This window comes from Shewanella sp. GutDb-MelDb (genome assembly GCF_002836075.1).
Taxonomy (GTDB): domain Bacteria; phylum Pseudomonadota; class Gammaproteobacteria; order Enterobacterales; family Shewanellaceae; genus Shewanella.
Genome location: NZ_PJBM01000226.1, coordinates 1 through 57,671, shown reverse-complemented (window position 1 = coordinate 57,671; position 57,671 = coordinate 1). Strand labels below are relative to the sequence as shown.

The window sequence follows — 57,671 nt, the reverse complement described above, 5'->3', positions numbered from 1 at the left end:
CTATTTAAAAAAATTCTCGCTGCTAGAGCAAAGCGTGGTACTAAAATTGTGGTAATCGATCCACGGCTAACAGCCACAGCGTCGCAAGCAGATCTACATTTGCAACTCACTCCAGGCTCAGATCTGCACTTATTTAATGGTTTACTCTGTTCCCTAGCCGATAAAGGCCAACTGAATGATGACTATATACATCGTCATACGGAAGGCTTCAAACAAGCACTTCATAGTGCCCGACAAAGCGGTGCCACGCAGGCCGACATTGTCGATGTCACAGGGCTTGAAGCAGATAAGATTGAATTGTTTTACGCACTTTACCAACAAGATCATAAAGTGGTTACAGCCAGTAGCCAAGGCGTTAATCAGTCAACCTCTGGCACTAACACTGCTAATGCGATTATTAACTGTCACTTGGCGCGAGGTGATATCGGTCAAGTTGGTTGTGGCCCCTTATCGTTAACGGGACAACCCAATGCAATGGGAGGTCGTGAAGTAGGCGGCCTGGCAACCCAGCTAGCCTGTCACCTTGGCTTTTCGGAGCCAGAACGGCAGTTAGTGGGAGACTTTTGGCAGACATCAGCGCTGCCAAAATCCAAAGGATTAACCGCCACTGAGATGTTTGCCGATATGGCAAAGGGTAAAATAAAGGCGGTGTGGATTTTGGGCACCAACCCGGCGGTTTCAATGCCTGATACCCAGTTAGTAAAACAGGCATTACAGCAGTGTGATTATGTGGTGGTTTCTGATATTACAGCCGACACCGATACCGCTCAATATGCCGATATGTTACTACCGGCGCAGGGGTGGTCAGAAAAGTCAGGCACGGTCACCAACAGTGAACGAACTATTAGCCGTCAACGCGGCTTTATTCAGCCTCAAGGAGAGTCAAAAGCGGATTGGTGGGCGCTGTGTGAAGTCGCAAAACAGCTTGGGTTTAATGATGAGTTTGCATTCAAAGACAGTGCCGATATCTTTAATGAGTACGCTAATCTCACTGTAAAAGTGCAGCAAAACTTTCCTGAAAAACAATTATCCCTCGCGGGTTTATCAGATCTATCCACTGAGCAATATAAGCAACTAATACCCACCCAATGGCCGGTTGAACATGTCGATGCGATCGGCCAAAAAAACATTCGCTTATTTACCCAAGGTCAGTTTGCCACTCACAGTGGTAAAGCTCACTTTGTAGAGACTCGATTGTCTCAAGCGAGCGATATCCAAGCCGTGATTGACCATCATTCCTTAAGTCAGAATCGAGTGCGGTTAAACAGTGGTCGTAGTCGCGATCAATGGCACACCATGACGAGAACGGGGCATATTGAGCAACTGGCAGCCTCAAATTATCAACCTGAATTGATGCTCGATGCACATACTCTGAATAAGCATGGGTTAGAGGCTGGTGGGCTGGTGGCAATTAAAACCGATAACCTAGTGGAGCCACTTATCGCTCGAGCGGTGATTGATGAATCACTATTGCAAGATACAGCGTTTCTTTCAATGCATTGGTCATCGCAATTTAGCAAAAGTGGTGGTGTAAATAAGGTAACAGCCGCTCATGTTGATCCTTTTTCAAAACAACCCGGTTTTAAAAATCAATGGGTTGAATTGCAACATCAGCAGGTGTTGCAGCAGGGGATCGAGTGGGGGCAGACGCTAATCGATCCTCAGCAACTTTGTTGGGACGTAAAGCAGCAACTCCGCGGTGGGGTCTGCCGTCATATTGCGGCAACATCGAGCTTTACCTCTGAGATGATGGAGCTTGAACAGCACCGTGGGGCGAACCTCAGTCCATTGTCTTACCACCGTATTATGCACTGGCGCGATCAAGACAAACAGATTTACTGCATCCTCAGCCAAGGTAGCCTCAAAAGCTTACTTATCACATGTGAGCAGGTGTTAGACATTGATGTTAACGCGATTCAATCCTTTATCAACAATCCTTTTGATACTAAATTTATTAAATACTTACACCAGGTTTTACGAGCAGGTAGTCGCAAAGTGGTCTGCGCCTGTACTGGCGTGACCGAAAATGAAATTGAGCAACAGATGCTGGTGAGTTTTGACTGTGGCGCGACAACAACGGCGTTGATTGTCGACGCGGTGCAGCAAAAACTCAAATGCAGTGCTGTGTGTGGCAGCTGCTTAAACCAAGTGAATGATATTGCCGATTCAGTTATTGCAGAACAACAGAAATCAAAGCAGGAGGTTGCTTAATGAAACTCAATCATATTGGCAAGTTAACGCGATCAATAAAGCCAACAAATAGTGACTTATTGTTGGTAGAGCTACTGCAGCTTAAGGACCCCACGGGTAACGATGACCCCAATACAGTGACGATTGTAGGGGCGGGTTGTGGTGATATCGATATGTTAACGATTAAGGCGGCCAGAACGATTACAGCAGCACAAGCGATCGTCTATGACAATTTGGTGAGTAAAGATATTTTGCAATTAGCCGCTGATGATTGCGACATGTATGACATGGGTAAGGGTTTTGGAAAACCCAGTGCAACGCAAGAACAAATAAACCTAAAACTGCTGCAGTTAAGCCAACAAGGTAAAGTGGTTATTAGACTTAAGGGCGGTGATCCTAATGTGTTTGGTAGAGGCGCTGAAGAGGCCCTATTTTTGGCTGAAAACGGCGTTAAAAGCCATTTCGTCGCTGGAGTGACTGCCGCGTTAGGCTGCGCTGCTGGTGCGGGGATCCCGTTGACGCATAGAAAGGTTGCGCGCTCGGTTACTTTTGTGACCGGACATCTTTGTGATGACACCGCGATAGAGTGGGCGGGATTGTTAGCGGCAAAAAGTACCATGGTTTTCTATATGGGAAAAGAGAGAGCGGCTGATATCGCCCATGGTTTACTACAAGCGGGAGCAAAACTCTCTTTACCTGTGGCCTTTATTAGCAATGGTGCCCGCGATAATCAATCGATAATGACCACCTCTGTGCAAAATATGGTGGATGTTGCCACGACCATTAACGTCGACGGTCCAACGCTTTTAATCGTGGGAGAGGTGGTTGGTATAGGGCAAGAGCTAGCGCAATGGTTGGTTGCTTGTGATATCAACAGCGATGTTAAAAGTAATGCATTTGAGCGTGCATATGGATAGTCACAATAATAAGCTCACAGGAGTGACTGACCCGGCAGAATATCGACAGCTTATTAAAACGCTTGGCCGAGGTAAAAAAGGGTCTCGATCATTGACGTTAGTTGAAAGCTTTCAGTTGGTTCGTGGTTTTTACGACAACATTGGCACTGTTACCCAGCTTAGTGTGGCGTTAATGCTTATGCGCGTAAAAGGTGAGACCGCAGAAGAGGTTGCTGGGGCGGCACTCGCTCTGCGCTCTACGGTCGATAATCAATGGCAGCAACTTCAGGTCGATATTGACTGGCCCTGTTATGGCGCAAAGAGAGATCAGCTGCCTTATTTACTGCTGAGCGCCAAACTGTTGGCTGGTAATGGGTTTAAGATATTATTGCACGGCGATAATAGGGTATTGCCTCATCGGCAACACATTGCGGGTTTCGTTGAGGCGGTAGGGATCACCAGCGCCACTTCAATGGCCGAAGCGGAAGTTGCATTAACATCAACGGGGATCTGTTATGTCAACGCCGATGTATTGTCCCCCCTAGTGAATTCGTTTACGGATATTCATCAGGAAATTGGCCTTAGAAGTCTTTATCAAAGTGCCATCCGTTGTATCAACCCTACGGGGGCAAGGCTCAGTCTTAGAAGTTATTTTCATCCGGGCCTAGATGATATTCATTTGAACGTGGCCAAGTTAATGGCTGACAATGCGCAAGCATTACATAGAACGAATGTGGCGATATTTAAAGGCTATCAAGGAGAGTGTGAATTAAATCCAAGATCGAGCAGCAGCATCAATGTTTTCAGGCATGAAGGATTTGCTCAGGTTGAGATTACAACTCAGCTTAATGCGTTAATAGGCCGTAAGGCGCAAGCGGCACAACTTCAGGCGCAGTGGTTAACGGCAATTTGGAATGGTGAGCCGTTGGACAGCGATAGTCATGATATTTGTACTAGCACTGGAAATGCAACCGAAGCTCTTCGGGCTCACAGCGCTATTATGACCAATGTCATGGCGGTACTGATGTTAACGGATCAGTCCCTCAATATTGATAACGCTAAGAGGTTGGCGAGTGAATATTGGATGAGTAGGCATTCCCACTTAATGACTCAATCTGCTATAGCTATTTTCAAGCCTTATCTATCGCTTACGACTAATTGTGAGGTGGCTAATGCGCATACTGAATCTATATGATATGACGGATCATGAGCCGCTATTAAGCAGTGCAGTCAACCGCAACCATGAGCTAATAAAATTCAACACGTTATCTGAATTAGAACGTTTTTCGCTAAAAACGGATAGCGATATTGTGCTTTTATGCGTTGACTCAATGACGGCGATGCACGTCCAGTTCATTGAACGAGTCATGATGTTTGCAGCTGTGCCGCTGATTATAACCTCAAGGCGTGCAGAGCCCTCGCAAATCGCGGCACTATTACAATGTGGACGAGTGACTTATATCCCGCAGCAATTTAATTTTGCACGTCTAGATAAAATCATAGAGTTAGCGTTGATACGCTTTAAAACAGCAAATCAATTGCTTAATAAGCTGGCGGAACTGAAGCAAAGCCTTGAAGACCAAAAACAAGTGCGTGTCGCCAAACAACAGCTGCAACACATTGGCTTATCTGAGCAAGACGCACATATGGCACTACAGCAACAATCGATGAGCAGTGGATTGAGCTTGACTGAAGTTGCTACTCACCTTGGTAATCATGCTCCGAGCCGCTAAATTGCACCTAAATCAGCACAAGGTAACCACAATGGTGCAATGGCAGCGTGGAACATATTGAAATGCGTTGGCCTCGTTTTTATTTTCAATATTAAAGTTAACAGTAACAGTGCTTTAGCTTGGGTAGTAGGTAATTTGTAAACTGGCATACTCTCTGCAACATATAAATAGAACAGATAATAGCAGTATAGAAAACTAACAATTTTAATTTTTGGCAAAGGCGCCATCTCCTGCAAGGGAGATTGGCGCCTTTTTGTTGGCAAAAAGCCAGTGTGGATAGCGATAGGGGCGAAACATGAAAACAAATAAACCCAAGTTGGTCGTGGTGGGAAATGGCATGGTTGGCCACCATTTTGTCGAGCAGTTATGTGAACGACAGATAAGCCAACACTATGATGTTGAGGTGTATGGCGCCGAAAAGATACCTGCATACGATAGAGTGCAACTGTCTAAATATTTTGCCAATGGCAGCGCTGATGAACTGATGCTGACGTCACAAGCTGATTATGAGTCTAAAGGTATCGCGCTACACCTGGGTCAGCAGGTTTCTCATATCGATACCGCGAATAAATGGCTGACCGTTAATGGCGAGCAAACCCCATATGACAAACTGGTGCTCGCGACAGGATCTTATCCATTTGTGCCGCCAATAAAAGGCAATGATCGCCGCGATTGTATGGTTTACCGCACGATTGACGATCTAGAAGCAATAGAGCAAGCAGCGCTCAATGCCAGCTCTGGGGTCGTGATCGGTGGGGGTCTACTCGGGCTTGAGGCGGCTAATGCGTTGAGCGCATTAGGCTTAAAGACACATATCGTTGAATTTGCACCGCAACTGATGTCAGTTCAGTTAAACGATAAAGGCGGTGAGCTACTGAAGCAGAAAATCGAAGCGTTAGGGCTTGGCGTCCATTTAAGTAAAGCCACTGAAGAAATTGTCGATGGGGAGACTGCACAACATCGGCTTAAATTCAGTGATGGAAGCTTTTTAGAAACGGACATGATTGTATTTTCTGCGGGTATTCGACCTCAAGATACATTGGCAAGAAACAGTCATATCAGCGTAGGTGAGCGAGGTGGCATCGTTATTGATGATAACTGCCAGACCTCTGTTAATGATGTGTATGCGATAGGCGAATGCGCTTTATGGCAACAAAAGATATTTGGCTTAGTGGCCCCTGGATATCAAATGGCAAAAGTGGCCTTGTCACAAATTACGCCGCTAATGCCGGGCTTATCGGTGGCCCCTTTGACATTTTCGGGGGCAGACATGAGCACCAAGTTAAAGCTACTGGGTGTTGATGTGGCGTCAATTGGCGAAAGTCGAGGCTTTGATAAAGCACAATATGTTGAGTTGAGTGACGTACAAGCGGGCGTCTACAAAAAGCTGTGGCTTGACGAAACGGGTCTTTATCTTCGCGGCGCAGTGCTTGTCGGTAACGTCGATGAATATAGCCTTTTGCTCAGTCAATACTTGAGCGGTGAAGCACTTGAAGAGCCAGCAGTAACCTTATTGCTAGCGGATGAGTCTGCGCCACTAACGCTAAAAGACAACGCCATAGTGTGTTCGTGCCATCAGGTGACCAAGGCCGATATTGTTGAACAGGTGATAGCGGGTAATCATCAATTGGCTGAGGTAAAGAGCTGTACCAAAGCGGCTTCTGGTTGTGGTGGTTGTTCTGCTTTGGTACAGCAGATCATTGATCAAACGATGCAGGCGCAAGGGTTAGAAACGGACTCCGGGATCTGTTGTCATTTTGATCATGACCGTCAGGCGCTATTTCACCTATGCCAGGTTGAAGATATTAAAGACTTCGAACACTTGTACCAACAGCACGCTGTCGAGAATGCCTCACCATTAGCACTGGGTTGTGATATTTGCAAACCTGTTGCCGCCTCTATTTTTGCTTCGCTTGAAAATCAGTATGTGCTTAATGAAAAGCATGTGGCACTGCAAGACAGTAATGACGCCTATTTGGGTAATCTACAAAAAAATGGCAGCTACTCGGTGGTGCCAAGAGTTCCTGGAGGGGAGATCACCCCAGACAAGTTAATTGCTATGGGGCAAATTGCCAAACGATATGATCTCTATACCAAGATCACCGGTGGGCAGCGGATAGACATGTTTGGCGCACAACTTTCAGACCTACCCGCGATTTGGTCAGAACTGATAGCACAAGGGTTCGAGACCGGACATGCCTATGGCAAGTCATTGCGGACGGTTAAATCATGTGTTGGCAGTACTTGGTGTCGATATGGTGTGCAAGATGCTGTCGGGTTAGCGATTGCGTTGGAGCATCGATATAAGGGTCTGCGTTCTCCCCATAAGATTAAGTTTGCCGTGTCGGGCTGCACAAGAGAGTGCGCCGAAGCACAAAGTAAAGATATCGGTGTGATAGCCACTGAAAAAGGATGGAACCTGTTTGTGTGTGGTAATGGCGGCATGCGACCAAGACACGGTGATCTATTTGCCACTGATCTTTCTACTGAACAATTAGTTCAGTACATCGACCGTGTACTGATGTTCTACACCAAAACAGCCGCTCGACTACAACGCACTTCAGTGTGGATGGAGTCACTTGCTGGTGGGCTTGAGTATTTGCAGTCGGTGATCATTGATGACGCACTAGGTGTAAATCATGAATTAGAGCAGCAGATGGATAAAGTGGTGGCTAATTATCAGTGTGAATGGAAAACCAGCTTACAAGATGACGTTTTTTTGCAGCGCTTTAGTGAGTTTGTTAATCCAGAAGAGGCGCCGATGAACGCTGAAAAACACTATCAATATCAACGTGAACAAAAATTCCCAATAACATCAGATGTGCAGACTTTTGCTGCGATAAATAACCGTGAGTCAGGGGCTGGCAATATTGCTATCACCCTATTGGATAACGAGGAGGCGTTGGTATGAGTTGGGTCACTATTTGCGAAGAGTCGGTACTGCCGGCAAAAAGAGGGGTTGCCGCTTGGGTTGCTGGTCGAGCTGTTGCGGTATTTCATTTGGGAGAAGCGGGAATATTCGCGATAGATAATATTGATCCCGCTACCGGGGTTAGCGTGCTGTCGCGTGGACTATTGTGTGAACTCAATAATGAGCTGTTTGTCGCCTCCCCAATTCATAAGCAACATTACAGTTTAACGACTGGCCAGTGTTTGGAAAATGAAGCGCTAAGTGTCGATATTTTTGAAATCAAACGTCAGTCGGGCAACGTCCTGGCGCGTGCATTAGCTTAAGGATGAGGTCGCTATTATGTTCAAGGACAGTATGAGTAATAACAATGTAAGTCAGTCAACATTTAAGCTGTTTTCGTTTTCAGGAAAAATGAAAATGATGCACCTAAGCTGGATGGCATTTTTCATTACCTTTATGGTTTGGTTTAATGCGGCGCCTCTGCTAGGGGTGATTGCTGAAAGTATTGGGCTGACGACATCGCAAATAAAGACCCTGCTTATTCTCAATGTCGCCTTAACTATCCCGGCTCGAGTATTGATCGGTATGGTGACCGATAAGTATGGACCCAGATTGGTTTACTCCTTACTACTTGGCTTTTGCTCTATCCCTTGCTTTATGTTTGCTTTGGGGACGACTTTCGAGCAACTGGCATTAGCACGTTTCCTCCTTGGTTTTATTGGCGCAGGTTTTGTTGTCGGTATTCGCATGGTCAGTGAATGGTTCCCTGCGAAGGAGTTAGGTACTGCAGAAGGGATCTATGGTGGTTGGGGGAACTTTGGTTCAGCGGCAGCCGCCTTTACGTTGCCTACGATAGCATTAGCATTTGGAGGGCCAGATGGATGGCGCTATGCCATTGGTCTTACCGGTTTGATGAGCTTAGGTTTTGCATTTATCTACTATTTTAATGTGACAGATACTCCTAAAGGCTCAACCTACTTTAAACCGAAAAAGGCGGGGGCACTGGAAGTCACTAGTAAGGGCGATTTTGTGTTGTTACTGATCATGAAAGTGCCTATGTATGCCACGTTAGCATTGCTGGCTTGGAAATTGTCACCCACCGGCGTAGTGATGTTTAGCCAACAAGTCACCAATGGCATTTATGCGCTACTTATCGCCATATTTATCATTGACGTATATCAGACTTATCAAGTTAACAAACAAGTGTTTACTGGCACGATCCCAGAGTTTGAACGCTACGAGTTTAAGCAGGTGGCAGTGCTCAATGTATTGTACTTTTCAACATTTGGCTCTGAACTGGCAGTTGTTTCTATGTTGCCGCTTTTCTTTGCCGAGACATTTGAGCTTGGTTTTGCTCAAGCGGGAATGGTGGCGTCTTCATATGCCTTTATGAATTTAATGTCTCGTCCTGGAGGAGGTTGGTTAAGTGACCGTTTTGGCCGCAAATCAACGTTATTGATTTTAACGGCAGGACTCGCCATCGGCTATTTAGGAGTTGCGCAAATTGATGGTAGCTGGGCATTGCCTTTAGCGATCTTGATGGTGATGGCTTGCTCGTTTTTCGTTCAAGCTGGAGAGGGCGCTGTATTCGCGGCTGTGCCACTGATTAAGCGCCGTTTGACTGGCCAGATAGCTGGTATGACTGGAGCATATGGCAATGTGGGCGCAGTGTTCTTTTTAACCGCTTATTCAATGGTATCAACGCAAACATTCTTCTACATTATTGCGGCTAGTGCGCTATTTGGCTTTTTTACATTGTTCCTGATGACCGAGCCCAAAGGCCATATCGCGGAAGTAAATGAGAAAGGTGAAGTTACCTTGATTAGCGTCAACTAATCATGAGTTTATTGAACATGGCTAGGCAGACCTTGGATAAAACGGATGAACTCTTCAAAGATAGCAATACTATAGCCTCATTAAAACCTGCTAACGGCTTAATGATAGCGGCTGGTCAGTATTCTGATAAGGGCATTAAAGCCACAAATGAGGATGCTATTGGGATCCGTATTCCAAGTGGGCTCATGCTCACAACTAAGGGGGCTGTTGCTGCAATAAGTGATGGCGTGAGTACGGCCGAAAGTGGCGCTGCCGCCTCCGCTATTAGTGTGAGTAATTTCCTCGCGGATTACTACTCGACTCCTGATCTTTGGTCGGTAGAAAAGTCTAGTACTCAAGTATTAACGGCACTGAATCGATGGCTTTACGGATTAGGGCAAGATTACCGCGATGCCAGGCGGGGCTACGTATGTACCTTTAGCGCATTAGTCTTTAAATCCTGCCATCTACATATGTTTCATGTTGGGGACTCAAGAGTTTACCGTTACCGCGATGGCACGCTTGATAAACTTAGCCATGATCACACCAGCCTTGTGGGGAAAAACCAGCAGTACCTGGCCCGAGCCATGGGGTTAGATGTCAACGTTGACGTAGATTACCGAATGTTAGCAATAGCCAAGGACGATCTGTATTTGCTCACCACAGATGGTGTGCATGATGTCATTACCGACGTCGAAATTGAGGCAAGACTGCAGCAGTTTTCCCAAAGTCGTTATGATGCAGGGAAAAGTGCTGGATTTACCGATGAAGATTGTGATCAGTTTTGTATGGCGATGGTTGATAACGCGTTCAATTACCGTTCTCAGGATAACGCTAGTTGCCAACTGCTGCATATCGAGGCCTTACCGGATAAAAACATTGATGAGGTTTATCAAAGCCTATCTAAACTGCCATTTCCACCACCGCTCAGCATTGGTATGACGTTAGACGGTTACAAGGTGGTTGATGTGTTGCACGAAAGCCAGAGGAGCCAAGTCTATTTAGTTAAAAATGAGCTAGGGAGTTTGATGTGTATGAAAACACCGTCTATCAACTATTTAGATGATGCGGCCTACATAGAGCGATTTCTGCTTGAAAGCTGGATTGGCAAACGTATTAATAGCCCTTATGTGGTGTCGATAATCGATCGAGATAGAGAGAAGTCGGCACTCTACTATTTAACCGAATACCTTGCAGGTCATTCGTTGAGTCAATGGATTAAACACAATCCAGCACCTGAAGTTCAAGAGGTATTAGAGCTGTTAAAACAGCTAGAGGCGGGGGTACGAGCATTTCATCGTAAAGAAACACTGCACCAAGACCTTAAGCCAGACAATTTAATGTTGACCAATGAGAGGCGGCTGAAGATCATCGATTTTGGCGCCTGTTTTATTAAAGGTATTGCTGAGATCACCAGCCCCTTACCACGAGACCTAATTTTGGGTACTGCAGATTATTCAGCCCCAGAGAGCATATTGGGTTATCAAGTTAATCAAAAAGCGGATCTTTATTCTATTGCGGTCATAGCGTTTGAGATGTTAACGGGTCGATTACCCTTCGATGGAAAGCAGTCGCACTGTAAAACAAAACAGGATTTTTTACGGCTTAAGTATACCCCCAGTTATGACATTAATCCGCTGGTGCCAATCTGGATGGATAAAGCCCTTAAAAAGGGGCTTAGTGTTGCGCCAGAGCAGCGTCAAGCTGACAGCCGTGAATGGTTGTTTGAGATGACTCAGCCGGTAACACATTGGCAGCAATCAGCCGTGAAATCGCCGTTGATTGATCGTCAACCATTGCTTTTTTGGCAATGTTTGACTGTATTTTTTGGGTTGTTGGCCGTACTACTTGCCCTGTTTTAAGATGGGTTATATCTTGAGTTGTACTCAAGATTGGCTTGCTATATTTTTGAATGAATTGACGTCTCAAAGGAAGAGGGCTTATAACAGCGACGAGCGTATTTTATTAACAGACTATGGAGGTATACAATCTGGATTTTCGATAGCAAAAATAGTATGAAAATTATAAATATTCAATGCTGAATTTCTTTCGTTAGTTCATTATTTGAATTTTGTATTACACTAATAGATACAAGGATGGTTACCATATAAACATGGAGAGTTAAATGTTTAAAGTTATGCACTGGGTTATTGTAACCCGATCACAAATATTAGTCGATCTGCTCAATACTCGATGGCCTCAACAATTTTTAGTTAAAATTCATAATGTTATTCCAGATAATGTTATCGATTATTTTACTGAAAACAGAGTAAGTCTGGTCATTATTGATCTCTCTAGTGTAGATATCCCAAAAGCCTATCAAATTCAACGAAGGTTAGATAAAGAGAGGAGTGGGGCTCGGGTTGTGTTCCTGCATTATCCTCAACAAGTAGATGCCAAATTCTTAGTTCAAAGCAATATTACAGCGGGTCTATTCTATTCGGGCGCCTCATTAGACACTATTGGTTTAGGCATGGCCAAAATAGTTCAGGGGTTAACTTGTATTCCAGACGATTTTAATCAACAAGATGTTCATAACGTCAGTACTGATGAAGAGTCAGACGCTCTGACTATCCGAGAACGTGAAGTACTGCAGGTCCTGCGTTCAGGGAGTACCAACATTGATATTGCCAATCAACTATTTGTGAGTGAAAGTACGATTAAAACCCATTTATATCGTGCTTTTAGAAAAATTGGAGTTTCTAGCCGCGGCCAAGCAATCGCTTGGGCACAAATGAATACCCATGAAGTCATTCAATAAATCTCTTCAATGGGATTAAGCTCTCATTGACTTTACTGATATTGTTAGGCGCTCAACTTAAGTGCCTTTTTTATCACTACCATCACAACTAAACTCATTGCTATACAGTTGTGTATTCATTTGGTATTATCGCTTTCGTGGTTAAACTATGAGATCGAAAGAGATGAATATGATTAAAGTTATTATGTTGGTTATTACTATTTTATCGGTAATGTTTTTTGCTGAGGCGGCCACTGTCGGTTGTGATAGGGCGGGTGGAGTGAAATGCCAGAAAGTTAATAAGCCCTACAAGTCCTATAAACGTGCAAAAGTGATTGTCATTCCTAGAAGTCATCTTCATTACCATGCTTATCATACGCCACTGCTTTCAGCATTAGGCTTAGCTATTGTGCTAGATGCTGCCGGTAATGCGGTAACCAATAAAGGCGATAAAGTGGTGGTGCTTGGGGAAGGTAATGAAGTTAAAAATGTTTATGAAAAAGATGGCGTTGTTTACCTGATTAAGGAACAGAGTTAACTTGGATAATCTATGGGCCAAATCAACGGAAAGCGGTGTTGTTTTGGCCATGTACATATAACGAGCACCAAATCTAATATTACTTGTCTTGCTCACGTTCACTGTTTAAAAATTCAAAGCCTCTTTTCCAAAATATAAATTGCTCTTCATCAGGTAACTTTCTCACTTCTTTAAGCATATTGTTAAAAGCTGAGTCAATCATAAGTCGATCTGATAATTTGAGGTAACGATACACAACAGGTCTTAAAACAACTGAAAAATCCCCGCTAAGATCTGAGTAACGCTGTTCTTCTAACGCATACGTATTCAACACCAGTTCACGCATGCTAAGTGCGGCAAGTAGTGAGTTTTTGTCACTGAATGACTGATATTGAGCAGCGCGTGAGTAACCAGCTCTTTTGTGAACGTCGGACATATTGAGCGCGATCATGCCATTTTCTTTTATCAGCTCGGCGGCAGCATTAAGCAGTGCGGTTTCTTTAGCGGTGAGCATGATGAGTCCTGTAATTTTTTATTTATTTAAAATGGATATGGTCCTAAAGTCAATCATATTGTGTATACAGCTGTTCAATTGGCACTCAAATCATTGCAAATAGACTTTTTAACGCATAAAAACGCGAATCGCCAGATGCCGTTTTTCGAGTATACTAGGTTTAACTTATTCTTATGAGAGCAATAAAATGGCCGAAGAAACCATATTCAGCAAAATTATTCGACGTGAAATTCCAGCAGATATCCTATTTCAAGATGAGCTAGTGACTGCATTTAGAGATATCAGTGCACAAGCACCGACGCATATATTGATTATTCCTAACCATCTGATCCCGACAATAAATGATATTAAGGCTTCCGATGAGAAAGCGTTGGGAAGAATGATGTCTGTTGCGGCCAAACTGGCTCGCGAGGAAGGGATAGCAGAAGACGGTTATCGCGTGATCTTGAACTGTAATGAACACGCAGGCCAAGAGGTTTTCCATATTCACATGCATTTAGTCGGAGGCCACTCTTTAGGCCCTATGTTGAGTCAAAAACGATGAAAAAAGCTGCCGATGTTTTTCCGTTAACGGAGATGGCAAGTCGATTTGTTGGGCAACTTACTCAGTGCCAAAAATTAAAGCTTAAGGTGTTAGAGGGCAGTGATAAACATGTGCTCATTGAGCTGCCTTATGATCCTCAACTTGTTGGTTACCCAGACACTGGTGTGATCCACGGTGGAGTGATAACAACATTGATGGATACGGCCAGTGGCTGCGCTGTCGTGTGTTCTATTTTTGATCAGTTTGGTGCTTTGGAGATCTCACCAACGCTTGATCTGCGAGTTGATTACATGAAACCTGCTGAACCGTTTAAGCCAGTCTATGGTTTTGCAGAGTGTTATAAATTGTCATCTAGCGTCGCTTTTACTCGTGCTATTGCTTACCAAGATTCAATCGATGATCCCATTGCTAATGCGGTAGGCTCGTTTATGCGAATTAGTCCAGAAATGGTTGGCGAAGAGTTTAGACAAGCACTGATGGGAGAGCCGCGTCATGACTAACCCGAGTCATTCAGAATCTGATGCGACAAAGTTAGATTTCAAAAGTATCGTACGAAAAGCAACGGAACTAAATGATTTTGGTCACTTGCTTGAACATGTGCCTTACGCCCAGTTTATTGGAATGGGTGTTGAGCGTTTTGGCGATGAACTGGTTTTTAAGCTGCCAGCAAAAGATGATAATATCGGTAACCCAGTACTACCTGCACTGCATGGTGGTGTTATCGCAGGTTTTATGGAAATGTCAGCCATTGTGCAGCTAATGGTCTTTATGCAGACCACTAAAGTACCAAAAGTAGTTGATTTCTCAATTGATTATCTCAGAGCTGGCTACCATAAAGGTAGCTTTGCTGAATGTAAGATCACTCGCCAAGGTCGACGAGTCGCTAACGTGAGCATTACTTGTTGGCAGACTAATCGTAAACACTTGATTGCGACGGCAAGAGCCCATTTTTTAATAGATTAACTTAGCTATCCTTGTATTAACACTGAATGATTTTATTCTAGGGAACAAAATGAAAAAATTGATTTTAGGCTTATTTACAGCGTTGATTGTCGCGGCTTGTGCACCACACACAGCAGGCTTAATGGTGGGTTCTAAAGGTGAAGTGCGTGTTGATAACAACAGCTTTGGTAAAGAAGTCACCGTAGGAAGTGTAATGGCGCGCCCTGAAGGTGGTTTTTTACAAGGCACGGGCACGATTATTAGTCAGGTCTCTACTGACTTGCGCTTGCAGTATAAATTCACTTGGTTTGATACCAGTGGCATGACGATTGATGATGAAGGCGTAAGCTGGAAGTCAGTAAAATTGCATGGCAAGCAGCAGCTACAAGTATCAGCGGTTGCGCCTAATGTTAACGCAACTCGCTTTGAGCTATATGTAAGAAAAGCCTTTTCAAATTAATATGTAGATGATTAGAAATTATATTTGTTATGAAAACGTCAGCAAAGCTGACGTTTTTTTATGCATAAAGATTGTAAACGTTAAGAAGACTGTCATCAGTTTGTGAAATTCATGTATAATCGGCCGCGCCAAGGGGTGTTAAAGTCTATAAACCATAAGTTGGATATTGTGGATTTTAACTGAGATGTTGAAAAACGAACCCTTAGAACCTGATCCGGCTAATACCGGCGTAGGAATGGGCCACAATTCATTTCCCGAACGCTTCTTTATGTTGCCGGATCTCAAAATTTTAATTTGAGGTCCTATGTTAAATCTAAAAACTTATTCTCCTATAGCGGTTGCCGTCATGGCTGCGCTAGTTTCATCACCTACGTTTGCCAATACTGACTCAGAAACACCTGTTGATGAGATGGAAGTCATGGTTGTGACATCTGATTTTCGGGGCACATCGCTAGAAAAAATGCCATCAAGCGTCACCGTTATTGATCAGCAGCAAATTGAGGATGAAGGTGCACAGCACTTTGAAGATATCTTAAACTCAATTGCTAATTTCAACTGGTCCGGTGGTAGCTCAAGACCCAAATACTTCCAAATTCGTGGTGTCGGTGAGCAAGAAGAGTATCAAGGCGCACCTAACTCCTCTGTTGGCTTTATCGTTGATGATATCGATTTGTCCGGTTTAGGCATGGCTTCAAGCATGTACGACTTACAACAAGTTGAAGTATTACGCGGTCCTCAAGGTACACGTTATGGCGCTAATGCGTTAGCAGGTCTTATCTACCTTAAAAGTAATGATCCTACCGACGTATTTGAAAATGGTGCAGAGATCTCGCTAGGCGATGATAATTTACAGACCTTTAGTGGTTTTAGCTCGGGTCCATTAACCGATTCTGGAAACTTGCTTTACCGTGTGTCGCTGCAACAGCATCAGCAAGATGGTTATCGAGATAATCTTTATCTTGGTGAGAGCGATACTAATAACCGTGATGAATTCACTGGTCGCGCAAAATTACGTTGGTACGCGACTGAAGAACTAGAAATTGACCTGACTTACTTACATGCAAATTACGATAATGGATATGATGCTTGGACATTAGATAATAACGGTTTTGATACGTTAACGGATGCACCTGGCGTTGATAAGCAACGTACTAACGGCACCGTTTTAAAGTTTATTTACACTGGTGCTGAAAATGTTGAACTGACTTCATTAACCTCTCTGGCACAGTCAAAAACTCACCATAACTATGACGGTGACTGGGCTAACCCTGATTATTGGGACAGTCGAGATTGCGATGGTAGCCCTTGTGAATATGAGTATAACTGGGATAAGAAAGGCGACAGGCAGACCATCACGCAAGAGTTTAGGTTAGCTTCAACTGAATCAGGCCGTATATTTGCGGGCAGTACTGACTGGCTCGTCGGTGTATACGCAATGGATCTACAAGAAGACAATGAGACTATGGATACTTATAGTCAGTTAAGTGCGGAATACGAGGCGCAAAACTATGCGTTATTTGGTCAATTAGATTCAGACCTAGGTTCGGGCTATGCTTTGTCGGTAGGACTGCGGACAGAGCGTCGAGATAGTGAATACAGTGATTCAGATGGCGACGAATTTAAGCCAAGCGAAACCATGTGGGGCGGGCATATTGCGTTAAGCAAAGCACTCGGTGAAAACCACGAGTCATATATCCGCGTGGCGAGAGGCTATAAAGCGGGTGGCTTTAATATGTCACTGCCGAGTGAACTCGCCGATAAAAAAGAGTACGACACTGAAATTCTTTATAACTACGAAGTGGGTTTGAAGTCGGTTTGGTTTGATGGTCAAGCAAGCACTAATCTGTCGGTATTCTTTATGGATAGACAAGATCAACAAGTCGCGGCATCGCAACAATCGACAGTACCTGGCGAAGAGGGGAATTTTATTCTCTTTACCGAAAATGCAGGCAGTTCTCATAACTATGGTGCTGAGCTTGACGGCAACTGGTATGCAACCGATAACCTAAAGCTTTACACCAGTTTAGGTTGGTTAGAAACCGCTTATGGTGATTACGAGTACGAAGATAAATATGGCACCGTAGTCGATCTTTCTGGCCGTGAGCTAGCGCATTCCCCTAACTTTACCTTTAGTGTTGGCGCGACTTATCGCAACGATGCTGGTTGGTTTGCTAACGTGAATGCCAGTGGTAAGAGTGATTTTTATTACTCGGATAGTAACGAGTCTACATCAGATGCATACCAAATTTTTAACGCCAAAATAGGTTACGAAGCTGACATGTGGTCTGCATATCTCTGGGGACGTAACCTATTTGATGAAAAATACGGCGTTCGAGGCTTCTATTTTGGCAACGAGCCAGATTTAGGCTGGGCAGATAAGCAATATGTACGCTATGGTGATCCACGCCAACTAGGGGTTACTTTAAACGTTAAGTTTATGTAAATCCTAATTAATAAATAGTTATTACTCTTTAATATTGTTACCAACAATAAATGCTTGAGGTCAAAAATGAAGTTAACGGCAGAAATTAGTTGCTACCCACTACAAGACAATTATTTAGATCCAATAAGATGGTTTATAGGCCGGGTCGATACCTATGACAATATCCAACGTGTGACTAACGCTATGGCAACACAGGTGTGCGGTGAGTACGCCGAGGTGATGGCAATGTTGGCAACAGAGATGGAAGCGGCCCACGAAAAGTGGGGCAAAGCGGTATTTGTATGTAAATTTATTGGTGGTGAGCTCGACTTAAGCCACAGTGAATAACTAAGCTAAAGTAATATAAGCCACAGCCGTAATGACAATTAGCCACAGGGTGTTATCGATACTTTGTGGCTTTTTATTTGGGCTTTTTATTTTGGGCTTTTAATCGTATATATTTTTAATAGAGAGACTTAAGTCAATGGCAGATTTCTGGCTATCGTTAGTCGACAGTTTTACTTCAGCATTTGGTGAGGCGCAAGCCCTAACAGCGTGGGAAGCGGTTGCTGTATTGCTGGCGCTGGCCTATTTGATACTCGCAATGAAAGGGAGTGTATGGTGTTGGCCTGCGGCATTAACCAGTACAGCAATTTATACGGTGTTGTTTTGGAAAGTGTCGTTACTGATGGAATCGGTTCTTAACATATACTACATGGCGATGGCGGTTTATGGCTATTGGTTGTGGACCAAAGGAGGCAATGGCCATGATGGGGTTAAAATTGTTTCATGGCGACTGTCGACTCACCTTAAATTGATTGCGAGTACCACATTGTTGGCGTTGATTATTGGCTACTTTATGGCAACACAAACTCAAGCCTCATTTCCCTATTTGGACGCCGCAACGACCTGTTTTGCAGTGATGACAACTTTTTTAGTGGCTAAAAAAGTGTTGGAAAACTGGATCTATTGGTTTGTTATTGATGCTGTGTCTATCTACTTGTATGTAAGCAAGGGACTGATGTTAACGTCAGTGCTCTTTGTGTTCTATGTCGTTATGGTGGTGTTTGGTTACTTTATGTGGCGCAATCAAATGAAAACGCAACGGCCAAGTGACAGTATGGTTGTACTGGCAGGAGCGGCTTAAGTTGAGTGACTCGCTTAAGCAAGACTTAGCTCGCTATTTGACTCTGTCAGGTTTGACTCGGGTAAGTGTTATAGCCCCTTTAACGCAAGGTTTGAGCAATCAAAACTATTATGTTCGCGGATTACACCCGAGTAAGGCCGTAGAGTCTGAGTGGGTGCTTAGGCTTAACAGCTGGGCTAGCTCTCAAATCTGTGACCGAGACAGTGAAGTGTATGCTTGGCGCTCTGCAAGCGATGCTAACCTGGCGCCTAAGATGGTCTATATCAGCCCTGATAAGCAATTTTATTTGAGTGAGTTCTTATCCCAACAGCACCACCGTAGCTGGAGTGAGCTTATAAGTGCGAATGGGGCTCACCCTGTTACCCATACCCAAGAGAATTGGCCGGGTGCAGAACAATTGTTACTGCAATTACTCAATGGTTTAAAACAGTTGCCTCCCCCTAAAAATGTCATCACAGTGGATAAACAATGGCAGATATATCACGCCCGCTTGTGCCAAATGCAGCAACAATTACTGAATAAAGACAGTGATATTCATCCAAATATTGAGCCTTGGTTACAACAGTTTGATTGTTTAATCACACAGACTGATGCAATTAATTCAATGTTAGACACTCTTGAACAGTGCTTGGTTAATTTGCAGTTTAGCCACCGTGATTTAAATCCATTTAACATATTAATCGGGCAAAACAAGCTCCATTGCATCGACTTTGAATATGCCTGTAGCTCGCATCCATTATGCGATCTAGCCTCAGTGATCGCGAGTCATTCCTTGTCGTCGAAACAGCGGCATTGGTTGATAGCAAATTATCTGCGACAGCAAGGTAATTTGAATCAACACGCAGCGGATGCTGTACCCGCAGCCGTTGATCTCTATTGGGTTTTTGCTGTCTGTTGGGCGCTGCAAATGGCGTTTGATAATATTCTAGCATTTGATGAAAACAGCCAACCAATATCCTCTAATGAACAATCGAGTAATTATCTTATTTGCGCCGAGCAATACCAGCATCTTATTGCCAGTTGTTCATAATTCAAGACCCTTTACGCCGTAAACCTGCCAATATATCCAACGCGACCTTGTAAACTCCCTTTATTGACACTTTGTAACCGTTCATACGATTGCGCATATTCTGTGCTAGGTTGATATTAACGGTTGGGGAGAGATATGAAAAAAGTGATTTTATGGGGATTGTTGTCTATTAGCTTAATTGGCTGCTCCACCAAAGTCGGTTATTACTTTTTGGATTGGGCTATTGAGTGGAAACTCGAGGAGTTCGTGACATTAGATGACCAGCAGGGCAAGCAATTTGAATTGGCGTTAGATACATTTTTAGTGTGGCATCGGACACAAGAAATGCCCCGCTATAGAGATCAGTTAGCCCTGCTCGGGGCTGAAATCAATCATCAACGTTTTAGTACACAATCTTGGAGTGATCATGTGCGTTCGGCCAAAGCACATTGGATTCGAGTGTTTGATTTTGTTGAGCCATCGTTAATCCCAATCATAAGTTCTTTCTCAGATGAGCAAGTTAAACAGGTGATTGCTCATCTAAGAGTCGAAGAAAAAGAGTTAAATGAGAAGTACCTTGGCAAGAGTCAATCGCAATTGATTGAAATGGCTGATGAGCGAATAGAGAAACGGGTTGGAAAATGGGTTGGAAAACTCTTGCCGTCGCAAAAAACAGCAATACATACTTACAATGTTGAGCGCGGGGATACGTTAGATATGTGGCTTGAATACCGTCATGATTGGATCCGTTTATTCTCACAAGCATTAAAAAATAGGCAAAACCAAAAAGCGTTGTCACATAGCTTAAGGTTGCTAATGACTCAGCCTGATACGCTGAAATCAAAAGCCTATCAGACAAAATTGGATGACAACACGGCAAGGTTCGGTGAGCTACTGATCAAACTAAACCGTTTAACAAGTGAAAAACAAAAACAGCGTTTTGAAAAAAAATTGAATACACTCATTAGAGAGCTTACTGAAATCAGTGAAGATATTTAACCTTAACATCTTGATATTATTGTAGCAGGACAATTTTTATCAACTACAGTTGAAAGATTGTTATGTTTGTTAAGGTCTAATGGATTAATGGAATTTAAAGAGGGATCGACATGCTACTTGGACAACTATATCAAAAATTTCTAAACACCATTCGCTATGCTGAAGGTATTGCACCGTTGGCACTACGACTTTATCTCGCGCCGGTATTAATGCAGGCGGGTTATAACAAACTCTCTCATTTTGGTGACACAGCGGCTTGGTTTGGTAATCCTGATTGGGGACTTGGTCTGCCATTCCCTGAAGTGATGGTCGTATTAGCAGCGGGTACTGAATTTGTCGGCGGTGGCTTACTCATTCTTGGTTTAGCGACTCGTTTAATCGCAATCCCATTATCAATTACTATGTTAGTTGCCGCTTTTGCGGTTCATTGGGATAACGGCTGGTTAGCAATAGCGGATGCGAGTTCATGGTTAGCAAACGACAAGGTGCTGGCATCGACAGAAAAGCTTGAACGCGCTAAAGAACTGCTACAACAGAACGGGAATTATGAGTGGCTAACCAGTTCAGGTAATATTGTGGTACTGAATAATGGCATTGAGTTTGCGATAACTTACCTCTTTATGTTGGTGGCTCTGGTATTTATGGGGGGCGGCCGATATACCAGTCTTGATTATTACATTGCGAAGAAAAACGGCATTGCTTAACGCTGCCAACGAGCTCACTTTATTAAATCCCACCAAATAGGTGGGATTTTTTTTGGGAGCTTGATACTCTCAACGCAAGCAATTATTAATCGCAATTTATTAAGGATGATCCGTTGGACGCATTAACCCTTTTATTGACCAGACAATCCGCGCCACGCCTTATCGCGCCAGGCCCATCAGACGACCAGCTTAAGACTATTTTAGATGCTGCGGCACGAGTACCCGACCATGGTGGTTTGACGCCATGGGAGTTTATCATTGCGACGGGTGGTGGGCTTGAGAAACTAGGGAACGTTTTTGCTGAAGCGTCAGCATTAAATGGTGCAGAAGAAGATGTTATCAATAAAACAAAGAACATGCCTTTAAGAGCCCCTATGGTTATCACTGTGGTGGCTAAAGTAAAGCAGCACCCTAAAGTTCCGGCATTTGAACAACAGCTTGCAGCAGGTTGCGCGGCGATGGCAATGCAGCAAGCTGTATTTGCCCAGGGCCTGGGCGGAATATGGCGAACTGGCGCCTTAGCCTTTGATAAAAATGTGCATCAATTACTTGATCTTGAACAGACGGATCAGATTGTTGGCTTCCTTTATATCGGGACTCCAGCACTGAAAGCAACAACTAAGCCGGTGAAAGAGGGGATGGGGTTCGCTCGATATTTATAGTGGATGAGCAACCATGCTAAGTTAGTGACAACAATTTAAAAGGAGGTTGAGTTGAACGCACAACAAGTGAATGACAACGCGCTGGTGGGCGAACACGTTGTTTTAGAACCTTTAACGTTAGCGCATGCTCCAGCATTGAGTATTGCTGTTTGTGATGGTGAGCTTTGGCAACTGTGGTTTACCAAAGTCCCTCATCCCGACGATGTGAACGATTATATTAGCCAAGCTCTTTTAGCCGAAGAAAAAGGGGAAACACTGGCATTTGCGGTTCGAGATCGTCACTCGGGAGCCATTGTCGGTTGCACACGGATCTGTCATTGGCAGCAAAATCATCGACGTCTTGAAATCGGCCATACTTGGTATGCTAAAAGTGTGCAACGCACTGCAGTGAATACCGAGTGTAAGTTGCTGCTGTTAGCCTATGCCTTTGAAACATTGGATGTTATCGCGGTAGAGTTTAGAACTCATATTCAGAATGAAGTGTCACGGCAGGCGATTTGTCGTTTAGGGGCGAATCAAGATGGTATTTTGCGCAACCATCAAATTTTAGAGAATGGTACTATAAGAGATACAGTCGTTTACTCAATTATTGACTCTGAATGGGGTGAGGTAAAAACCGCTTTGCGTAACAAACTCAATGTGACTACCCCATAAATGCATACACATTAAGCAATGGTTTTTAATCTGTTCATTAGGGGCTGTTGATCTTTCGAGCTTAGTTTTTGTTCGACTTTTTACCGTAAAGAATAATGATTTTAGGTCAAGGCTTGAGCGATGATACTTAGCTGGCTAAGCGAAAAGCTCGTAACGCATTCTAGTTATAAAAGACTAAAATTATTGAAACGAACCCTAAGGGCCGCGCTTCTTGGCTATTTTTACGGTGTTGTAGGCTATTTGTGGAGAATAACTAAACGACATAGCCTCCGCCTTGTCAAAATAGCCAATAAACGGCGGCAAAAACAACCGTGAAAGATCAACAGCCCCTAGCGTCTTTGCATCTTTTTTGATGTTACGCTTGATATTAAATGAAAGCTAAAGTAGAAGTAGTTAAATCGAACGAATATAAAAAGGGATTATTTTCATGTCTGGTACCACTTACGCAAGTACGCTAGCAATAGCCGTCGGTTTATTGTCTTTTAATGCTGTTGCGGGCGATGCTGAAGACGCATTGACTAAAGAGTTAACTGAATGTGCTGCATATTATCAGATAGCGTCGAATGCGATTGCAGCTATGAATGCACCACAAATGCAAGCTGTAGGTGATAGATTAAAACTCTCTGGCGAACAAGCGGTTGAAATCGCGAATAAATATCAAAGCACAGAGTATGTTAATCAGGCTGTTATTGCAGCTACAGAGCAACATAAAGCATCAATGCCTAACTCAAAGAGCCTAGGTCCTTTGATGGGGAAATATAAAGAGTCGTGTAAAGTGGTGATTAGTCAGCCAGATAAGCGGCTTGATTACTGGACCATGGCAACGATGTAATAAAAAGAGAGCGAAAGCTCTCTTTTTTTGTAAGATAACCACGATATTCCCTGTCTAATCCGGTATGAGTAACCCTTAAAATATGAGCTATCTTAAAAGCAGCGTTTTAGCGCTGTTTTTGAAAGAAAAAATCGTGTCGGAGCAAGAGATGAATATTTATTTTTTACTGGCGGGGATCATTGCTGCATTAACTTGTGTCATGCACTTTACCTATGACAGACAACAATTCTTAGTGCCCATGCAGCAAGCTGTTTTCGACCCTATCGCTAAATCTGTGATGCAATGTGTCTTTCACTATATTTCAGTCTTTCTGCTACTTTCAACGTTTATTTTATTGGCTTGCGCTTTTGAAGCCATTTCTCAAATGCATAGCTTTGGCATGTTGGTGTTTATTGCTCTTAATTTCGGCTTATTCGCGATATGGCAAATCTATATTGGTTTTAGCAGTGATCTTGAACAGCCATTTAAACACCTATTCCAATGGGTATTTTTTGTTGTAATTTCGGTACTTACCCTATTAGGCGCTTTGTTGGGATAGTAGAGGTGCCGACCTTATATAACGACTGATGAGTGGCGCTATATTGGTGACAGTCATAGATAAACGAGTTGAATTATTTGCACGTTGTTAATCGTGTTATTTGTTGTGTTTATAAAAAATAATCAGTAAGTTGTTTACAGAGTAAGGTGTGTTCCAAATGGATTGGATCGCTGCAATCAGGATGAAAAATGCAAACAAAGCTAAGTCGAATACAATCCTCCCCCCATATTCCCACTGTTGATAAACCATACTAGCCAACTATCGATTGATAGGTGGTTCGGTAATATCACGATAATTTACAAATTTTTTCACAATGGCTGGCTATATCATTTGGGCTTTGGTTGTATGATAGGCCCATTGTTCGGCTGATTAATTGCTATATAAAGAGCATTTTTATGATAGAAGTCCATGACTTAAAAAAAGAATATCCCATGGGTGATACATGTGTAAAAGCACTCAATGGAGTGAGCTTTAGTATCGCTAAAAATGAATTCGTTGCGATTATGGGGCCTTCAGGTTCGGGTAAGTCCACCTTGATGAATATTATCGGCTGTTTAGATAAACCAAGTTCAGGAGGCTATAGCCTGAACGAGCAAGAAGTAGCTCAATTGGATGATGACGCATTGTCGGCAGTTAGAAATAAAGAGATAGGCTTTGTTTTTCAAAGCTTTCATTTATTACCGCGCTTATCAGCATTACAAAATGTGTTACTGCCTTTAAGGTTTTCGGATCATCCTGATCAAGACCCTCGTTATGCACATGAGTTACTCGCAAGAGTCGGTTTAGAGACTCGGCATGATCACCGTCCTAATCAGCTGTCAGGTGGTCAAAGGCAGCGCGTCGCCATCGCCCGTTCTTTAGTTAATCGCCCTGCCATTTTGCTTGCCGATGAACCAACAGGGGCGCTCGACAGTAAAACGTCAGTTGAAATTATGGCCCTTTTCACTGAATTGCATAAGGCTGGCCAAACCATTATTTTGGTGACCCATGAAGAGGAAGTTGCCGCATATGCACAGCGAATTATTCGTATGAGAGATGGTGATATCGTTGAAATTGAAGAGAGGGCGACTAATGCAGCCTAATACGATTATTGGGTTAAGCAGTTTGTGTATTTTATTGGCCCTTTCACCAAGCCTAGCTCAAGCAAATGAAGTGGCCGTCAAGCCAGTTACACTGCTCAAAACTGCACCACTGTCGCCATCGCCCGCAGAGTTATCACCTTTGCTTTTAACCGGGAAAATATCCTCAGTAGACTCACAAGCGATCATGGTGCCCAAAGCCGGTGATGCCTGGCGCTATCAGATCAAATGGATGCTACCTGAGGGTAGCATTGCTAAAGTTGGCGAAGTCGTGGTTATTTTTGACAAAAGTGCTATTGCAAATCGAATTGAGCAATTAGAAGCGAGCTTGTTAAGAGTCACGGCGCAAGAACAGAGTCAATCGATAGAACTGGATGCGCAAATATTGCAGGCGGAGTTTGACCTGAAACAAGCGAGGTTGGAGCTGGAAAAAGCAGAATTAGATGCTGGGATCCCTGCCGATTATATCGCGGCTAAGAATTATGCCGATAATCAATTTAATAAGCTTAAAGCAATATCTGAACTGTCTAAAAAGGCACAGTTATTGAAAGAGATCACTGACAAGAGAGTCGCGTCAATAGCACAGTTACAGATTGATAGAACACGGGCTGAAAGAGAGTTAGAGCAGTCACTTAAAGGTCTTCAACAGTTAGAGATAAACGCCAGTCTAGATGGCCCTATTTTATATTCACGCGATCCTTGGTCAGATAAAAAATTTGCCGTGGGTGATTCAGTTCAAATTGGCCGCCAAGTCGCCACCATTCCAGCCATGAATGAGCTAGAGGTGATTGCTTGGGTCAATGAGGTTGACGCTGATAGGTTAACTATTGGTGAGCCGGTACAGCTTCGATTAGACTCGCAATCAAGCATATCCCTTAAAGGCTCAGTTCAAGGCATTAGTCGCCAAGCAACCAAACAAGCCGCTTGGGGGAATAGTAATTGGTTTCGGGTTAAGATCGCTTTTTCAGGTGATGAACGGGTGAAAATTATTCCAGGAATGAGTGTGTTAGTCGAGCCTAAGAGGGATGCATCATGAAAGCATCGTTATTGAGTGTTTCTTTATTGAGTGTTTTCTTAGTGGGTTGCTCAGACATCGCCATTACTCAAGTTGAAACCGGTGTCTTGAGTCAGCAAATTGAGGTGACTGGCGAGCTAGTCTCGTCTAATACGGTCAACCTAAAACCGCCTGCGGTTAGACGTGTGTGGCAATATCAAATTAAAATGTTAGCGCCTGAAGGTGGGGTTGTGAGTGCAGGCGATCAGGTTGCTCAACTTGACACCTCTGAGCTGGGACAACGACTTTCGGTTAAAACGGCAAGTTTAGAAACAACCATACAAGATCTAGCAACATCAAAACTTCGGAATGCAAAGAAACTGGAGGAGCTAAAGCTAGAGCTAGCTGAAGCTAAAATGAACCAGGAAAAAAGCCAGCTTAAAGTTGAGATCTCTGATGAAACTATCTCTGTCATCGATAAAAAGAAGTATCAGCGTGATGCGATTATTGCAACGGATAGAGTGAGCTTGATTAACAAGAAAATTGAACTTGAGATCATGGGCGCTGAACAAAGAGTTAAAATGCTTGAAGGAGATAAACAAAAGTTCCAACTCGAAGTGGCCGCGCTAAAAAAAGGCATTCAATCTCTTACCTTGATAGCCCCCCGCAGCGGCATGGTCGTTTACGGCAATGATCAACAAGGCAATAAAGTCGCCGAAGGCCAAAATGTGTTTAATGGGGATACGCTGTTAAGCATTCCAGACCTTAAGCATATGCAAGTCAATATGACGATTCCTGAAGTTGAAGCCGGTAGAGTTAAGGTTGGGCAGAAGCTAAAAATTCGATTAGATGCTAATCCAGAAAAAAGCTTTAATGGTGAGATCAAAGAACTTGGTGTCATATTTAGGGTGAAGAATCAGGATGTGCCTCTGGTTATCTTTGATGCTGTAGCCAGTATTGCTGAGGTGGATACAGATTTGATGAGGCCTGGAATGACGGCAAAAATTAGCATCGATATAGCTAACGATATCCCAGAATTATTGCTGTCTGTTGATGCTGTGCATTACGAGCAGGGTAATGCTTACGTGTATACCCCAGGCTTATTTAGCGACAGTAAACAATCGGTATCGTTAGGGGCAATGGGAAAAGAACAGGTTGTTATCGCTTCCGGTTTAAATGAAGGCGATGAGGTACTGTTACCATGAATAATCCATCGAAAAGGCACCACTCGGCTGCAATCCGTATCGCGATTAGCATGGTAAGCACATTGCTTTTAATTGGCACCGTAGGCTGTAGTCAACAATCTAGTGATGGCGTGTTGACGCTTGAAATCGCGCCCGCCGATTTTAAGGTTGATATCCCTGCAGCAGGGGAGTTAGAGGCCAGTAATTCAACGACCGTAACCGTGCCATCCGGGCTTAGAGGGCCACAATCTCTGGCGTGGATCATGGATAACTTTAGCAATGTAAAAGCGGGTGATGTCGTTGCCACTATGGACTCAACACGTGAGAGTTATCGCTTAGAAATGGAGAAGTTGGACTTTGACCGCTTAGGCTTAGACAGTCAGATCCAAACAGAGAAAGACAACACTATCGATAAGACTTTAACAACAGATACTAAGTTAACGGGGCAGGAACGCGAGCTCGCTGACCGCTTCTTTAGCGAAGATGAGCGAGTGTATACCAAGATAGACATTATCGACCAGATGCGTAATCAAGATTATTTAGAAGCAAAAATGATGTTTTATAACTGGGGCATCGATCAGCATGGTTCTCAAGCACAAGCTGAGCAGGAGTTGATTAAGCTTAAGCAGAAGGGCCATAAGGCGAAAATGACTCGCTATTCAAATAACCTAAATCAAATGCAGATTATCGCACCTCATGATGGGGTATTTGTGGCTAAACCAGGTTGGAGCGGGGTACCACCTGTAGTGGGCGATATGATGTGGTCCGGTATGACAATCGGTACCTTACCTGATACGTCAAAGATGCAAGCCAAGTTGTATGTGCTTGAGTCTGAAGCATTGGGTTTAGCGGTGGGTAAATCGGTGACTTTATATCTCGATGCTTACCCTGAAATGCCGATACATGGCACCGTGTCCCAGCTTGATGCTTTGTCAAAAGCGAAAGAGAAAGACAGTCCGGTTAATTATTTTGAGATGGTCGTGAGTATTGATAAAACCTTGGTTGAAGTGATGCAACCCGGCAGACAAGTTAACGCCAATGTTCATGCATTAGATCTTAAAAACGTCATCACGGTGCCTAATCAAGCTTTATTCCAGAAATCAGGTGAGTATTGGGTTTACTTAAAAACCTCAGCAGGCTTTATAAAGCAGAAAGTAGCGCCAGGTAACCGCAGTTTAAATCGTACTGTTATTACCGAAGGCCTCACACAAGGCGATACTATCGCCCTTACCACGCCGCCGAAAAGGAATCGAGTATGACGGGTAATAAACCATCGGCAAATATGTTGATTTACTGGGACGGTATTAAACAAGCCTTCGATGAGATGCGTCATCATAAGTTACGTACCCTATTAACCTTACTAGGCATGATTTTTGGTGTGGGTGCGGTTATCGCGATGCTCAGTGTCGGCGAAGGCGCTGAGCGTGAAGCGTTAAAGATGATTGAATCAATGGGGGTGAACAACCTCGTTGTAAACGCCAGAGCAACTGAGGGCGAAGCATTAAAATCAATACGCGAACATAGTATTGGCTTAAGTCTAAGGGATATCGAGAGTGCTAATGATACCTTACCTTTTGTTGAAAACTGGAGCGCAGAAAAGAACGTCAAAGTATTTAGCTTGTTTAGTTTGAAAGGTCGAAGCGATGCAAAAGTACTGGGCGTAACGCCAAGCTACTTTGATTTAAGTGCATTAGATTTAGGAGAGGGTCGCACTCTTAATGCGGCTGATGAGTCGCATTTTCAGCAGGTGGCCGTACTTGGGCCGGAGGCGGCACGGAGCCTATTCCCACAGGGCAGTGCGATAGGCAGTTTAGTTAAAGTTAACCATCAGTGGTTTACGGTGGTGGGAGTTTTGTCTGAGAAAGAGGGAACCAAGTCAACGATTCAAGGTGTTAAATTGGGTGGCGAGCGTAACCAAGTCTTTATCCCACTTAGTACAGCATTAAAAAAGATGCAGTTTAAACATTTAGAAGATGAGCTGGACTCCTTTAAATTAGCACTTGTTGACGGCATTGACCCCACATTGGCATCTAAAAGTGTGCAACATCTGCTCAATCGCCGTCATGGTGGGGAAAAAGACTTTGATGTAGTGGTGCCAGCGGACCTGCTAGCGCAGCATCAAAAAACCCAACAAATATTTAATATCGTGATGGCCTGCGTCGCAGGGATCTCTTTGCTTGTGGGCGGCATCGGCATAATGAATATTATGTTAGCGACCATATTTAGAAAGAACTGGTGAAATAGGGCTATTAAGAGCCTTAGGTGCCAAGCGCAAGGATATAGCACGTCAGTTTCTTATTGAAAGTATCGCAATATCAGCCACCGGTGGCATTATCGGTATCGGGGTTGGATTATTGCTGGCATTGGTTATCTCCACTGCCGCAGGTTGGCCTGTTGCTTGGTCTCCTTTTGCCATTGTGCTTGCCTTAGGGGTTTGTATGACGATAGGGGTTGGCTTTGGTCTATACCCTGCAAAAAAGGCGGCAAGGTTAGACCCTATTGTTGCGCTACAGCGCGATTAAATCGCTTATAGACTAGTGGAGCGATAAAAGTAACCTGTGAAAGGGCAATAATAAATTTATTGCCCTTTTTTATTGATGATATCTAACCTAGATAACACTATTTTAAGGTGCCTACACATCAGCGCTAGACTCACCGCTAAATTCTCAACTTTTATCATTGTTATCCAATAAAATAGCCATTTTTCTGGCAAAAAAAGTGCTCTGTTTTATATCATGAGTAAACTTTCAAGTTTGTGTCGCTTTATTAGATATCATCAAAGAAGAAGGATTTTATAGCAAAGCGTAAACGACTAGTTATTGGTGTTGTGGTAGTGATTTGAACTTATTTCGAGGGGGTAATGTCACGGCTGTTGAAATTTCTATCGGTTTACAAAAAAAAATCTATTTTAGGTCTTTTAGAACGCAACTCTAGAGCTGATAGTGATCAATACTTTGTGTTGTAAAATTACATTACGTCACGTTTGTATTAATTAATTACAGCGTAATAGTGTCAATGTAGCTCGAGATTAGGGTGTTCTGTATGTAAGTTACGAAATCGACCGTAAAGTGTGATGTTAAACGTGGAATATTAGTTAACAAACAACTACTATTAGTCATCCAATTATTTAACGGTTGATGTTTGTGATGACAGGTTATTCAAACCCAGTTATAACAGTGAAAAAAGGCCTTGATGTGCCTATTGCAGGAGAACCGAAGCAAGTTGTTAACACTAGCAAATCTTGCTCCCATGTTGCCCTTCTCGGAGAGGAATATGTTGGCCTAAAACCGACGATGCTAGTCGAAGTTGGCGAACTCGTGCAAAAAGGTCAGGTTCTTTTGGAAGATAAAAAGAACATTGGCGTAAAGTACACCGCTCCTGCTAGCGGTAAAGTCATCGCTATCAACCGTGGCGATCGTAGACTTTTTCAATCTATCGTCATTGAATGTAACCAAGGTGATGCTATTAACTTTGGTATGAGTCACGATATCTCCGCGCTAGAACGCAGCCAAGTGCAATCTAAATTAGTCGACAGTGGTCTGTGGACAGCGCTGCGTACTCGCCCGTTCTCTCGAGTACCTCAGTTAGACACTGCGCCTTCAGGTATTTTTGTCAGTGCAATGGATAGCAATCCATTGGCTGCAGACCCTCGTATTGTTATTGCTGAACAAGCTGAATCTTTCGCTGCCGGTATCGCAGTACTGGGTCACCTAACCGATGGTAAAGTCCATTTGTGTCAGGCGCCGGGTGCAGAACTACCTGGTAGCGATTTAGCGCATGTAAGCAATCATTGTTTTACTGGCGTGCACCCAGCAGGGCTTGTCGGCACTCATATTCACTTTATCTTATCTGCGAGTATTGAGCGTCCGGTTTGGCATTTGGGTTATCAGGATGTCATCGCTTACGGCAAGCTGTTCTTAACGGGTGAAATTTATACCGACCGCGTCGTTTCACTCGCGGGGCCAGATGTGATTGAACCTCGATTAATCCGCGTTCAAACCGGCGCATGTTTATCCCAAGTGGTTGCCGGTGAACTCACAGAGGGCAACTCTCGTGTAGTCTCTGGCTCGGTGCTATCAGGGCATACTGCATTCGGTGCGCATGACTTTCTTGGTCGTTTCCATAATCAAATTAGCGTCCTTCAAGAAGATTCAAAACATCAGGTCTTGCCTTGGATCAGAGGCGGTTCTGAGAAGTTTTCAATTACCCGAGCGGTAACATCTCGCTTTAAGGGTGCTAAGAAACTATTTGACTTCACCACCCACACCGGTGGTTCGGCTCGCGCCATGATGGCTTTCGGTCAATTAGATAGAGTGATGCCGCTGGATATATTGCCAACACTCTTGGTCCGCGATCTCGTTGTTAGAGATACAGATGAAGCACAAGCTTTGGGAGCACTCGAACTCGATGAAGAAGATCTCGCGTTGTGCACCTTTGTTTGTCCTGGTAAGTACGACTTTGGTAAAGAGTTACGTGCTTGCTTAGAAATTATTGAGAGGGAAGGTTGATGAGTCAGCAAGATAAAAAGCCTGATATCCAAGAAGATTATTATGCACCGGGCAGCTCAGTAAGAGGCTACTTGCACTCTTTATTAGTTGCAAATGGTCGCAGCACTAAAGGCAAAGTCCATGTACGTGATGCAATTGATGTAAAGAGAACCATGACGATTGTTGGCTTGTGCTTACTGCCAGCAATATTGTTCGGCATGTACAATATTGGCTTACAAGCGCAAATCGCGATTGCATCAGGTCTAGTGGCTTCCGATATTTGGCAGCTTATCCCCTTTAATTTTGTTTTTGGCGGAATGACAGAGCAAACTGGTTTTTTTGGCCTATTTGTTTACGGTTTAAGCCTTTATGCCCCTATCTATTTAACGGCGCTGTTGGTAAGTCTGTTTTGGGAAATGGTCTTTGCTAAAGTGCGTGGCCAAGAGTTACACGAAGGCTTCTTTGTTACTGCACTGCTATTTACGCTAATTTTACCGGTTTCGACACCACTTTGGTTAGTCGCGATGGGGATAACGTTTGGCATAATAATGGCAAAAGAAGTGTTTGGAGGGATGGGATATAATTTCCTTAACCCAGCACTTGCAGGTCTTGCCTTTATCTACTTTGCCTATCCATCACAAGTCACCGCGGTGACTCAATTGGTTGCGGTCGATGGTTTCTCAGGTGCAACAACACTGATGCAAACCGCTGCAGGCGATTTAAGCTTTGCAGATTACGCTTGGTACGAAGCATTTACCGACCCTAATTGGTGGAACGCATTCTTCGGCTTTACCGTTGGTGCAATTGGTGAAACCAGCACGCTGGCATTACTTATTGGTGGTGGCTTTTTAATCCTCACACGCCTTGCAGATTGGCGCATCGTGGCAGGCGTACTCGCTGGTATGATCGTAACAGCAACCCTATTTAACATTATCGGCTCGTCTAAAAATGAACTCTTTGCCATGCCATGGACTTGGCACTTGGTCACGGGTGGTTTTGCGATTGCGATGATGTTTATGGCAACCGATCCGGTGACAACGTCTTATACCCGTAAAGGTAAGGTGGCCTATGGTCTGCTCATTGGCTTTATGACGGTGCTTATTCGTGTGGTTAATCCCAAAATGCCTGAAGGCGTGATGCTGGCAATATTGTTCGCTAATTTGTGGGCGCCTATCTTCGATTATCTCGTGGCTAAAGCCAATATTAAACGGAGACTTAAACGCAATGGCCTTTAAACCTAATCAGAAAGCTGACTTACCCGCAGTGGCAATGCCAGCAATGTTGTTAGCAAAACTTTGGGAAGCGATATTTGAGTACCTACTTTATCGTACGCCAACAAGTGCAAAGCAGGTCAATACGAGGAATAAAGCGTAATGGCATTTAAGAAAGATTCATTTGTGGGCACCATGATTTTTACGGTGACCCTATGCCTACTGTGCTCATTTATGATCACTGGCACAGCAGAGCTACTTAAAGAGCGCAAGCTGGTAAAAAAGCGTGATGAACTTAAGCGTAATGTATTAATCGCGGCAGATGTCGATATCGCAGATAAAGACTTTAGAGCCATTTTTGATAAAGACGTTAAATCGATGTTGGTATCGCTTGATACGGGGGTTGTTGAAGCCAATGCCGAAGTGCTTGATTTTGACGAGCGTATGGCGGCGATAAATCCAGAAACGTCGAGTAAGCTAGAGAGAAAGAAAGATAAAGCAAAAATTAAGACCCGTGCTGATCAAGCGCGAGTGTTCAAAGTGTTTGACGACAATGGCAAGTTAACCAGCGTCGTGGTGCCTATCTACGGTAAAGGCTTATGGTCGATGATATACGGTTATGTTGCGCTGCAATCCGACTTTAATACAATAGAAAACGTGGTGTTTTATGAGCATGGTGAAACCCCTGGTATTGGCGACTTTCTTAATGATCCAGATTGGACTGATAAATGGCATGGTAAGCAAATTTTTGATGCTAACGGTAAGGTCTCATTTAAGATTGTTAAAGGGGGGGCTAAAGCGGGCGACTTACATGGCGTTGATGCCGTTAGTGGTGCAACCATGACCGGTCGTGGCGTTCAGCGAGCAGTACAGTTTTGGTTTGGCGCTCAAGGATTCGAAATGTTCTTTAATAAGCTAAAAGCGTCGGAGGGGTAATTGATGAGTACTCAAACTGCATCGACTCGTGACATTTTAACCAGTCCCATTTTTAGTAATAACCCAGTCGCCATGCAAGTACTTGGCGTTTGTTCGGCACTGGCCGTCAGTAACTCAATGCAAACTGCATTGGTGATGACATTGGCCGTGACGTTTGTATTGGTGTTTTCAAACCTCATTATCTCAAGCATACGTTCTCTGATCCCAAATAGTGTTCGTATTATTGCGCAAATGACGATTATTGCTTCATTAGTGATTATCGTGGATATGGTATTGCAAGACATCGCTTATGAATTATCACGTCAGCTTTCAGTATTCGTTGGATTGATTATTACCAACTGCATCATTATGGGACGCGCAGAAGCGTTTGCCATGAAGAATCCGCCGCATCTCGCCGTGGTTGATGCTGTCGGTAATGCTATGGGTTACGGCGTTATCTTATTAGGCGTCGCGTTTGTACGTGAACTCTTGGGTAGCGGCACCTTATTTGGGCATGAAATTCTAAAGACTGTTGAAAACGGTGGCTGGTATTTAGCCAATGAAATGTTCAAGTTACCGCCAAGTGCGTTTTTCTTAATTGGCTTAATGATTTGGTCAATAAACGTCATTCAGCGTAAACGAGGGTAGTAAGCGATATGGAACATTATATAAACCTGTTTATTCAGGCGGCGTTTATCGACAATATGGCGCTCTCGTTCTTTATGGGAATGTGTACCTTTTTAGCAGTATCTAAAAAAGTATCGACGTCTTTCGGATTGGGTGTTGCGGTTATCGTTGTGATGGTCTTAGCTGTCCCTCTTAACCAGTTGATTTATGCCAATATCTTAGCACCTGGTGCACTTGCATGGGCAGGATATCCAGCATTGGACTTGAGCTACCTACAGTTAATCACCTTTATCGGTGTTATCGCTGCGCTGGTGCAAATCCTAGAGATGTTCTTAGACAAGTACATTCCTGCACTTTATGACTCTTTAGGTATTTTCTTACCTTTGCTGACGGTAAACTGCGCGATTTTTGCTGGTGTTATTTTCATGGCTAACCGCGATTACAATCTAGGCGAGTCCGTGGTGTTTGCAGCAGGTTCAGGCTTTGGTTGGGCGATGGCCATTGTCATGCTCGCAGGACTTAGAGAGCGGATGAAATTCCATGCAATACCAGAAGGTCTGCAAGGCATTGGGATTGTCTTTATTACCACAGGCTTGATGGCGTTAGGCTTTATGGCTTTCTCTGGTATTTCTATTTAAGTCTGTTAGCAATAAAACGACTTAATGAAAACGAATTAAACAAAAGGTAGATTCGATGGAAATGGCAATTGGTATCGGTATGTTCACCGTTGTGGTTAGCATCTTGGTCATGGTGATTTTGTTCGCCAAAAGTAAATTGGTGTCTACGGGTGATGTCAACATTCGTATTAATGATGATGCAGAGAAAAGCATTTCAACTTCAGCGGGTGATAAATTACTCGGGGCACTCGCAAGTAAGAATATCTTTATTCCATCAGCGTGTGGTGGCGGCGGAACGTGTGGCCAATGCCGAGTGACCGTTAAATCGGGCGGTGGTGATATTTTGGCTACCGAGCGAGATCATATCAGTAAGAAAGAAGCGAAGGAAGGTTGTCGCTTAGCGTGCCAAGTCTCTGTGAAAACCGATATGGAACTCGAAGTTGAAGAGGAGATCTTTGGTGTTAAAAAATGGCAGTGTGAGGTTATTTCAAATAATAACACTGCGACGTTCATCAAAGAGTTGCTGCTTAAACTTCCTGAAGGAGAGGACGTACTCTTCAAAGCAGGTGGCTACATTCAAATTGAAGCGCCGGCACATAAAGTTAACTATGCTGATTTCGATATTCCAGCTGAATATCGTGATGATTGGGTTAAGTACGACCTCTTTAAGTTAGTCTCTAAAGTCGATGAAGAAGTGCTACGTGCATACTCAATGGCTAACTATCCAGACGAGAAAGGCACCATCATGCTGAACGTGCGTATTGCTACGCCGCCAAATGATAAAGTGGCACCGGGTAAGATGTCGTCGTATATCTTTAACCTGAAAGCGGGTGACATGGTGACGATTTCAGGTCCATTTGGCGAGTTCTTTGTCAAAGAAACGGATGCTGAAATGATATTTGTTGGCGGTGGTGCGGGTATGGCACCGATGCGTTCACACATATTCGACCAACTTAAGAGTAAAAAAACTCAGCGTAAGATGAGCTTCTGGTATGGCGCTCGTTCAACACGTGAAGTGTTTTACCAAGAGGATTTTGATGCGCTTGCTGCAGAGAATGAAAACTTTGTTTGGCATGTGGCACTGTCTGATCCGTTACCTGAAGATAACTGGACAGGTTACACCGGCTTTATTCACAATGTCTTATTTGAAAACTATCTGCGTGATCATAAAGCGCCAGAAGATTGTGAGTTTTACATGTGTGGCCCTCCAATTATGAACTCGTCAGTGATCCACTTGCTTGAAAGCTTAGGCGTGGAACCTGAAAATATTTTACTCGATGATTTTGGTGACTAAGCAAATCTCAATCGTTTAAAACAATAAAAACGCAGCCCATTGGCTGCGTTTTTTTATTGACTGCAAGCTACAAACTTACTCGATGTTAGACTGAGATGTAACGTGGCAGAGCAGAAACGTATTGCCATTGTTTAATACCCACGCTACTAAATAGTTCCTCACTATGCGAGTGATCTCAATCACTGTAGGCAAGTGAGTGGATTGTTGCTCCTGCGTTACTATAGCTTCCTCATCTGAGCTTTATGGAGAAAGGGCATGTCTTATTTCGTTTGGAAAAAATAGACAATGTTGTGCATATCGAACGCCACATGCGCAGCATGAAGTAAATTTGTGAGCTTCTCAGGACTCCCATTCGTGCGTTGCATTGTCTCGAAAGGGCATAACCATTTTTTCAACAATGTGCTTAGCATTGAAAGCCTTCAGAGAGCTCTGAATTGATCACATATTTAATGGCATTGGTATAACAGTGTTTTTACTGGTTTAATAAGGGGTTAACTACTTTTACTCTGGAACTTACAGGAAACTGGCAATGGACGCTCAACGCCCCAATTTTATCTATCCCCCTGGCTCAATGTTAATGCACTCACCACTGATGTTAAGTAAAGCGGATATGTACGGCTTTTTCTTAAAAGGCAAAATGGCAAATCTGCAAAAATCTATCGATACCTGTCTTAATCAAGTGGCTTGCAGTGCCATGTATTTCAAAGTGTTATCACCCTATGTGTTAACCAGTTTTACTCGGGTAGAAAAAGCCTATTCTGAGGATCCTCAAGATCGAGATAAAGGCTGGATCCAAGAAACTGATATTGTCACTTGGGTGATGGTGGGGAGGCAAAACAGCAGTGACAGTGATGATGTGAGTCATGTTTACTTCCACCCGTTACATATTTTTGTCAACGACGCGATGGCATTAATTAATGGCCGTGAGCTTTTTGGCTATCCCAAATACATGTGCGAGTACGAAATGCCTGAGGTGGGAGCGCCGCTAACGAAGCTTAGCTTATCTGCTAAAAGCTTTAAGGTGTTCTCAGCGGAGAGTGAACTTGCCATTCACCCCCTACTTAGCGTTGATTGCGAGGCAGCGGAAGAGCAACAACTATCGACATTAGAAGCGATTAGCCAGACATGGGACTTATTTAAATCGCAGACTGACTTTATCCCTGAGCTTGATAAGCTGGGTGAAAATCAATTGTTTAGTTTGTTGTTTAAACCTGCAATCGATCAAGTGTTTCTCAAGCAGTTACCGGATAGCGCGGGTAATAAAGCGGTGTATCAAGCCATTACCGCAGCGCCAGCCAAAGTGAATAAAGTGCATTCCATTGCGTTATTAGAAAATGACTTGCTGGCGACCATTTTTGACAATGCTTCATTCTCATTTAAAGACTCACTTGGTGTTGAGCTGGGCGAGCAGCATGTACTGTTGCCTTACCATGTTAACTTCGACTTTGAGGTACCGCAAGGCGAGGTACTTGTCGATAACTCGATCGTTAAAAAAGAGAAAATCGCGATATTGGGAGGCGGCGTTGCCGCAATGACGGCTGCAGTTTGCCTAACGGAGCAACCAGGTTGGCAAAATCGTTATGAGATAGATGTTTATCAAATGGGCTGGCGTATTGGCGGTAAAGGTGCCAGTGGGCGTAATGCTGAAAAAGGCCAACGTATTGAAGAGCATGGCCTGCATATATGGTTTGGATTCTATCAAAATGCCTTTAGCTTAATGCGTAAAGCGTACGAAGAACTTGATAGACCGGCGGGGGCACCACTCGCAACTTTTTTAGATGCCTTTAAACCGCATAATTTTATTGTGCTGCAAGAAGATGTGGGTGGTGATTCTGATAGTTGGCCTATTCAATTTCCTGAACGTAATGGCTTGCCTGGTGACAGTACTGAAGTGCTAACACTGTGGAAAGTGGTCAAGGCGGCGTTTAGCTGGATCCGCCACTGGTTAACTGAGATGGACGATCTGCTAGATGCACTAGAAAATGAAGATACCGCTGCGACTAAAGAGTCTGCAAGGCCAGTGCATTGGTTCAGTCGTGAATGGTTTGAACAGCTAAACGACAGCATTGAAGACTCAATTGATGACGCAAAAGAGAGTTTGTCATCACTTGCCGATAAGTTGGAATGTCATTTCAATCAAATGATCGGTCGTGACTGTGAAGCACATCATCATGATACTGAAGATGAAGGCGGTTTTGTCGAGTCCGCGGTTGATGCCTTCAGAGCACGCCTAGAAGAGCGTTTTGTCGACAAATTAGAAACCAATGATGAGCTGCGCCGCTTGTACATTGCTGCGGATTTGGGTTTGACCATTCTGAAAGGTATGTTCGTTGATGACGTGTTCAAGCACGGTTTTGATGTGATCAATGATTATGATTATCGAGAGTGGCTAACCAAGCACGGTGCTAACCAAACATTCACGGTTGATTCTGCACCAGTACGTGGTTTTTATGATCTGGTGTTTGCTTATGAAAAAGGCAACTTTGACAAACCGAATCTTGAGGCCGGGACGATTATTCGGTCTATGATGCGCATTGCGCTTTGCTATCAAGGCGGAGTGATGTGGGAGATGCAAGCAGGTATGGGCGATACCGTGTTTACGCCTTATTATGAAGTGCTTAAACGCCGTGGCGTTAATTTTCATTTCTTCAATAAAGTCGACAACCTTGAATGCAGAAATGCCAGTATTCAGGCGATTGAGATCACCGAGCAAGTGGCTTTAAAAGAGGGGCTGCAATCATACTCACCACTGGTGGATGTGAAAGGCTTAGATTGTTGGCCTAGCAAACCAAATTTAGACCAGCTGGAGCCTATTCAAGCACAGATAATGCAAGAGCATGATATTAACTTGGAGCATTTTTGGAGCAATTGGGACGAGGTGTACCAGTCACACTATGGCCATGCATTACCGAAAAAGCGCTTGGTTAAGGGCAAGGATTTTGACAAAGTGATCTTTGGCCTTTCAATAGGCTCTGTACCCCATGTAGCCAGCGAAGTGATGGCACAGAGCGAAGCATTAAGCCTAAGTGTTGATAAAGTCAAAACGGTTGCAACGCAGGCTTATCAGTTGTGGATGGATCAAGATTTAGCCGGGATCGGTTGGCCTTTAACACCTGATAATGGTGAAGAGCCAGTGCTGTCTGGCTTTACAGAACCTTTTGATACGTGGGCATCATTAACTCACCTTATCGATAAAGAAGACTGGCCAGCGATACAACCTAAAAATGCCAGTTACTTTTGCTCGGCTTTACCTGTCGATAGTTATCCACCGAGCAGTGATATCGATTTTCAAACTCAAAAGACATTAGAGGCAAAAGCCGGGGCCATTGGCCAGCTTACTCATCAAATCTATAAACTCTGGGGCAATGTTCCTACGCCGGGCAGTTCTCTGGCTGATACAGCAGGATCATTCCCATGGAAGTGGTTACATGATGAGAGTGGGGCTTCTGGCGTAGCGAGGTTTGATAGCCAATACTGGCGAGCCAATGTCGACCCGTCTGAGCGTTATGTGATGTCAGTAAAAGGCAGTACGCAGTATCGTATCGCAACTGATGGTACGGGGATAGATAACCTTTTCGTCACTGGCGATTGGATAAAAACTGGCATTAATGCCAGTTGTGTTGAAGCGGCAACAATGGCCGGAATGCAAACCTCCAAAGCCATTAGCGGTTTTCCAACAGCGATAAAAGGTGAGCAAGACTTTTAAGCTCTTTTCTGTGTATAAAATGACGTTAGGCTAGCAATAAAAAAGGCGCTTCAACCAATGTTGAAGCGCCTTTTATTATCTCTTATGCGTTAGTAACCGACGGTTTCGCTGCCCGCTCGGCGAGGGTCCGATGAACCGAAAATACCTTGGTCAGTGACCATAATTGATTGAGTTGAACCCATCGAGTTATTCACCTTTATGTGATGTCCCTTGGCTTCAAGTAGGTCGCGAGTATCGCGGTTTAACGTATGTTCTACACGTAGCACATCGGGCAACCATTGGTGATGAATACGCGCAGCATTAGTGGCTTCTGCGATGTTCAGGCCATGGTCGATTACGTTCATTATTACTTGTAAGGTGGTGGTGATGATGCGTGAACCGCCTGGACTGCCAGTGATGATGTAAGGTTTACCGTCTTTCATCACCATCGTCGGACTCATTGAACTCAAGGGGCGTTTTCTGCCTTCAACCGCATTTGCGTCTCCGCCAATTAAGCCAAAACCGTTGGGTACACCTGGTTTTGCTGAAAAGTCGTCCATCTCGTTATTGAGTAAAATCCCCGTTCCTTTAGCGACTAGACCTGAGCCATAACTGAAGTTGAGCGTGTAAGTATTAGAAACTGCATTGCCCCACTTATCCACGACAGAATAATGGGTGGTCTGATTACTTTCATAAGGCGCTATGTTACCTGGTTTTATCTCACTGCTGGGCGTGGTCTTATTCATGTTGATTTTTTTAGCTAAGGCTTTCGCGTAATCTTTGTTAGTCAAAGCCTCGACGGGAACATTGACGAAGTCTGGGTCACCTAAATACTCACTACGGTCGGCATAAGCTCTTTTCATCGCCTCTGTCATTAAATGCAAAGTGGCAGCGGTATTGTGACCTAACTTATCAATAGGGTATTGCTCGAGTATGTTGAGCATCTCAATAATATGCACTCCGCCAGAGGAGGGAGGCGGCATTGATACCACTTGGTAGCCTCGGTAATTGCCTGTTACGGGCTTTCTTTCGATAGCTTGGTAGGTTTTTAGATCATCAAGGGTCATTATCCCGCCAGCCGCTTTAATTGCTGTGACAATTTTCTCAGCTGTTTCACCTTGATAAAAGCCCTTACTGCCCTGTGTTGCGATGAGTGATAGCGAGTGAGCTAGCTCTGGCTGTTTAAGCGTGTCACCAATTTGATAGTCGGAATTGTCTTTTTTGTAAAACACTGCAGCAGAGCTTGGCCACTGTGCTATGCGTCTTTTTAAACCTGTTAACGAGGATGATAGATCGGGCGTGACGATGATGCCATCTTTAGCCATTTTAATCGCGGCCTGAGTCACTTGCGTCATGGTCATGGTGCCGTAGTTTTGTAATGCCAATTCCATACCCATGACGGTGCCCGGTACGCCAACTGCCAAGCCATGCTCACGGCTAAGTTTATTGACGGCATTGCCATTCTCATCGAGAAAGATATCTTTGTGCGCGCTAGCAGGGGCCATTTCACGATAATCAATTGCGATGGTTTTGTTCTGTTCGGCTAAATGAACCAACATAAAACCACCGCCACCAATATTACCGGCGCGCGGCAGAGTCACAGCAAGACTGAATCCTACGGCAACAGCAGCATCGACAGCATTACCACCTTGTTTAAGAATTTCAACCCCCGCCCTTGTGGCCAATGCTTCTTGGCTCGCGACCATACCGTGCTCGGCCCATACGGGGAGAGCTGTTGCCATATGGCTGTATATGGAAGTTTCAGCAGCATTAACCGATAGCGGGGCGCTGGCGGTTAATGTTAGAGTTGTGAGTGGAATTGCCATGGAGATGGCAAATGCTAAGCTCTTAAACATACGCATTTTCAATCCTTTGTATTTTTTGTATTGTCTATTGCGGTTGAATCTCTTGGTTAACTCGACGTTAGCGCCTGGTTAACTCTAGGTCTTGAGTTCAACTCTTCATTTGAGTTTAGCAATGTGACGCTTATCGCAATTAAATGCAATAGCGATAGGCTAAAGGTGCAGCATTAGGCGCTAACTGGCTTATTTAACATCAGTTTTATTAAAGGCTCAGGGATTAAGTTTGGACAAAAATCAGTTAAAAGTGGCTCCGCCACCGCGAGCAGAGTTGGATCTAAGCTTAGAGTTTATTCGCGCTATCGATGCTGTGGATGCGAGTATTTGGGATGATTTAATGGATGATAATAATCCCTTTAATCAACACGCTTATTTAGCGGCGCTAGAACATAGTGGCTGTGTCAGTCAGCAAACGGGTTGGACTCCGTTACATCTGTTAGTGCGTCAGTCCTCTCGGATCATTGCTGTCATGCCGCTGTACATTAAGACACACTCCTATGGGGAGTATATCTTTGATTGGGCTTGGGCTGAGGCTTACGATAAACATCAAATCCCTTATTATCCAAAGCTTGTTTCTGCTATTCCATTTACCCCAGTTACAGGCAAACGTATCGGTATTGCCAGTGATATTACTCAACCGTCATTAGTGTGGGATGTAATTAAAAAAGCGCTTGATGGCAGTTTATTAGAGCATGGGTTTTCTAGCTGGCATTGTTTATTCCTGCCAAAAGAGCAGTTCATAGAGATGTCCAAATCTGCTGAAGACAGCCACTCTTGCTTGAAACGACTCAGTACTCAGTTTCATTGGCAAAATAAAGGTTATCAACATTTTGATGATTTTTTAGCGGCACTGACATCTCGTAAGCGTAAAGACATTAACAAAGAACGCGCTAAATTGACGCCACACGAGCTGCGCTTTGAATTTATCAATGCAGCGCAAGCGACGACAGCAATGTGGCATACCTTTTATGCCTGTTATCGACAAACCTATACAAAACGTTCAGGGCATTCCGGTTATTTAAACTTGGCTTTTTTTGAGTCGATAGCTAAAACGATGCCTGAAAATATCTTGTTATTGTTGGTGCATGACATCGAAGGCGAAGTGGTGGCTTCTGCGCTGTATTTTAAATCAACAACGCATCTCTATGGTCGATACTGGGGCAGTTTAGTCGATATAGATGGGCTGCATTTTGAAGCCTGTTATTACCAGGGCATTGAATACTGCATTACCCACAATTTAGCCGTGTTTGACGCAGGCGCGCAAGGTGAGCATAAGGTCGCACGCGGTTTTGAGCCTATGGCGACATACTCTACTCACGAGGTTATTCACCCTGAGTTTCGCAGTGCGATTGAAAACTTTACTTTTCAGGAAGCTGACAATATTAAAACTTATATGCAGCAATTAACCAGCAAGCTACCTTATCGACAAGACCCCAGCTAAGAAATAGCGAAGCTGTTGGTCCTAGCTAGCTCCTAGCCTAACGCCAACCAAAAGCCGACCGCAATCATTAGCGAACCTGCAATACGGTTCATCCACTTAATGTTGTCACCGCGACTTAAAAAGACGCGTAAACTTTTACCGCCAGTGGCATAGGCCATCATGCTGGTGAACTCGGTAAGCATAATAATACTGAGTAGGGCTAGCAGCTGTGGCGCAACTTCGCGCTCTACGCTAATAAATGGCGGTAATAGCGAAACCATAAAAGCCCACCCTTTGGGGTTAGCAATCGCGGTCATAAAGCCTTGTGTCATCAGCTCTATATTGCCAACACTCGGTGCAGTTTGACCTTCGACTAATGCCATTCTTCCTTTCGAACGCCACATGTTAACGCCAATATAGGCGAGATAAAGACCGCCAACCCACTTGAGTACTGCAAACATCTCAGGGTAATGGAGCATAATGCTAGCAACTCCCATGACCGCCGCTACAGCGACTAATGCGACACCAACCAACTCGCCTAGCATCATCCACATAGTGCGGCGAACACCAATGCTCATACCAAGTGTCATGGCTAATGTCATACACATACCGGGTGTAATTGAGACGAAAAAGAAGGTCGGTAAAAATACGGCGAGTAAAGCGATATCAGGCATGGCGTGGCAAGTCTCGTGAGTTTAAAAGGGTTTAGTCACTTGGGGCAAACGGAAGCGTCATTGTAGAGAAGATGATGAGCTTTGGATACAAACGAGTTATAAATATGGAGACTATGGGGTAGAAAAAAACCAGCTTAGCCAATTGATAAGGCTATAGCTGGTTTTATCATGGAGAGGTAAGGTGTTATAAACGTTCTTATGCCAGCACTTTAATTAACGTGCTGTATTAAAGTACGCCGCGTCGTTGCTGATCACGTTCAATTGATTCAAATAATGCTTTAAAGTTACCTTCACCAAATCCTTCATTATTTTTACGTTGAATGATCTCAATAAAAATAGGACCAAACAGGTTTTTGGTGAAAATCTGCAGTAAATAACCATCATCATCACCGTCAACCAGGATCTGGTGATGTTTAATACGGTCATGATCTTCAGTGACTTGGGGTAACTTCTCAAAGATAGTCTCGTAGTACTCAGGAATAATATCCAAAGTTTGAATTGATGAACCTTCCATCGCATCTAAAGAGCCTACAATATCACGGCTTCTGAAAGCTAAATGCTGTACACCCGGTCCGTCATATTCACGTAAGTATTCATCGATTTGGTTTTTGTCACTGCCTTTGCCTTCGTTGATCGGAATGCAGAAGCTACCATCAGGCGAACGTAGCGCATAAGAAACAAGCGCGGTTTTTGAGCCTTTAATGTCAAAGTAACGTACTTCGGTAAAGCCAAAAATATTTTTGTAGAAGTTTGACCAATGCTCCATCGTTCCTTTGTAGACGTTATTGGTTAGGTGGTCGACTTCAATAAAGCCTTTTTCCTGAGTGATTACTTGCTCATCTAAATCTTCAAAGTCAGTGGCATAAATGTTGTCTGACTCGCCAAAGGTATCGATAAAGTAGATAAGGCTATCACCAATGCCATAAATGGCGGGGTATGGCATATCTTTCAATGCTGCATCAGTTGCAGGCTTGGCGCCACGCGCTACTGCACCTTCGAAGGCGAGGTTAGCATCTTCAACACGCCAGCCCATTGAGCAAATGGCTGGACCATGACTCTTAGCAAATTCAGCAGAAAACCCTTTACGCTCAGTATTAAGCAAAAAATTGATGTCATTTTGCTTGTAGTACAAAATATCTTTTGACTTAGATTTCTTCAACAAAGAAAAACCGAAATCGATAAATACCTGATGCATGTAATCTTGATCAGGTGTCGCAAACTCAGTAAATTCAATACCGAGTAGGCCTAGTGGGTTTTTTTCGCTTGCCATTGTTATATCCTTTATCAATTCAGACTAGCCATTACGTTGACGGCCGGTGTGCTTGGTTAATTGCTTAGCTTTCAATCCAAGAACGGTTGTAGTCGATGCTCATGCAGTTCTTTACATGTTCAGTTAATTTGAGTGGGGCGAAAGTATCGACCATCACTGCGTATTCGTAGGTTTCTGTTTTGCCTATTGAGGCTTCGGTGCGACCCGGTTGTGGTCCATGAGGCACCCCTTTTTGATGCAATGTCATGTAGCCCGCTTCAATACCGGTACGGCTCATAAAGTCGCCATCAACGTAATAGAGCACTTCATCACTATCTATATTTGAATGGTAGTAGGGCGCTGGAATCGATTGAGGGTGGAAATCGTATGGACGTGGTACAAAGTTACAGATCACAAAGTTATGCGCTGTAAAGACAATATGGTCGGATGGTGGAAGGTGGATTTTACCCACTTTCGGCGCATACTCTTGGATATTGAAAGCCCACGGGTATACACAACCGTCCCAACCGACTAAATCAAATGGATGCCACTCTAGCGAGGTCAGTTGATACTTATCACCGAACTTACAGACTAAAGAGAAATTGCCTTTTTCGACGATAGCTTGTTGTAGCTCAGGAGTGCGGATATCTCGTTCACAATAAGGCGCCGACTCGAGCATCTGTCCGTATTCGTTGCGAAAATGTTTTGGCACTTCAACCATGGTTGAAGACTCAATAACAAATAGGCGGGCAGTACTATAATTACTGAATTTCAATTGATAGGTGGTACCGCGCGGAATAATCAAGTAATCCCACTTTTTAACCGCTAAAGCGCCATACTCACTATAAAGCGTTCCTTCACCTTCGTGGATAAACACCACTTCGTCAGCATAGGCATTACGATAAAACTCGTCTGTATCTTCTGTGACCTTAGCGGTGTACATCGCAACATCATTATTGAAGAATATTTTATTGCGAGCATTAAAGAAGTTACCTTCACTATCAGCCAGCTTAGTATCAAGCTTATAGTTTTGAATTAAAGAGTCTTGCCAGTCCTTACCATGAGACAGACTGTAAGGTGCAACTTCTAATGCCTTGGTCGGCATATTATGGTGATACTTATTGGAGTAGATATTGGAAAAGCCATGAGTTGAAAAGAGCTCTTCACGATAGAGCTCCCCATTGTCTTTTTTAAATGTGATATGACGCTTTGTGGGAATGCTCCCTTGCTTCACATAAAATGGCATACTGGCTTTCCTTGTAATGTGCACATTGCACTTATCTAGTCGATAACGTGATCTAGGTATCAATTTAGTTGCTAACACCCGCAAAAAAAAGAATAATAATTACTCTATCTCCATCTAAAAAATAGATGGTATGTTTGTGTTTACGCTAGGAGAGCCAAATGCGTATTGATGTAGATGCGTTTAAAGTACTGCAAGTATTAGTCGAAGAAGGCAGTTTTGCTAAGGCTGCAGAGCGATTGCACAAAGCGCAGTCGGCAGTGAGCTATCAAGTCAAAAAGCTAGAGCAACACCTAGGTGTAAATCTTTTTTGTCGCGATCAATACCGCGCAGAATTAACGCCAGAGGGCAAAGTTATCTTGGCTGAAGGCCAAAGGTTGCTGCAATACCTAGCAAATATTGAGCATTTAGCCAGCAGATTTAGTGAGGGCTGGGAACCCAAGTTGGAGCTAGTGGTTGATGGAGCATTGCCAATGAAGCCAATTATGCGGGCACTAAAACGAATGGCTGAGCAGCAAATACCCACAAAAGTACAATTGAATATGGAGTTTTTGGGCGGCGTACAGGATCGCTTCGAACGGGACAGTGCCGATTTAATGTTGGTTAAAGATTATCGAACGGGTCCCAATTACCGGCCGCAAGCCTTACCGCAAATTACCAGTATTTTGGTTGTTGCCAATAGTCACTCCTTGGCCAGCGAAAAAAATATCAGCCTATTTGAACTGCAACGTCATGTTGAATTAACCATTGAAGATTCTTCACCCGAGAAACGATACCGCGATGAGCTGCAGTTTGGTGGTGATAAGGTGTTCTATCTTTCGGGCTTTATTATGAAAAAAAATGCTCTGTTGATGGGATTAGGGTTTGGATGGATGCCAGACTTTTTGATAACAGAGGAGCTAGCCAGTGGTCAGTTAGCCGAAGTCGATTTCAATGGTGGTAACCGCTACAGCTTTACGCCGCAATTGGTCTCTACCATGGAGCGGCCACTCGGCAAAGCAGGGCGTCTGTTTACCGAGTTGATAATGGAGGAGTTTAATGCCGAAGACCCGCCCGCATCAACTTAATCATTTATTAAGGATGACGTTTTTACTTGGGTGTAAGTTATCTTTAATCTAATGTCGATTCTCTCTCTGATCTTACGATTAAGATTAATCGATGACTCTCTATGGCTATGTTGCCATAAGAGTCTACAGGTGCCGTTATCCTAGCTCTTTAAAATTGATTATTGCCTAATCTGTCTTCTGCTTTGAGTTTCTTCTGCCATTCAGGCGGCAGAGCTTCTCCTCTTTCTACCTTTTTGTTTGTCGTCCTTATCGTGTTTAGCCAACAGATAAGCGGGAGTCGAGCAGATGTGTTGGCAACAAGTAATAACATCATTCAGCGGGGGGTAAATTTTGTAGCGGGCTCAATGTTAGGCTTCATCAAGCTTTAGTATCGTTATTGCAAATTGCGACTACATCTTGCAATAACCGTTGAAAGTGGACTTGAGTAAGGCGGCCAAAATAAGATTTCTAGGTATTCAGTGATGCTTTATTAACGCTTTATAGCGTATTGAGAAAACGGATTTATTTCATGATACTGTATTTATTTCTTTTATAACAATAGTTTAATTTGACTAGCCGTTGTTAAGGTTGTGTTCAGTTACCTTCAATTAGAATTACCTCATTAAAAGCTGGTATGGCTTATGCAAATGAATGTTTACACATTCTGCATATTTGTCCTCTATACACCGAGGCAAAAGACCAGTTCTAAACGGAGGTACAGTATGAACAACTCAACAATACAGAGCCACGCTACTGGTTTATATAATGAGTATGCTAAAGATCTTGTTATTGGTAACCATTTTGTGTCGGACAAACGTTTACAAGAGTTTGTGGCTGATCTAGCACGTGAAGGATTATTACTCGAAAGCTTTAAATGGGATGAGTGGTATAACAATAGTTATATGGTTGAACGTCCTGAGTATATTGCCGACGCCACGTTATATGAGTGCCAGTTATTGGTCACCGCCATGTCGAGATTAGACCGATTTAGTCCCGGTGTATTGAGTAATATGCGCCGCCAAGGAGTGCTTAATGCAATTGCAGAACGATTTAAAGCATTATCTTTTGAACCTGTTATGTAACGAGTAGATAGAACATTAATTTGAAAATAAAAAGCCGCATTTAGCGGCTTTTTACTGTAATCATATTTTAAATCGAGTTTAGATTATTTAGTCTGCAAAAGGCACTGGTCTTGGCGTATTCGGTGTTGAAGGTGGCAATATAGGTAAGACTATCTGTGGTTGCTCGCCTGTAAGCGAATTTAAAAACGACACCATTTGCTTGGTTTCTGTCGCTGTTAAAGCTTGACCTAGTTGAATATCTGCCATGGTATTCACGGCGTCAGCAAGGTTCCATACACTGCCGTCATGGAAGTAAGGGTAGGTTAGCTCTATATTCCTTAACGTAGGTACTTTAAAGACAGATTTATCGGCTTCTTTACCCGTAACCCCTTTTCGTCCTTCAGCAGGATTCTTTGTATGGAAAGGTTTTACTAGCCCCATCTTCATGTACATCGTCCCGCCAACGGCTGGTCCATTGTGGCAACTGACACATCCTTTGTCTTTAAAAAGCTGGTAGCCGGCTTTAGCATCGCTATTAATGGCACTTTTATCGCCAAGCAAGTATTGGTCGAAAGGTGCATTAGGTGTTACTAGTGTCTTTTCAAATTCAGCAATGGCATCCGTTATGGCATCAATACTGATATTGTTTGTTTGATACACGCTGGCAAAGCGTGCTTGATACGCTGGCATAGAGCGAATAGTATCAACCGCGAGTTCATGGCTAAAGCCCATCTCTTTAGGATTGGCAATCGGACCACCGGCTTGCTCTTGCAAATCTTTAGCTCTGCCATCCCAAAATTGGGCTAAGCCGTATTCAGCATTCAATACTGTGGGTGAGTTTATAGGACCTTGCTGCCAATGATGACCAATAGATGTTGGCAGAGCATCAACGCCGCCAAGTGATAGGTTGTGGCAAGAGTTGCATGAGATATAACCAGATTTAGACAGTCTAGGCTCGAAAAATAGCATTTTACCCAGTTCAACTTTTTCTGGATTAGTGATGACCGCTGCGGGGATTATTTCAATAGGTTCACTTGCTGCAAATGAACTAGCAGAACAGATTGCTGCAATAGCGATAGTGAGTGTGGTCAGTTTTAGCATGGTTATCCTATAAGCTTACAATAATTGTGGTTATATTTCTAAGGCCATAATAAATAGTTATCTTTATAGTAGGTAACGCTTTGTTTCGATTGAGGCTATCGTTAGTTTGGATTGATTTATTGCGACCTTGGTCGCAGACTAGTGACAATAGCCTTGGTAGGGGTGGCTGCAGTGATTTACCTTTTGCCCTAGAAATGGTGATGGTTATCACCATTGAGTAACATAATGGTTGTTATCGTTTCATCTTACGCAGCAGGATTTTTCTATCGAGCCAGCGAGCGGTGTTACTCATGTGGTTTTGACTCTTCTTTAGCCAACGATGAGCCCAAGGATATTCAATGCTTAATACGGCTAAGCCAATAGGTAAAAGCAACCAAGCTGGACCTGGCAGAATGATCAGTGCTGCACCTGTTAGGGTTAATAAACCACCCACAATGGTGATAAGTGCTCTTTTTAACATCTTTGACTCCAAGGGTGTATGTATTTGCAGCTAAAAGATGCATGGCGCGTTATGCGCAGGTTCATTCATTTAGCGTTATAGCGTTTAGTATATGCGCATTTAATCTGCAGTTCTTGACCTAACTGTAACAAATCCTTTTCTGTTTGTTTTTGCATCCTCAAGAGCCACTTTAGTCCAAATTGACTCTTTATAACCAATAAGCGATAACATTGTTTTGTACAGTGACCTTGGTGATATCGGCACTATTGACTAAAATAGGTGGTAATGACAGTGAGTCATCACGAGAGCATTTAAACTGAAACGGCTTACTAAACGAAAGGCTGCGAAATACACATGTGTTGTTATTTAATGGATTATGTACGCCGAACGATTAATATTGTTCCAGCGCTTAGGCGGTTGCTACTGATAGCGGCTTGCTTCTCACCAATGGTGAGTGCTGATACCCTGTACTTAACATCATTGCATTGGCCGCCTTATTCTGGAAGTCAGCTCAAAAATGAGGGCGCGAGTATTGCTATCACGCGAGCTGCTCTTGCGGCGGTAGGCCATAAAGTGGAGGTCGATTTTTATCCATGGAGCCGAGCGGTAAGAATGGCTTCAAGAGCGGACTCAAAATACTCTGGATATTTACCAGAATATGCTTATCCAACAGAAAAGTTTGTTTTTTCAGACTCGATGGGAAGCAGCCCGCTGGGACTGGTTGAGCAAAAACGCCATCCTATTAGTTGGTCAGAGCAAAGCGATCTTAACCAATACAATATTGGTGTGGTGCAAGGTTATGTCAATACCGAGCAACTCGATAACATGATAGCTCAAGGTGTTCAGCCTGTTGAAGTGGTCGCGTCTGACATCCATAACATTAAAAAAGTGGTGTCTGGACGAATTGACGCTGCGGTTATTGACGTTTATGTGTTGCGTTACCTGCTTGCGCAACCCGATATGGAGTCTGTCGCCAGTCGAGTTCAGTTAAATAAGCGTACACTGACAAAGAAAGAACTCTATATTGCCTTTAAAAATAATGTAGAGGGAAAGAAGTGGCGAGACTTGTTTAATCGAGGTTTGAAACAAATAGATGTCGATAAAATATTAAAAGACAACATGGTCGATTAAGTTCGTTTGATTAGGCTCGAACGATTAGATATCACCCGTTAGATATTGTCATGTAGCTGACCTCACTTTGTCTTAATCTGCTGTTATTTTTACGACATTATTCATCTCTTTTGCAAGTGGTATGATGCAGATAACGCCACCAGAACTCAATACACTAACAACCCTTATTGAATCCTTTCCACAATTGCGAGCCAAAACACTAACTGAATTGACTTATAAAAATCAGTCTTTCCCTGTCATTTGTGCTGAACTAGGCAGTGAAGCAGCAGACAAGCCTTGTGTGCTGTTTGTCGGAGGTGTACATGGAGTTGAAAGAATTGGCACTCAAGTGATCCTCGCTTTACTCGAAAGCCTATTAGCCAGGCTGGACTGGGATAGTCAGTTACAAATTCTGTTAACAAAAATTAGAATTGCATTTGTGCCTATCGTTAATCCAATAGGCTTGCTAAATGGTACTCGGTGCAATGGTCAGCAAGTTGATTTAATGCGTAACGCGCCAATTGATGCGACAACGAAAGTGACTTTTTTAGTGGGGGGGCAAAGAGTGACTCCGCTATTACCCTGGTATCGAGGCAAAAAAGGGGTGGAGCCGGAAACCGCCGCCTTAATCAACTATGTAGAATTATTGCGATCAAATGCTTCTAGTGTTATTTCACTGGATGCACACTCAGGATTTGGACTATCAGATCATATTTGGTTTCCGTTTGCAGGGTCTCATCAACCGATAAAGAGTCTAGGCCAAATTTACCATTTAAAGCAGCTTTATAAAGCAAGCTTCCCGCACCATAATCATTATCAGTTCTCCCCCCAGAGCCTTATTTATCGTACTCATGGTGATATATGGGATTATTTGGCAATGAAGCAAAATGACGCGCCGTTGTTGCCTTTGACATTGGAGATGGGCTCTTGGGCATGGGTAAAGAAAAACCCACGACAGCTATTCAATTTTGCCGGTTTATTTAACCCTCAAAAGCAACATCGACATGTTAGAACGTTGCGAAAACACACTGTATTGATGCAGTTTCTAATGGACTTAGCGGCGAGCCGAGCTATAGAGGACATGAGTTGTGAGTTATTAACTCGTCAATACGCTGCTGCAATGCAAGACTGGTATGACTAAAGATAACTATAAAAGACAGCAGGCCTAAAAGATAATTAAGGACGGACTATGCAAAGCTGGGTACTCATTAGGGGCCTGATGCGAGATAAGCGTCATTGGCGAGAATTTGAAGATGATTTAACGGTGCAAGTGGCAGCAAATAAAATTGATGTTATCGCGCTCGATACGTTAGGCAATGGGACATTGAGTGATTGCACCAGCCCGCTAACCATAACGGCATACGCTAAGGCATTAGTTAAACAACTAACAGGCAATGACAACTGTCTTATAGGGCTTTCTATGGGCGCAATGATCGCGCTTGAAATGGCTCGCTTAGCGCCACAAAAAGTAAGCAAGGTGGTTGTTATCAACGCAAGTGCGGCTAACTTATCTCCTTGGTATGCAAGGTTTAATCTAAAAGCCATCGTTACTGCCTATCTGGGGCGAGTTAAGCAGGGGGCGGTGCATTGGTTAGAGTGCACAGCGCTTAAACTCTCGAGTGAGCGTTATGGTGACAATCAAGCGATGTGTGAGCATTGGAGTGAACTCAGATTAGATTATCGAAGCAAGATGCATAATGTCGTTCGGCAAATATGGGCCTGTGCTAACTTTCAAACCCCTGATAATTTACAGCAGCCCATTTTTGTTTTCAATGGCAGCTCTGATAGGCTAGTTAATCCCAGTTGTAGTGTACAACTGTCACTTTATTATAAAACTGAACTGATTGAGTTTGAAGCGGCGGGACATGATATTAGTTTAGATTGTCCAGCTGCGCTAATTGCGCAGCTGGAAAAAGTGCTTTTGTCATAGGCTTAAGCTTTTGCTACCACGGTTTGACCTATAGGGGTTAAGCTCAAAATGGCGAGCTTTAAATGCTGTATTGCAAACGGAATACCAATAATGGTAACGGCGCATGCAAAAGCGTGAACGATATGACCAATCGCAAGCCAGATACCAAACAATAAAAACCAAACAATATTGCCCAGCATACCAAAAGCACCCGTGCCTAAATCTTCCACCCCTGTGATTGAGCGGCGACTTATAGAGTCTTGACCGAATGGCCAAAAAGTCATCTCACCGATAACGAAACAAGCTCGTCCGAATGGGATCCCAATAATGGTAATAAAGCACAAAAGGCCGGCTAACCACCACGCTAGCCCCATTACAAAACCGCCCAACACAAACCAAGCTATATTAAACACTAAGCGTAAAACTGCCATGAAAGATCCCTCACTATAAAAATATACTGCCCTGTGGGCACTGCTATATTGTATAAAGCAATTATCACGCCATGTGTTGGTTGGTTGTTTTATATGCTGTTTGGGGGTTTATGAATGTTTTCGAATAACGGAATAGACCAAAAGTTAGTGATTTTTTTACATCGAGGTCAAAACTGCACTAAGTAAAGCGTTACAATAGTCACTCATTACATTAAGAGAATTTGCTGTGTTTACTCACACTCCAGTTGATAGTATCGACTTTAATGGTTGCCGTGTTTTTGTAAAAAGAGATGATCTGTTACATAAAGATTTCTCTGGTAATAAGGCACGTAAATTTGCTTACTTTCTACATAACGACTTCCCTGGTATCACCCGATTAGTCGGTTATGGTTCTCCTGTTGCAAACTCGCTTTATTCAATGTCAGCTTTAGCTAAATTAAAAGGCTGGAAACTTGATTTTTATACTGATCATATTGCAGCGCAAGTTTTAGCATCGTCAAAGGGAAATTATGCTGCGGCTGTCGAGAATGGCGCAAACGTCATCGATCTATCTTTGGTTGCTGATAGGAAGGGTAGAGGCTGTAAAGAGTATATCGAGCAAGATGTGCTACCAAATGATAGTAAGGCTTTGTTTGTTCCTGAGGGAGGCCGTTGTCTTTATGCTCGGGAAGGGGTACACCAACTTGCAAAAGAGATTGTCAATTGGTTCGCGTCTAGTCAGCTAGATGAATTGACTGTTTTTCTTCCGTCTGGAACCGGCACTACTGCGGTATTCTTAAATGAATATTTTGTACTTAATAATAACAACATAAAAGTAATGACATGTGCTTGTGTAGGAGATGAAGACTACCTTAACCAGCAGTTTTCTGAGCTAATCAATGACACTTCATTTCACCCAGAGATAATAAGCACAGCTAAAAAATATCATTTCGGAAAGCTATATAAAATCTTTTATGACATTTGGCGTAAAGTGGGTGAGCAGGGGATTGAGTTTGAATTACTGTATGATCCTAAGGGTTGGATGTGTGTAGAGCAGTATTTATCCGAATATCCAGATGCAGCGATTATCTACATTCATCAAGGTGGTTTATTAGGAAATGAGACGATGTTGCCACGTTACCAACGTAAATATACGGCAGTATTGTGAGCTTAGGATTGTTTCTTTTTTTCTGGGGGGAGGAATTTCCATTTGGTTAGGCTAGATACCTGAGCAGAGGTAAAGCCTAAACCAAATGAAGATGACTAAATAGCTGAATATGTTTCAGTCCTATTCGTTTGCCTATGAAGACAAACTATCGATACGAGTGAGAGGAGTTGTATCGAAAAGTCGGTTTTACTTACTTGAAGACAATAACCAATTCATAAATTTAAGCGCTTCAGTGCGCTTTGAAAAAGTCTGTCTGTTTTTGCCTTGACTGTCTGTGAAGGCGATTGAAGATTTGTTGACTGAAATTGAATCTACTGGAAAGTTGACTGTAATTTCGTGTCCATTTACTAGGTATGACATATGGTCACACTCCTTTTATTAAAGCTACCAAGTTGGTAGTGATTTATAACAATAAGATATCCTTAGCATTTTTGCGAAAGATGAATTTAAGTTCAATTCGAGAGTACTCATCTTTTTATGCTTATACAAGTGACTTGTAGTCAGTTTTGTTAACGAATGTGTTGTTTATGTCGCAAAAACAAAACTAATCTCAAGCTGAACCAAGTAAAGCATAAAGATATGACAGTAAAATGACTGTCTATTAAGATGATTGAACCAGTTGTGATAACGCTTATGTGGGGATCAAACGACGAATCGTGGATGTTTACAGAAGGCGGTGAAAGTATATCAAAAAAGGGTATATCTCTAAAAACTGACTGGATTATATCGAGTAAATGAATCTTGTCAACTAATAAAATTAAAACGCTTGTGTTTAAGATAGTTTATTATTAAGTGTTAACAATACGTTAATCAGTGCTAGGTTGACTAATATTTGATTAATCATATTTTGTCGATGTTTATTAAACATCGGTGTATCAAAATGGAGTCTTTCGATGACAAGGATTATTTTCTCTCTACTGTTAGTCATGCTAATGGGCAATATATCCGTGGCATATGGCGCTACAGGGCTAGTGAGTGCTGTTAAACAGGCTGCAGAACCTACTGAAGAGGCGCAACCGACGAGCTTTAAAGCCAGTACTTATGAATATAAAGACAGCTTATTTAGAGATACACCACGAGGCACAATTGAAGGTTTTTTTGAAGCAACATTTGAACAGAACTTCGAAAAGGCCTCCAAATACTTAGATTTACGTTATTTGCCAGAAGGTATGTCAAAAGAGCTAGGGCCAGAATACGCAAAGCAACTAGTAGCAATTATAGAGCGTAATCTTTGGGTTAATCTGGAAGAGATCAGTGATGTACCAAGTGGTACTAGCGATGACCAACTGCCAAATTACCGAGATGCTTTTGGCAGAGTTGAAGTTAAAGGTAATGAGATAACACTGTTACTGCAAAAAGTACCCGATAAACAGCTAGGTAAAATCTGGAAGATATCGAATGCGACGGTGGCTAAAGTGCCGATGCTTTATAGCGAACTGGGTTATGGGCCAGTCGTTGAGTGGTACGTACAAAATATTCCACAAGGTCACCTCTTTAAACTTAACTTGTGGGAATGGGCGCTGCTGATTAGTTACTTAATCTTGGCATTGCTCGTTATTATCCCGTTAACTTGGTTTGCAAAAAAACTCATTTTGCGCAGCGAATATCAATATAAAGATGATGTCGCGCATCTTGTCGTTGGGCCTTCACGCTTTTTACTTGCATTACTATTAGTCCGGATATGGATGGCAAATACCACGCTTTCCGCCAATGTGATGGAAGCCATTAATACCGGTTTCTTACTGGTTATCGCCGTCATTTGGTTTATCTGGAACTTAGCGGATGTACTGCAAAACAGTTTGCGCCTACGTTGGATTAATCAGGGTAAGAGCCAAACCGCTTCTTTACTGCGGCCATTAGCAAACTTTCTTCGAGTGATTTTAGTTGCGCTGACTATTTTGATCTGGCTAGAACATCTTGGTTTTGATGCTTCCACAATTCTTGCTGGTCTTGGTATTGGTGGTGTTGCGATCGCATTAGCCTCTAAGCAATCTATTGAGAACTTTATTGGTACCATCACCCTATACTCATCAGCACCTATAAGGGTTGGGGATGTTGGTCGATTTGGGACTATTACGGGAACCGTAGAAGAGATTGGTCTACGTTGCACTCGCATTAGGACAATTGATAGAACGGTGATAAACGTACCTAACGCGCGTTTATCTGAAATGGATATTGAAAACATATCGGAGCGCGAAAAAATCCGTTTAAAGACTGATATCCGCTTGGATTATAAAACCACGACAGCGCAGTTACATGGCATCATCGAAGATATACGTGCACTCCTCATCGAGCATGAAAAAGTAGATGAGACACCGTTAAGAGTTACATTCAAAGGTTTTGGCTTACACGGGCTGCAACTCAATGTGTTTGCTTACATCGGTACTACCGACTTTGCTGAGTTTCAGTTGGTCTCTGAAGAACTGCATTTTAGTATTATGAATACCGTGGTAAAACATGGCACTAGAATTGTGCCAGTAGTGCCTATTGCAGCAGAATAGCGCGAACAAATGTTCGATTAAAAAAGGCCGCTAATCAGCGGCCTTTTTTAGGGGCAATACTGCTTTTAATAAATCAGTTCACCGATAGGATTCAGCAGTTTACTGATCCCTTTGGTAAAGCGCAAAGGGGCATCGACTACTGTGTAACAAAGGCATCCA

The 57,671-nt window shown here is 43.3% G+C and carries 52 protein-coding genes, 2 pseudogenes and 1 riboswitch (1 of these 55 running past the window's edge); of the genes and pseudogenes, 45 read left to right on the top strand and 9 right to left on the bottom strand.

The features are described from left to right. From CXF82_RS12270 to CXF82_RS12220, 10 genes are all read left to right on the top strand, one after another. Nucleotides 1–2,211 carry the 3' portion of a nitrate reductase gene (locus CXF82_RS12270; protein WP_180961205.1) on the top strand. It extends 570 nt beyond the left edge of the window, so the window shows 2,211 of its 2,781 coding nt (coding positions 571–2,781); the start codon falls outside the window, past its left edge; it ends in the stop codon at nt 2,209–2,211. Further along, complete coding sequence (gene cobA, locus CXF82_RS12265) at nt 2,211–3,107, top strand: uroporphyrinogen-III C-methyltransferase (RefSeq protein ID WP_102044259.1); 897 nt, start codon at nt 2,211–2,213, stop codon at nt 3,105–3,107. Before CXF82_RS12270 ends, cobA begins: the two co-directional genes overlap by 1 nt. Beyond that, complete coding sequence (locus CXF82_RS12260; RefSeq protein ID WP_101091119.1) at nt 3,100–4,281, top strand: glycosyl transferase; 1,182 nt, start codon at nt 3,100–3,102, stop codon at nt 4,279–4,281. The genes cobA and CXF82_RS12260 overlap by 8 nt, the downstream gene beginning before the upstream one ends. Further along, a complete protein-coding gene (locus CXF82_RS12255; protein WP_101091118.1) occupies nt 4,259–4,819 on the top strand; it encodes an ANTAR domain-containing response regulator in 561 nt (186 codons plus the stop codon). Before CXF82_RS12260 ends, CXF82_RS12255 begins: the two co-directional genes overlap by 23 nt. Nucleotides 4,820–5,114: 295 nt before the next feature. Then, a complete protein-coding gene (nirB, locus tag CXF82_RS12245) occupies nt 5,115–7,730 on the top strand; it encodes a nitrite reductase large subunit NirB (RefSeq protein ID WP_102044258.1) in 2,616 nt (871 codons plus the stop codon). Next, nucleotides 7,727–8,053 carry a nitrite reductase small subunit NirD gene (nirD, locus tag CXF82_RS12240; RefSeq protein WP_101091115.1) on the top strand — a complete coding sequence of 109 codons (327 nt, stop codon included), beginning with the start codon at nt 7,727–7,729 and terminating at the stop codon, nt 8,051–8,053. Before nirB ends, nirD begins: the two co-directional genes overlap by 4 nt. 31 nt (nt 8,054–8,084) lie before the next feature. Beyond that, on the top strand, nt 8,085–9,566 hold the full coding sequence (locus tag CXF82_RS12235; RefSeq protein WP_102044257.1) for a NarK family nitrate/nitrite MFS transporter: 1,482 nt from the start codon (nt 8,085–8,087) through the stop codon (nt 9,564–9,566). Nucleotides 9,567–9,583: 17 nt separating this feature from the next. After that, nucleotides 9,584–11,407, top strand: a complete 1,824-nt coding sequence (locus CXF82_RS12230; RefSeq protein WP_180961139.1) for a bifunctional protein-serine/threonine kinase/phosphatase — start codon at nt 9,584–9,586, stop codon at nt 11,405–11,407. A gap of 263 nt (nt 11,408–11,670) precedes the next feature. Beyond that, complete coding sequence (locus tag CXF82_RS12225) at nt 11,671–12,306, top strand: helix-turn-helix transcriptional regulator (protein ID WP_101091112.1); 636 nt, start codon at nt 11,671–11,673, stop codon at nt 12,304–12,306. Nucleotides 12,307–12,475: 169 nt separating this feature from the next. Beyond that, the gene (locus CXF82_RS12220; protein ID WP_232775115.1) at nt 12,476–12,823 is read left to right on the top strand and encodes a hypothetical protein; all 348 of its coding nucleotides are present in this window, start codon (nt 12,476–12,478) and stop codon (nt 12,821–12,823) included. Between the two features lie 79 nt (nt 12,824–12,902). Here CXF82_RS12220 and CXF82_RS12215 read toward each other — a convergent pair whose 3' ends face one another. Beyond that, complete coding sequence (locus CXF82_RS12215; RefSeq protein WP_101091110.1) at nt 12,903–13,316, bottom strand: helix-turn-helix domain-containing protein; 414 nt, start codon at nt 13,314–13,316, stop codon at nt 12,903–12,905. Between the two features lie 187 nt (nt 13,317–13,503). On the opposite strand from CXF82_RS12215, the gene hinT reads away from it, so the two are divergent. The 27 genes and pseudogenes from hinT to CXF82_RS12085 all read left to right on the top strand — a co-directional run bounded on the left by hinT (nt 13,504) and on the right by CXF82_RS12085 (nt 40,343). Further along, a complete protein-coding gene (gene hinT / locus CXF82_RS12210) occupies nt 13,504–13,860 on the top strand; it encodes a purine nucleoside phosphoramidase (protein WP_101091109.1) in 357 nt (118 codons plus the stop codon). After that, nucleotides 13,857–14,360, top strand: a complete 504-nt coding sequence (locus tag CXF82_RS12205; protein WP_101091108.1) for a PaaI family thioesterase — start codon at nt 13,857–13,859, stop codon at nt 14,358–14,360. Before hinT ends, CXF82_RS12205 begins: the two co-directional genes overlap by 4 nt. Then, a complete protein-coding gene (locus CXF82_RS12200) occupies nt 14,353–14,823 on the top strand; it encodes a PaaI family thioesterase (RefSeq protein ID WP_101091107.1) in 471 nt (156 codons plus the stop codon). Before CXF82_RS12205 ends, CXF82_RS12200 begins: the two co-directional genes overlap by 8 nt. A 49-nt stretch (nt 14,824–14,872) precedes the next feature. Beyond that, on the top strand, nt 14,873–15,262 hold the full coding sequence (locus CXF82_RS12195; RefSeq protein WP_102044256.1) for a YcfL family putative periplasmic lipoprotein: 390 nt from the start codon (nt 14,873–14,875) through the stop codon (nt 15,260–15,262). A 121-nt stretch (nt 15,263–15,383) separates the two neighbouring features. After that, nucleotides 15,384–15,515, top strand: a riboswitch (TPP riboswitch). Between the two features lie 51 nt (nt 15,516–15,566). Further along, a complete protein-coding gene (locus tag CXF82_RS12190; RefSeq protein ID WP_101091105.1) occupies nt 15,567–17,705 on the top strand; it encodes a TonB-dependent receptor in 2,139 nt (712 codons plus the stop codon). Between the two features lie 66 nt (nt 17,706–17,771). Further along, the gene (locus tag CXF82_RS12185; RefSeq protein ID WP_101091104.1) at nt 17,772–18,032 is read left to right on the top strand and encodes a hypothetical protein; all 261 of its coding nucleotides are present in this window, start codon (nt 17,772–17,774) and stop codon (nt 18,030–18,032) included. A gap of 136 nt (nt 18,033–18,168) precedes the next feature. After that, nucleotides 18,169–18,831, top strand: a complete 663-nt coding sequence (gene pnuC / locus CXF82_RS12180) for a nicotinamide riboside transporter PnuC (protein WP_102044255.1) — start codon at nt 18,169–18,171, stop codon at nt 18,829–18,831. Nucleotide 18,832: 1 nt separating this feature from the next. Continuing rightward, entirely contained in the window at nt 18,833–19,861 is a 1,029-nt protein-coding gene (locus CXF82_RS12175) for a phosphotransferase (RefSeq protein ID WP_102044254.1), read from the top strand. Between the two features lie 135 nt (nt 19,862–19,996). Further along, on the top strand, nt 19,997–20,839 hold the full coding sequence (locus tag CXF82_RS12170) for a DUF6279 family lipoprotein (RefSeq protein ID WP_102044253.1): 843 nt from the start codon (nt 19,997–19,999) through the stop codon (nt 20,837–20,839). A 110-nt stretch (nt 20,840–20,949) separates the two neighbouring features. Next, nucleotides 20,950–21,543: an HvfX family Cu-binding RiPP maturation protein gene (locus tag CXF82_RS12165; RefSeq protein ID WP_101091100.1), complete on the top strand. Its 594-nt coding sequence runs from the start codon at nt 20,950–20,952 to the stop codon at nt 21,541–21,543. A gap of 113 nt (nt 21,544–21,656) precedes the next feature. Next, nucleotides 21,657–22,205, top strand: a complete 549-nt coding sequence (locus CXF82_RS12160; protein WP_101091099.1) for an NAD(P)H nitroreductase — start codon at nt 21,657–21,659, stop codon at nt 22,203–22,205. Between the two features lie 51 nt (nt 22,206–22,256). Continuing rightward, nucleotides 22,257–22,859 (top strand): GNAT family N-acetyltransferase, encoded by a 603-nt coding sequence (locus tag CXF82_RS12155; RefSeq protein WP_101091098.1) that lies wholly within the window; start codon nt 22,257–22,259, stop codon nt 22,857–22,859. A 427-nt stretch (nt 22,860–23,286) separates the two neighbouring features. Further along, nucleotides 23,287–23,691 (top strand): hypothetical protein, encoded by a 405-nt coding sequence (locus CXF82_RS12150; protein ID WP_101091096.1) that lies wholly within the window; start codon nt 23,287–23,289, stop codon nt 23,689–23,691. Between the two features lie 148 nt (nt 23,692–23,839). Continuing rightward, a complete protein-coding gene (locus CXF82_RS12145; RefSeq protein WP_102044264.1) occupies nt 23,840–24,229 on the top strand; it encodes a hypothetical protein in 390 nt (129 codons plus the stop codon). Between the two features lie 395 nt (nt 24,230–24,624). Further along, a complete protein-coding gene (locus tag CXF82_RS12140) occupies nt 24,625–25,311 on the top strand; it encodes an ABC transporter ATP-binding protein (protein WP_101091094.1) in 687 nt (228 codons plus the stop codon). Then, nucleotides 25,301–26,344: an HlyD family secretion protein gene (locus CXF82_RS12135; RefSeq protein WP_102044252.1), complete on the top strand. Its 1,044-nt coding sequence runs from the start codon at nt 25,301–25,303 to the stop codon at nt 26,342–26,344. The genes CXF82_RS12140 and CXF82_RS12135 overlap by 11 nt, the downstream gene beginning before the upstream one ends. After that, nucleotides 26,341–27,507: an efflux RND transporter periplasmic adaptor subunit gene (locus CXF82_RS12130; protein WP_101091092.1), complete on the top strand. Its 1,167-nt coding sequence runs from the start codon at nt 26,341–26,343 to the stop codon at nt 27,505–27,507. Before CXF82_RS12135 ends, CXF82_RS12130 begins: the two co-directional genes overlap by 4 nt. A gap of 50 nt (nt 27,508–27,557) precedes the next feature. After that, on the top strand, nt 27,558–28,745 hold the full coding sequence (locus tag CXF82_RS12125; RefSeq protein WP_232775196.1) for an efflux RND transporter periplasmic adaptor subunit: 1,188 nt from the start codon (nt 27,558–27,560) through the stop codon (nt 28,743–28,745). Nucleotides 28,746–28,768: 23 nt separating this feature from the next. Then, nucleotides 28,769–30,008, top strand: a pseudogene (locus CXF82_RS12120) (ABC transporter permease). A 624-nt stretch (nt 30,009–30,632) separates the two neighbouring features. Then, a complete protein-coding gene (locus tag CXF82_RS12115; protein ID WP_101091090.1) occupies nt 30,633–31,994 on the top strand; it encodes a Na(+)-translocating NADH-quinone reductase subunit A in 1,362 nt (453 codons plus the stop codon). Then, entirely contained in the window at nt 31,994–33,208 is a 1,215-nt protein-coding gene (locus tag CXF82_RS12110; protein ID WP_102040037.1) for an NADH:ubiquinone reductase (Na(+)-transporting) subunit B, read from the top strand. Before CXF82_RS12115 ends, CXF82_RS12110 begins: the two co-directional genes overlap by 1 nt. Next, nucleotides 33,198–33,347: a hypothetical protein gene (locus CXF82_RS22320; RefSeq protein ID WP_157822907.1), complete on the top strand. Its 150-nt coding sequence runs from the start codon at nt 33,198–33,200 to the stop codon at nt 33,345–33,347. Before CXF82_RS12110 ends, CXF82_RS22320 begins: the two co-directional genes overlap by 11 nt. Further along, nucleotides 33,347–34,120 (top strand): Na(+)-translocating NADH-quinone reductase subunit C, encoded by a 774-nt coding sequence (locus CXF82_RS12105; protein ID WP_101091088.1) that lies wholly within the window; start codon nt 33,347–33,349, stop codon nt 34,118–34,120. Before CXF82_RS22320 ends, CXF82_RS12105 begins: the two co-directional genes overlap by 1 nt. Nucleotides 34,121–34,123: 3 nt before the next feature. After that, nucleotides 34,124–34,747 carry an NADH:ubiquinone reductase (Na(+)-transporting) subunit D gene (locus CXF82_RS12100; protein ID WP_101091087.1) on the top strand — a complete coding sequence of 208 codons (624 nt, stop codon included), beginning with the start codon at nt 34,124–34,126 and terminating at the stop codon, nt 34,745–34,747. Nucleotides 34,748–34,755: 8 nt separating this feature from the next. After that, nucleotides 34,756–35,364 (top strand): NADH:ubiquinone reductase (Na(+)-transporting) subunit E, encoded by a 609-nt coding sequence (gene nqrE, locus CXF82_RS12095; protein WP_102040038.1) that lies wholly within the window; start codon nt 34,756–34,758, stop codon nt 35,362–35,364. 55 nt (nt 35,365–35,419) lie between these two features. Next, on the top strand, nt 35,420–36,637 hold the full coding sequence (gene nqrF / locus CXF82_RS12090; RefSeq protein WP_101091085.1) for an NADH:ubiquinone reductase (Na(+)-transporting) subunit F: 1,218 nt from the start codon (nt 35,420–35,422) through the stop codon (nt 36,635–36,637). A 529-nt stretch (nt 36,638–37,166) separates the two neighbouring features. Beyond that, nucleotides 37,167–40,343 carry an NAD(P)-binding protein gene (locus CXF82_RS12085; protein ID WP_102044251.1) on the top strand — a complete coding sequence of 1,059 codons (3,177 nt, stop codon included), beginning with the start codon at nt 37,167–37,169 and terminating at the stop codon, nt 40,341–40,343. An 89-nt stretch (nt 40,344–40,432) separates the two neighbouring features. On the opposite strand, the gene ggt is transcribed toward CXF82_RS12085, so the two are convergent. Next, nucleotides 40,433–42,184: a gamma-glutamyltransferase gene (gene ggt, locus CXF82_RS12080; RefSeq protein WP_102044250.1), complete on the bottom strand. Its 1,752-nt coding sequence runs from the start codon at nt 42,182–42,184 to the stop codon at nt 40,433–40,435. 223 nt (nt 42,185–42,407) lie between these two features. Here ggt and CXF82_RS12075 point away from each other — a divergent pair, with 223 nt between their 5' ends. Continuing rightward, complete coding sequence (locus tag CXF82_RS12075; RefSeq protein WP_257982778.1) at nt 42,408–43,622, top strand: GNAT family N-acetyltransferase; 1,215 nt, start codon at nt 42,408–42,410, stop codon at nt 43,620–43,622. A 32-nt stretch (nt 43,623–43,654) separates the two neighbouring features. Here CXF82_RS12075 and CXF82_RS12070 read toward each other — a convergent pair whose 3' ends face one another. The 3 genes from CXF82_RS12070 to CXF82_RS12060 form a co-directional block, all read right to left on the bottom strand. Continuing rightward, the gene (locus tag CXF82_RS12070) at nt 43,655–44,275 is read right to left on the bottom strand and encodes a LysE family translocator (protein WP_102040041.1); all 621 of its coding nucleotides are present in this window, start codon (nt 44,273–44,275) and stop codon (nt 43,655–43,657) included. A gap of 226 nt (nt 44,276–44,501) precedes the next feature. Further along, entirely contained in the window at nt 44,502–45,545 is a 1,044-nt protein-coding gene (hppD, locus tag CXF82_RS12065; RefSeq protein WP_102040042.1) for a 4-hydroxyphenylpyruvate dioxygenase, read from the bottom strand. Between the two features lie 64 nt (nt 45,546–45,609). Continuing rightward, nucleotides 45,610–46,770, bottom strand: coding sequence for a homogentisate 1,2-dioxygenase (locus CXF82_RS12060; protein ID WP_101091080.1), 1,161 nt, complete (start codon nt 46,768–46,770; stop codon nt 45,610–45,612). Nucleotides 46,771–46,928: 158 nt separating this feature from the next. On the opposite strand from CXF82_RS12060, the gene CXF82_RS12055 reads away from it, so the two are divergent. Then, nucleotides 46,929–47,834, top strand: a complete 906-nt coding sequence (locus CXF82_RS12055; protein WP_101091079.1) for a LysR family transcriptional regulator — start codon at nt 46,929–46,931, stop codon at nt 47,832–47,834. Nucleotides 47,835–48,535: 701 nt separating this feature from the next. After that, nucleotides 48,536–48,895 (top strand): DUF6508 domain-containing protein, encoded by a 360-nt coding sequence (locus CXF82_RS12050; RefSeq protein ID WP_101091078.1) that lies wholly within the window; start codon nt 48,536–48,538, stop codon nt 48,893–48,895. Between the two features lie 87 nt (nt 48,896–48,982). Here CXF82_RS12050 and CXF82_RS12045 read toward each other — a convergent pair whose 3' ends face one another. Continuing rightward, entirely contained in the window at nt 48,983–49,975 is a 993-nt protein-coding gene (locus CXF82_RS12045; RefSeq protein WP_101091077.1) for a cytochrome-c peroxidase, read from the bottom strand. Between the two features lie 232 nt (nt 49,976–50,207). Then, nucleotides 50,208–50,435, bottom strand: a complete 228-nt coding sequence (locus CXF82_RS12040) for a PGPGW domain-containing protein (protein WP_101091076.1) — start codon at nt 50,433–50,435, stop codon at nt 50,208–50,210. Nucleotides 50,436–50,861: 426 nt separating this feature from the next. Between CXF82_RS12040 and CXF82_RS12035 the strand changes: the two genes are divergently transcribed. The 3 genes from CXF82_RS12035 to CXF82_RS12025 all read left to right on the top strand — a co-directional run bounded on the left by CXF82_RS12035 (nt 50,862) and on the right by CXF82_RS12025 (nt 53,454). Continuing rightward, nucleotides 50,862–51,545, top strand: coding sequence for a substrate-binding periplasmic protein (locus CXF82_RS12035; RefSeq protein WP_232775195.1), 684 nt, complete (start codon nt 50,862–50,864; stop codon nt 51,543–51,545). A 124-nt stretch (nt 51,546–51,669) separates the two neighbouring features. Continuing rightward, nucleotides 51,670–52,665: a M14 family zinc carboxypeptidase gene (locus CXF82_RS12030; RefSeq protein WP_101091074.1), complete on the top strand. Its 996-nt coding sequence runs from the start codon at nt 51,670–51,672 to the stop codon at nt 52,663–52,665. Between the two features lie 48 nt (nt 52,666–52,713). Beyond that, nucleotides 52,714–53,454, top strand: a complete 741-nt coding sequence (locus CXF82_RS12025; protein ID WP_102044249.1) for an alpha/beta fold hydrolase — start codon at nt 52,714–52,716, stop codon at nt 53,452–53,454. A 2-nt stretch (nt 53,455–53,456) separates the two neighbouring features. Here CXF82_RS12025 and CXF82_RS12020 read toward each other — a convergent pair whose 3' ends face one another. Continuing rightward, a complete protein-coding gene (locus CXF82_RS12020) occupies nt 53,457–53,864 on the bottom strand; it encodes a YccF domain-containing protein (RefSeq protein ID WP_101091072.1) in 408 nt (135 codons plus the stop codon). A gap of 226 nt (nt 53,865–54,090) precedes the next feature. On the opposite strand from CXF82_RS12020, the gene CXF82_RS12015 reads away from it, so the two are divergent. Continuing rightward, complete coding sequence (locus CXF82_RS12015; RefSeq protein WP_102044248.1) at nt 54,091–55,011, top strand: pyridoxal-phosphate dependent enzyme; 921 nt, start codon at nt 54,091–54,093, stop codon at nt 55,009–55,011. A gap of 893 nt (nt 55,012–55,904) precedes the next feature. Next, nucleotides 55,905–57,512, top strand: coding sequence for a mechanosensitive ion channel family protein (locus CXF82_RS12005; protein WP_101091070.1), 1,608 nt, complete (start codon nt 55,905–55,907; stop codon nt 57,510–57,512). A gap of 65 nt (nt 57,513–57,577) precedes the next feature. Here CXF82_RS12005 and CXF82_RS22600 read toward each other — a convergent pair. Then, nucleotides 57,578–57,671 (bottom strand): annotated as a pseudogene (locus CXF82_RS22600) (anti-sigma factor); the annotation flags it as partial.

What these genes read in the sequence shown, in the direction of transcription:
- cobA (WP_102044259.1), top strand. Translation starts at nt 2,211, where the DNA reads ATGAAACTCAATCATATTGGCAAGTTAACGCGATCAATAAAGCCAACA.
- CXF82_RS12260 (WP_101091119.1), top strand. Translation starts at nt 3,100, where the DNA reads ATGGATAGTCACAATAATAAGCTCACAGGAGTGACTGACCCGGCAGAA.
- CXF82_RS12255 (WP_101091118.1), top strand. Translation starts at nt 4,259, where the DNA reads ATGCGCATACTGAATCTATATGATATGACGGATCATGAGCCGCTATTA.
- nirB (WP_102044258.1), top strand. Translation starts at nt 5,115, where the DNA reads ATGAAAACAAATAAACCCAAGTTGGTCGTGGTGGGAAATGGCATGGTT.
- nirD (WP_101091115.1), top strand. Translation starts at nt 7,727, where the DNA reads ATGAGTTGGGTCACTATTTGCGAAGAGTCGGTACTGCCGGCAAAAAGA.
- CXF82_RS12235 (WP_102044257.1), top strand. Translation starts at nt 8,085, where the DNA reads ATGAGTAATAACAATGTAAGTCAGTCAACATTTAAGCTGTTTTCGTTT.
- CXF82_RS12230 (WP_180961139.1), top strand. Translation starts at nt 9,584, where the DNA reads ATGGCTAGGCAGACCTTGGATAAAACGGATGAACTCTTCAAAGATAGC.
- CXF82_RS12225 (WP_101091112.1), top strand. Translation starts at nt 11,671, where the DNA reads ATGTTTAAAGTTATGCACTGGGTTATTGTAACCCGATCACAAATATTA.
- CXF82_RS12220 (WP_232775115.1), top strand. Translation starts at nt 12,476, where the DNA reads ATGATTAAAGTTATTATGTTGGTTATTACTATTTTATCGGTAATGTTT.
- CXF82_RS12215 (WP_101091110.1), bottom strand. Translation starts at nt 13,316, where the DNA reads ATGCTCACCGCTAAAGAAACCGCACTGCTTAATGCTGCCGCCGAGCTG.
- hinT (WP_101091109.1), top strand. Translation starts at nt 13,504, where the DNA reads ATGGCCGAAGAAACCATATTCAGCAAAATTATTCGACGTGAAATTCCA.
- CXF82_RS12205 (WP_101091108.1), top strand. Translation starts at nt 13,857, where the DNA reads ATGAAAAAAGCTGCCGATGTTTTTCCGTTAACGGAGATGGCAAGTCGA.
- CXF82_RS12200 (WP_101091107.1), top strand. Translation starts at nt 14,353, where the DNA reads ATGACTAACCCGAGTCATTCAGAATCTGATGCGACAAAGTTAGATTTC.
- CXF82_RS12195 (WP_102044256.1), top strand. Translation starts at nt 14,873, where the DNA reads ATGAAAAAATTGATTTTAGGCTTATTTACAGCGTTGATTGTCGCGGCT.
- CXF82_RS12190 (WP_101091105.1), top strand. Translation starts at nt 15,567, where the DNA reads ATGTTAAATCTAAAAACTTATTCTCCTATAGCGGTTGCCGTCATGGCT.
- CXF82_RS12185 (WP_101091104.1), top strand. Translation starts at nt 17,772, where the DNA reads ATGAAGTTAACGGCAGAAATTAGTTGCTACCCACTACAAGACAATTAT.
- pnuC (WP_102044255.1), top strand. Translation starts at nt 18,169, where the DNA reads ATGGCAGATTTCTGGCTATCGTTAGTCGACAGTTTTACTTCAGCATTT.
- CXF82_RS12170 (WP_102044253.1), top strand. Translation starts at nt 19,997, where the DNA reads ATGAAAAAAGTGATTTTATGGGGATTGTTGTCTATTAGCTTAATTGGC.
- CXF82_RS12165 (WP_101091100.1), top strand. Translation starts at nt 20,950, where the DNA reads ATGCTACTTGGACAACTATATCAAAAATTTCTAAACACCATTCGCTAT.
- CXF82_RS12150 (WP_101091096.1), top strand. Translation starts at nt 23,287, where the DNA reads ATGTCTGGTACCACTTACGCAAGTACGCTAGCAATAGCCGTCGGTTTA.
- CXF82_RS12145 (WP_102044264.1), top strand. Translation starts at nt 23,840, where the DNA reads ATGAATATTTATTTTTTACTGGCGGGGATCATTGCTGCATTAACTTGT.
- CXF82_RS12140 (WP_101091094.1), top strand. Translation starts at nt 24,625, where the DNA reads ATGATAGAAGTCCATGACTTAAAAAAAGAATATCCCATGGGTGATACA.
- CXF82_RS12135 (WP_102044252.1), top strand. Translation starts at nt 25,301, where the DNA reads ATGCAGCCTAATACGATTATTGGGTTAAGCAGTTTGTGTATTTTATTG.
- CXF82_RS12130 (WP_101091092.1), top strand. Translation starts at nt 26,341, where the DNA reads ATGAAAGCATCGTTATTGAGTGTTTCTTTATTGAGTGTTTTCTTAGTG.
- CXF82_RS12125 (WP_232775196.1), top strand. Translation starts at nt 27,558, where the DNA reads ATGGTAAGCACATTGCTTTTAATTGGCACCGTAGGCTGTAGTCAACAA.
- CXF82_RS12115 (WP_101091090.1), top strand. Translation starts at nt 30,633, where the DNA reads ATGACAGGTTATTCAAACCCAGTTATAACAGTGAAAAAAGGCCTTGAT.
- CXF82_RS12110 (WP_102040037.1), top strand. Translation starts at nt 31,994, where the DNA reads ATGAGTCAGCAAGATAAAAAGCCTGATATCCAAGAAGATTATTATGCA.
- CXF82_RS22320 (WP_157822907.1), top strand. Translation starts at nt 33,198, where the DNA reads ATGGCCTTTAAACCTAATCAGAAAGCTGACTTACCCGCAGTGGCAATG.
- CXF82_RS12105 (WP_101091088.1), top strand. Translation starts at nt 33,347, where the DNA reads ATGGCATTTAAGAAAGATTCATTTGTGGGCACCATGATTTTTACGGTG.
- CXF82_RS12100 (WP_101091087.1), top strand. Translation starts at nt 34,124, where the DNA reads ATGAGTACTCAAACTGCATCGACTCGTGACATTTTAACCAGTCCCATT.
- nqrE (WP_102040038.1), top strand. Translation starts at nt 34,756, where the DNA reads ATGGAACATTATATAAACCTGTTTATTCAGGCGGCGTTTATCGACAAT.
- nqrF (WP_101091085.1), top strand. Translation starts at nt 35,420, where the DNA reads ATGGAAATGGCAATTGGTATCGGTATGTTCACCGTTGTGGTTAGCATC.
- CXF82_RS12085 (WP_102044251.1), top strand. Translation starts at nt 37,167, where the DNA reads ATGGACGCTCAACGCCCCAATTTTATCTATCCCCCTGGCTCAATGTTA.
- ggt (WP_102044250.1), bottom strand. Translation starts at nt 42,184, where the DNA reads ATGCGTATGTTTAAGAGCTTAGCATTTGCCATCTCCATGGCAATTCCA.
- CXF82_RS12070 (WP_102040041.1), bottom strand. Translation starts at nt 44,275, where the DNA reads ATGCCTGATATCGCTTTACTCGCCGTATTTTTACCGACCTTCTTTTTC.
- hppD (WP_102040042.1), bottom strand. Translation starts at nt 45,545, where the DNA reads ATGGCAAGCGAAAAAAACCCACTAGGCCTACTCGGTATTGAATTTACT.
- CXF82_RS12060 (WP_101091080.1), bottom strand. Translation starts at nt 46,770, where the DNA reads ATGCCATTTTATGTGAAGCAAGGGAGCATTCCCACAAAGCGTCATATC.
- CXF82_RS12055 (WP_101091079.1), top strand. Translation starts at nt 46,929, where the DNA reads ATGCGTATTGATGTAGATGCGTTTAAAGTACTGCAAGTATTAGTCGAA.
- CXF82_RS12050 (WP_101091078.1), top strand. Translation starts at nt 48,536, where the DNA reads ATGAACAACTCAACAATACAGAGCCACGCTACTGGTTTATATAATGAG.
- CXF82_RS12045 (WP_101091077.1), bottom strand. Translation starts at nt 49,975, where the DNA reads ATGCTAAAACTGACCACACTCACTATCGCTATTGCAGCAATCTGTTCT.
- CXF82_RS12040 (WP_101091076.1), bottom strand. Translation starts at nt 50,435, where the DNA reads ATGTTAAAAAGAGCACTTATCACCATTGTGGGTGGTTTATTAACCCTA.
- CXF82_RS12035 (WP_232775195.1), top strand. Translation starts at nt 50,862, where the DNA reads ATGGTGAGTGCTGATACCCTGTACTTAACATCATTGCATTGGCCGCCT.
- CXF82_RS12030 (WP_101091074.1), top strand. Translation starts at nt 51,670, where the DNA reads ATGCAGATAACGCCACCAGAACTCAATACACTAACAACCCTTATTGAA.
- CXF82_RS12025 (WP_102044249.1), top strand. Translation starts at nt 52,714, where the DNA reads ATGCAAAGCTGGGTACTCATTAGGGGCCTGATGCGAGATAAGCGTCAT.
- CXF82_RS12020 (WP_101091072.1), bottom strand. Translation starts at nt 53,864, where the DNA reads ATGGCAGTTTTACGCTTAGTGTTTAATATAGCTTGGTTTGTGTTGGGC.
- CXF82_RS12005 (WP_101091070.1), top strand. Translation starts at nt 55,905, where the DNA reads ATGACAAGGATTATTTTCTCTCTACTGTTAGTCATGCTAATGGGCAAT.